At 70.4% G+C, this 46108-nt stretch carries 41 protein-coding genes and 1 pseudogene (1 of these 42 only partly in view); 34 read left to right on the top strand and 8 right to left on the bottom strand.

Translation table 11 applies throughout. From position 1 onward, the window contains the following. Positions 1 to 95 precede the first annotated feature (95 nt). The 7 genes from map (at position 96) to asnB (ending at position 8489) form a co-directional block, all read left to right on the top strand. Positions 96 to 878 (top strand): type I methionyl aminopeptidase, encoded by a 783-nt coding sequence (gene map / locus CJ022_RS10990; RefSeq protein ID WP_101926674.1) that lies wholly within the window; start codon positions 96 to 98, stop codon positions 876 to 878. Then, complete coding sequence (gene glnD, locus CJ022_RS10985) at positions 878 to 3493, top strand: [protein-PII] uridylyltransferase (protein ID WP_233198716.1); 2616 nt, start codon at positions 878 to 880, stop codon at positions 3491 to 3493. Before map ends, glnD begins: the two co-directional genes overlap by 1 nt. Positions 3494 to 3522: 29 nt before the next feature. Beyond that, positions 3523 to 4356, top strand: a complete 834-nt coding sequence (dapD, locus tag CJ022_RS10980; protein ID WP_101926672.1) for a 2,3,4,5-tetrahydropyridine-2,6-dicarboxylate N-succinyltransferase — start codon at positions 3523 to 3525, stop codon at positions 4354 to 4356. Between the two features lie 5 nt (positions 4357 to 4361). Next, on the top strand, positions 4362 to 4721 hold the full coding sequence (locus tag CJ022_RS10975; protein ID WP_101926671.1) for a Spx/MgsR family RNA polymerase-binding regulatory protein: 360 nt from the start codon (positions 4362 to 4364) through the stop codon (positions 4719 to 4721). 78 nt (positions 4722 to 4799) lie between these two features. After that, positions 4800 to 5939 (top strand): succinyl-diaminopimelate desuccinylase, encoded by a 1140-nt coding sequence (gene dapE, locus CJ022_RS10970; RefSeq protein ID WP_101926670.1) that lies wholly within the window; start codon positions 4800 to 4802, stop codon positions 5937 to 5939. 55 nt (positions 5940 to 5994) lie between these two features. After that, the gene (gene trxC / locus CJ022_RS10965) at positions 5995 to 6438 is read left to right on the top strand and encodes a thioredoxin TrxC (protein ID WP_101926669.1); all 444 of its coding nucleotides are present in this window, start codon (positions 5995 to 5997) and stop codon (positions 6436 to 6438) included. Positions 6439 to 6812: 374 nt separating this feature from the next. Next, the gene (gene asnB, locus CJ022_RS10960; RefSeq protein ID WP_101926668.1) at positions 6813 to 8489 is read left to right on the top strand and encodes an asparagine synthase B; all 1677 of its coding nucleotides are present in this window, start codon (positions 6813 to 6815) and stop codon (positions 8487 to 8489) included. Between the two features lie 28 nt (positions 8490 to 8517). Here the strand turns inward: asnB and CJ022_RS10955 are convergent, their stop codons facing one another. Continuing rightward, the gene (locus tag CJ022_RS10955; RefSeq protein ID WP_101926667.1) at positions 8518 to 9066 is read right to left on the bottom strand and encodes a cytochrome b; all 549 of its coding nucleotides are present in this window, start codon (positions 9064 to 9066) and stop codon (positions 8518 to 8520) included. Positions 9067 to 9246: 180 nt separating this feature from the next. Between CJ022_RS10955 and fabV the strand changes: the two genes are divergently transcribed. Then, entirely contained in the window at positions 9247 to 10458 is a 1212-nt protein-coding gene (gene fabV / locus CJ022_RS10950) for an enoyl-ACP reductase FabV (protein WP_101926666.1), read from the top strand. Positions 10459 to 10525: 67 nt separating this feature from the next. On the opposite strand, the gene CJ022_RS10945 is transcribed toward fabV, so the two are convergent. Continuing rightward, positions 10526 to 11317 (bottom strand): arylamine N-acetyltransferase family protein, encoded by a 792-nt coding sequence (locus tag CJ022_RS10945; protein ID WP_101926665.1) that lies wholly within the window; start codon positions 11315 to 11317, stop codon positions 10526 to 10528. Between the two features lie 253 nt (positions 11318 to 11570). On the opposite strand from CJ022_RS10945, the gene CJ022_RS10940 reads away from it, so the two are divergent. Continuing rightward, positions 11571 to 12245, top strand: a complete 675-nt coding sequence (locus tag CJ022_RS10940) for a class I SAM-dependent methyltransferase (RefSeq protein ID WP_101926664.1) — start codon at positions 11571 to 11573, stop codon at positions 12243 to 12245. Between the two features lie 62 nt (positions 12246 to 12307). Further along, a complete protein-coding gene (locus CJ022_RS10935) occupies positions 12308 to 12928 on the top strand; it encodes an alpha-ketoglutarate-dependent dioxygenase AlkB (protein ID WP_101926702.1) in 621 nt (206 codons plus the stop codon). A gap of 48 nt (positions 12929 to 12976) precedes the next feature. Here the strand turns inward: CJ022_RS10935 and CJ022_RS10930 are convergent, their stop codons facing one another. Beyond that, positions 12977 to 15529, bottom strand: a complete 2553-nt coding sequence (locus tag CJ022_RS10930; RefSeq protein WP_101926663.1) for a penicillin acylase family protein — start codon at positions 15527 to 15529, stop codon at positions 12977 to 12979. A gap of 126 nt (positions 15530 to 15655) precedes the next feature. Beyond that, positions 15656 to 17014, bottom strand: a complete 1359-nt coding sequence (locus tag CJ022_RS10925; RefSeq protein WP_101926662.1) for an Hsp70 family protein — start codon at positions 17012 to 17014, stop codon at positions 15656 to 15658. Between the two features lie 218 nt (positions 17015 to 17232). Here CJ022_RS10925 and bfr point away from each other — a divergent pair, with 218 nt between their 5' ends. The 3 genes from bfr (at position 17233) to CJ022_RS10910 (ending at position 21156) form a co-directional block, all read left to right on the top strand. Beyond that, complete coding sequence (bfr, locus tag CJ022_RS10920; RefSeq protein WP_101926661.1) at positions 17233 to 17730, top strand: bacterioferritin; 498 nt, start codon at positions 17233 to 17235, stop codon at positions 17728 to 17730. A gap of 128 nt (positions 17731 to 17858) precedes the next feature. Beyond that, complete coding sequence (locus tag CJ022_RS10915; protein WP_101926660.1) at positions 17859 to 19766, top strand: ATP-binding cassette domain-containing protein; 1908 nt, start codon at positions 17859 to 17861, stop codon at positions 19764 to 19766. 37 nt (positions 19767 to 19803) lie between these two features. Further along, positions 19804 to 21156 carry an aminodeoxychorismate synthase component I gene (locus CJ022_RS10910; protein ID WP_101926659.1) on the top strand — a complete coding sequence of 451 codons (1353 nt, stop codon included), beginning with the start codon at positions 19804 to 19806 and terminating at the stop codon, positions 21154 to 21156. A 214-nt stretch (positions 21157 to 21370) separates the two neighbouring features. On the opposite strand, the gene CJ022_RS10905 is transcribed toward CJ022_RS10910, so the two are convergent. Further along, positions 21371 to 21694 carry a hypothetical protein gene (locus CJ022_RS10905; protein ID WP_101926658.1) on the bottom strand — a complete coding sequence of 108 codons (324 nt, stop codon included), beginning with the start codon at positions 21692 to 21694 and terminating at the stop codon, positions 21371 to 21373. Positions 21695 to 21872: 178 nt separating this feature from the next. Between CJ022_RS10905 and mltG the strand changes: the two genes are divergently transcribed. The 4 genes and pseudogenes from mltG (at position 21873) to CJ022_RS10885 (ending at position 24959) form a co-directional block, all read left to right on the top strand. Continuing rightward, on the top strand, positions 21873 to 23045 hold the full coding sequence (gene mltG, locus CJ022_RS10900) for an endolytic transglycosylase MltG (RefSeq protein ID WP_101926657.1): 1173 nt from the start codon (positions 21873 to 21875) through the stop codon (positions 23043 to 23045). Then, entirely contained in the window at positions 23042 to 23680 is a 639-nt protein-coding gene (tmk, locus tag CJ022_RS10895) for a dTMP kinase (protein WP_101926656.1), read from the top strand. Before mltG ends, tmk begins: the two co-directional genes overlap by 4 nt. Continuing rightward, positions 23677 to 24577 (top strand): annotated as a pseudogene (locus CJ022_RS10890) (DNA polymerase III subunit delta'). The gene tmk and the pseudogene CJ022_RS10890 overlap by 4 nt, the downstream one beginning before the upstream one ends. A gap of 22 nt (positions 24578 to 24599) precedes the next feature. Further along, the gene (locus CJ022_RS10885; RefSeq protein WP_101926655.1) at positions 24600 to 24959 is read left to right on the top strand and encodes a PilZ domain-containing protein; all 360 of its coding nucleotides are present in this window, start codon (positions 24600 to 24602) and stop codon (positions 24957 to 24959) included. 508 nt (positions 24960 to 25467) lie between these two features. Here CJ022_RS10885 and CJ022_RS10880 read toward each other — a convergent pair. After that, complete coding sequence (locus CJ022_RS10880) at positions 25468 to 25731, bottom strand: hypothetical protein (RefSeq protein ID WP_143703938.1); 264 nt, start codon at positions 25729 to 25731, stop codon at positions 25468 to 25470. 90 nt (positions 25732 to 25821) lie between these two features. Between CJ022_RS10880 and CJ022_RS10875 the strand changes: the two genes are divergently transcribed. Then, positions 25822 to 26412 carry a TetR/AcrR family transcriptional regulator gene (locus CJ022_RS10875; RefSeq protein ID WP_101926653.1) on the top strand — a complete coding sequence of 197 codons (591 nt, stop codon included), beginning with the start codon at positions 25822 to 25824 and terminating at the stop codon, positions 26410 to 26412. A 374-nt stretch (positions 26413 to 26786) separates the two neighbouring features. On the opposite strand, the gene CJ022_RS10870 is transcribed toward CJ022_RS10875, so the two are convergent. Next, entirely contained in the window at positions 26787 to 28826 is a 2040-nt protein-coding gene (locus tag CJ022_RS10870; RefSeq protein ID WP_101926652.1) for a 3-hydroxyacyl-CoA dehydrogenase NAD-binding domain-containing protein, read from the bottom strand. 286 nt (positions 28827 to 29112) lie between these two features. On the opposite strand from CJ022_RS10870, the gene rpoE reads away from it, so the two are divergent. From rpoE to recO, 9 genes are all read left to right on the top strand, one after another. After that, entirely contained in the window at positions 29113 to 29742 is a 630-nt protein-coding gene (rpoE, locus tag CJ022_RS10865; RefSeq protein WP_101926651.1) for an RNA polymerase sigma factor RpoE, read from the top strand. Beyond that, positions 29739 to 30728 carry a sigma-E factor negative regulatory protein gene (locus CJ022_RS10860; protein ID WP_101926650.1) on the top strand — a complete coding sequence of 330 codons (990 nt, stop codon included), beginning with the start codon at positions 29739 to 29741 and terminating at the stop codon, positions 30726 to 30728. Before rpoE ends, CJ022_RS10860 begins: the two co-directional genes overlap by 4 nt. Before the next feature lie 92 nt (positions 30729 to 30820). Further along, the gene (locus CJ022_RS10855) at positions 30821 to 32362 is read left to right on the top strand and encodes a DegQ family serine endoprotease (RefSeq protein WP_199171511.1); all 1542 of its coding nucleotides are present in this window, start codon (positions 30821 to 30823) and stop codon (positions 32360 to 32362) included. A gap of 151 nt (positions 32363 to 32513) precedes the next feature. Beyond that, entirely contained in the window at positions 32514 to 34307 is a 1794-nt protein-coding gene (gene lepA, locus CJ022_RS10850; protein WP_199171509.1) for a translation elongation factor 4, read from the top strand. 51 nt (positions 34308 to 34358) lie between these two features. Beyond that, positions 34359 to 35153, top strand: a complete 795-nt coding sequence (lepB, locus tag CJ022_RS10845) for a signal peptidase I (RefSeq protein ID WP_101926647.1) — start codon at positions 34359 to 34361, stop codon at positions 35151 to 35153. Between the two features lie 30 nt (positions 35154 to 35183). After that, on the top strand, positions 35184 to 35564 hold the full coding sequence (locus CJ022_RS10840; protein ID WP_101926646.1) for a DUF4845 domain-containing protein: 381 nt from the start codon (positions 35184 to 35186) through the stop codon (positions 35562 to 35564). Continuing rightward, a complete protein-coding gene (gene rnc / locus CJ022_RS10835; protein WP_101926645.1) occupies positions 35548 to 36231 on the top strand; it encodes a ribonuclease III in 684 nt (227 codons plus the stop codon). The genes CJ022_RS10840 and rnc overlap by 17 nt, the downstream gene beginning before the upstream one ends. Positions 36232 to 36296: 65 nt before the next feature. Next, on the top strand, positions 36297 to 37205 hold the full coding sequence (gene era / locus CJ022_RS10830; protein ID WP_101926644.1) for a GTPase Era: 909 nt from the start codon (positions 36297 to 36299) through the stop codon (positions 37203 to 37205). Positions 37206 to 37320: 115 nt separating this feature from the next. Beyond that, entirely contained in the window at positions 37321 to 38040 is a 720-nt protein-coding gene (gene recO, locus CJ022_RS10825; RefSeq protein ID WP_101926643.1) for a DNA repair protein RecO, read from the top strand. Between the two features lie 19 nt (positions 38041 to 38059). Here recO and CJ022_RS10820 read toward each other — a convergent pair whose 3' ends face one another. Further along, positions 38060 to 38782 (bottom strand): response regulator, encoded by a 723-nt coding sequence (locus tag CJ022_RS10820; protein ID WP_101926642.1) that lies wholly within the window; start codon positions 38780 to 38782, stop codon positions 38060 to 38062. 36 nt (positions 38783 to 38818) lie between these two features. On the opposite strand from CJ022_RS10820, the gene CJ022_RS10815 reads away from it, so the two are divergent. The 7 genes from CJ022_RS10815 to CJ022_RS10785 all read left to right on the top strand — a co-directional run. Beyond that, positions 38819 to 40861 carry a hypothetical protein gene (locus tag CJ022_RS10815; RefSeq protein ID WP_143703937.1) on the top strand — a complete coding sequence of 681 codons (2043 nt, stop codon included), beginning with the start codon at positions 38819 to 38821 and terminating at the stop codon, positions 40859 to 40861. A gap of 27 nt (positions 40862 to 40888) precedes the next feature. After that, the gene (locus tag CJ022_RS10810; RefSeq protein WP_101926640.1) at positions 40889 to 41479 is read left to right on the top strand and encodes a YdbL family probable chaperone protein; all 591 of its coding nucleotides are present in this window, start codon (positions 40889 to 40891) and stop codon (positions 41477 to 41479) included. 169 nt (positions 41480 to 41648) lie between these two features. Continuing rightward, on the top strand, positions 41649 to 42989 hold the full coding sequence (rlmD, locus tag CJ022_RS10805; protein ID WP_101926639.1) for a 23S rRNA (uracil(1939)-C(5))-methyltransferase RlmD: 1341 nt from the start codon (positions 41649 to 41651) through the stop codon (positions 42987 to 42989). A gap of 10 nt (positions 42990 to 42999) precedes the next feature. Next, a complete protein-coding gene (locus CJ022_RS10800) occupies positions 43000 to 43503 on the top strand; it encodes a CYTH domain-containing protein (RefSeq protein ID WP_101926638.1) in 504 nt (167 codons plus the stop codon). 217 nt (positions 43504 to 43720) lie between these two features. Continuing rightward, positions 43721 to 44710, top strand: a complete 990-nt coding sequence (gene nagZ / locus CJ022_RS10795; protein WP_101926637.1) for a beta-N-acetylhexosaminidase — start codon at positions 43721 to 43723, stop codon at positions 44708 to 44710. Then, a complete protein-coding gene (locus tag CJ022_RS10790; RefSeq protein WP_101926636.1) occupies positions 44707 to 45267 on the top strand; it encodes a hypoxanthine-guanine phosphoribosyltransferase in 561 nt (186 codons plus the stop codon). Before nagZ ends, CJ022_RS10790 begins: the two co-directional genes overlap by 4 nt. Before the next feature lie 146 nt (positions 45268 to 45413). Beyond that, on the top strand, positions 45414 to 46108 hold the 5' portion of the coding sequence (locus tag CJ022_RS10785; RefSeq protein ID WP_101926635.1) for an S-methyl-5'-thioinosine phosphorylase. The gene runs 61 nt beyond the window's last position; only the first 695 of its 756 coding nucleotides appear in the window; its start codon is at positions 45414 to 45416; the stop codon falls past the right edge of the window.

Genomic DNA, 46108 nt, shown 5'->3' with positions numbered 1-46108 from the left:
CCGGGCGGGCGGCGGACCGCCGGGCCGCCCGCCGCGGGGCGGCGTGGCGCAGGCCGCGCGGGTCGGCACCACGGGTTTTGCGCGATAATGCGCGCATGAGCATCCACACCAAGACCCCCGACGAGATCGAGAAGATGCGCGTGGCCGGCCGCCTGGCCGCCGAGGTGCTGCAGATCGTGGCGCCGCACGTGAAGCCCGGCGTGACGACCGACGAACTCGACCGCATCTGCCACGACCACATCATCCAGGTCCAGCAGGCGATCCCGGCCAACGTCGGCTACAAGGGCTATCCGAAGACGACCTGCATCTCGGCCAACAACGTCATCTGCCACGGCATTCCCAACGATGGCAAGGTCCTCAAGGACGGCGACATCATCAATATCGACGTCACCGTCATCAAGGACGGCTGGCACGGCGACACCAGCCGCATGTACTTTGTCGGCACGCCGTCGGTGATGGCGCGGCGGCTGGTCGAGGTGACGCGCGAGGCGATGTGGCGCGGCATCCGCGCGGTGAAGCCGGGCGCGACGCTGGGTGACGTGGGGCACGCGATCCAGAAGTACGCCGAAGCCGAGCGCTTCAGCGTGGTGCGCGAGTACTGCGGCCACGGCATCGGCAAGGTCTACCACGACGAGCCGCAGGTGCTGCACTACGGCACGCCCGGCACCGGCGTGGTGCTGAAGGAAGGCATGACCTTCACCATCGAGCCGATGATCAACGAGGGCACGCGCTTCACCAAGGTGCTGCCCGACGGCTGGACCGTCGTGACCAAGGACCGCAAGCTCTCGGCGCAATGGGAGCACACGGTCGCGGTGACCGCCGACGGCGTCGACGTGTTGACCCGGATCCCCGGCGACGACAACGACGCGTTCCTCTGATGGGCGAGCGCGCGGCCACGCCAGCGACCGGCGCCGATTGCGGCGACGCGGCCTGGGTGGCCGAGGCGCGCGAGGCCCTCAACGCGCACGACGCGCGGCTGGTCCGTGACTTCGATGCCGGGCAGGAGATCGACCGCCTGCTCGCCGCGCGCGCCAATGCCGTCGACGGCTGGGTGCGCAAGGCCTGGGCGCGCTGCATCCCGGGCGACGCGCCGCTGGCGCTGTTCGCGGTCGGCGGCTACGGCCGCGGTGAGCTGTTCCCGCATTCGGACGTCGACCTGCTGGTGGTCGGCGAGCCCGACGTCCAGAAGACCTACGCCGACGCCCTGAGCCGGATGCTGGCGCTGCTGTGGGATCTCGGCCTGCCGGTCGGGCCGGCGGTGCGCAGTTTCGCCGAGTGCACCGAGGCGGCCGCCGACGTCACCGTCGTCACCGCGCTGCTCGAGGCGCGTCCATTGCTGGCCAGCATCGCCGAAGTGCGCGCGCTGATGGAGGCGATCGCCGACAGCCGCGTGTGGCCGGCCGACGATTTCTTCCATGCCAAGCGCGCCGAACTGGAAGCGCGGCACGCCCGGTTCGGCGACACGGCCGACAACCTCGAACCCAACATCAAGGACGGCCCGGGCGGCCTGCGCGACGTGCACAACCTGCGCTGGATGGCGCGGCGGGTGCTCGGCGTCTACGGCACCGAAGAACTGATCGCGCTGGGCCAGCTCGGCGTCGACGAGCACGCGACGCTGGAACGCGAGCGGCGCACGCTGTCGCGGCTGCGGTTCGGCCTGCACCTGATCGCGGGCAAGGCCGACGAGCGCCTGCGCTTCGACTACCAGAAGACGCTCGCGGCGCGGCTGCACCACGTCGACGCGGCGGACAATCCGCTGGTCGAAAAGATGATGCAGGAGTTCTACCGCAGCGCGTCGGTCGTGCAGCGCATCAGCGAGCGCATGCTGCAGCGCTTCGAGGAGCAGATCGAAGGCGAGGGCGAGCTGCTGCCGCTGGATGCGGATTTCGGCACCCAGCGCGGCTATCTGGTCGCGCGCGACGACGTCTGGCCGGGCGGCGACATCGCCCGCGTGTTCGACCTCTTCGCGATGTGGGCCGACCACCAGGAACTGCGCGGACTGCATTCGCAGACCGCGCGCGCACTGGCCGAGTCGCTGCATGCGCTGCCGTCGTGGCGCAACGCCGGCGCCGAATTGCGCGAGCAGTTCCTGGGCCTGCTGCGCGGGCCGATTCCGGTGCGCACGCTGGAGCGGATGGCGCGGCTCGGCGTGCTCGGCGTGTGGATCCCCGAGTTCGCGAACGTCACCGGACGGATGCAGTTCGACCTGTTCCACGTCTACACGGTCGACCAGCACACGCTCGCGGTCCTGCGCAACATCGCCAGCTTCGCGTCCGAGGCGCCGGACGAGCGCTTCTCGACCGCGCACGAGGTCTGGCCGCAGCTGCGCAAGCCCGAACTGCTGCTGCTGGCGGGCCTGTTCCACGACATCGCCAAGGGCCGCGGTGGCGATCATTCCGAACTGGGTGCGGTCGATGCGCGCGAATTCTGCGAAGGCCACGCGCTCGGCGAAACCGATACCGCGCTCGTCGAGTGGCTGGTGCGCAAGCATCTGCTGATGTCGACCAGCGCGCAGAAGCTCGACATCTCCGATCCGGCGGTGATCCACAAGTTCGCCACCGAAGTCGCCGACCGCGAGCGGCTCGACTATCTCTACCTGCTGACCTGCGCCGACATCGCCGGCACGTCGCCGAAGTTGTGGAACGCCTGGAAGGACCGGCTGCTGACCGATCTGCGCAGCGCCACGCGGCTGGCGCTGCGGCGCGGGCTGGAGCATCCGGTGGCGGCGGTGGAGCGCATCGCCGAGGCGCGCGACCGCGCGCGCGGGCTGCTGTCGGCGCATGGCGTCGATGACGACGAGGCCGATGCGCTGTTCCGGCGCATGCCGCAGGAGAGTTTCCTGCGCGGCCGCGCCGACCAGGTCGTCTGGCAGGCGCTGGGCCTGCGTGATACCGCGGACGGCGACGTCGTGGTGCGCGTGCGCCGGCTCGCGGCCGGCGCGCAGGCGCTGGAGGTCTTCGTGCATTCGCCCGATCGCGACGGCCTGTTCTCGGCGATCGTCGTCAGTCTCGATCGCCTGGGCCTGGTGATCCAGCAGGCGCGCGCGCTCGACGGGCCGGACGGCACCATCTTCGACATGTTCCAGGTGCTGCCGGCGGATCCGCGGCAGACCCTGGAGCTCGCGGCGATCGAGCGCAAGCTCGCGACCACGCTGTCGGGCACGCTCGACCTGCATCCCGCGCGTCGCGCGCAACCGCGCCACCTGCGTCATTTCCGGGTGCCGCCGCGCGTGGACTTCAGCGCCAGCGTCGATCGCCGGCACACCGTCTTCAGTCTGGTCTGCACCGACCGTCCGGGCCTGCTGGCCAACGTCGCCCACGTGCTGCGCCAGCACGGCGTGCGCGTGCACGACGCGCGGGTGGCGACCTTCGGCGAGCGCGTCGAGGACGTGTTCCGGCTCAGCGACAGCGACAACCGCGCGCTCGACGACGACATGCAGGCGCGGTTGCGCGCCGCGCTGCTCGCCTCGATCGATGGCGACATGGCACGATAGCGCCCCACGTTTTCCAGAGTCCTCCCGTCATGACCGATGCCCTCCGCGCCACCCTCGAGGACGCGTTCGCGCGCCGCGCCGACCTGACCGCCGCCGAGATCGGCGATGTCGTCAAACCGGCCGTCGAGCAGGCGATGCTGGGGCTCGAATCGGGTGAGCTGCGCGTCGCCCAGCCCGACGGCAACGGCGGCTGGCAGGTCAACGAATGGCTGAAGAAGGCCGTGCTGCTGTATTTCCGCACCAACGACATGGCCGTCGTCGACGCGCAGCCGGCGCCGTTCTGGGACAAGGTCGAGCCGCGGTTCGCCGGCTATGACGAAGCGAAGTTCAAGGCCGCCGGCGTGCGCGTGGTGCCGGGTGCGGCCGTGCGCCGCGGGACCTATTTCGGCCGCGATGTCGTGCTGATGCCGAGCTTCGTCAACATCGGTGCCTACGTCGGGGAAGGCACGATGGTCGACACCTGGGCCACGGTCGGCAGCTGCGCGCAGATCGGCAAGCACGTGCACCTGTCCGGCGGCGCCGGCATCGGCGGCGTCCTGGAACCGCTGCAGGCCAGCCCGACGATCATCGAGGACCACTGCTTCATCGGCGCGCGCTCGGAGGTCGTCGAAGGCGTCGTCGTCGGCCACCACAGCGTCATCGGCATGGGCGTGTTCCTCGGCCAGTCGACCCGCATCTACAACCGTGCGACCCGCGAGGTCAGCTACGGCTACGTGCCGCCGGGCAGCGTCGTGGTCTCCGGCCAGCTGCCGGCCCAGGACGGCTCGCACTCGCTGTACTGCGCGGTGATCGTCAAGCAGGTCGACGAGAAGACGCGAAGCAAGACCAGCGTCAACGACCTGCTGCGTGGTCTGGCGGACTGAGCGTCATGACCACCACGGTCTACGGCCTGAAGAACTGCGACACCTGCAAGAAGGCGACGAAGTGGCTCGACCGTTTCGGCGTCGCGCACGCGTTCGTCGATTACCGGGACGCCAAGCCGACGCCGGAGACGCTGGTCGAATGGGCCGGCAAGCTTGGCGGCTTCGAGGCGATGGTCAACAAGTCCTCGACCACCTGGCGGCAACTGCCGGACAACCGCAAGGCCGCGGCCAGCGATGCGGAATGGAGGCTGCTGTTGCGCGAGTATCCGCAGCTGATCCGGCGTCCGCTGGTCGTCACCGGCGACGACGGGATCAGCCAGGGTTTCAGCGACAACGCGTTCAAGAAGCGCTTCGGTCTCGATTGAGACGTGCGCAGTGCGCATCCTCCTGCCTACATAGGTCCGATCCCGATCCGTCCTTGCTGCACCGGAGTACACCGCACCATGTCCGACGTCCTCGACCTCACCCGTGACCTGATCGCACGCAAATCGGTCACGCCCGACGATGCCGGCTGCCAGGCGCTGATCGCCGCGCGGTTGCAGGCAGCGGGCTTCGCGACTGAAACGATGCGCCATGGCGATGTCGACAATCTCTGGGCCACGCACGGACAGGGCGGGCCGGTGCTGGTATTGCTCGGCCACACCGACGTGGTGCCGAGCGGACCGGCAGACGCGTGGACGTCCGACCCGTTCGTGCCCGAGATCCGCGACGGCGTGCTGTACGGGCGCGGCGCGGCCGACATGAAGAGCGGCGTCGCGGCGTTCGTCGTCGCGGCCGAGCGCTTCGTCGCGTCGCATCCCGATCACGCCGGCACGCTGGCGCTGCTGCTGACCTCGGACGAGGAGGGCGCCGCGATCGACGGCGTGCGCCGCGTCGCGCGCACGTTTGCCGAGCGCGCGACGCGCATCGACTGGTGCATCACCGGCGAACCATCGTCGACCGCGACGCTGGGCGACCTGCTGCGCGTCGGCCGGCGCGGCAGCCTGTCGGCGACGCTGACCGTGCGCGGCGTGCAGGGCCATGTCGCCTATCCCGACAAGGCGCGCAACCCGATCCACGACGCGGCGCCGGCACTGGCCGAACTCGTCGCGCGGCGCTGGGATGCGGGTTTCGAATCCTTCCCGCCGACCAGCCTGCAGATCAGCAACTTCGCGGCCGGCACCGGCGCCAACAACGTCATTCCCGGCACCGCCACCGTGCAGTTCAACCTGCGCTACACGCCGCACTGGGACGCACCGGCGCTCGAGGCGGAGATCGCGGCGCTGCTCGATCGCCACGGCCTCGACTACACGCTCGACTGGCATCGCAGCGGCGAGCCGTTCTACACGCCCGAGGGTCCGCTGCGGGCCGCAGCCCGCGACGTGCTGACGACGTTCGCCGGCGCGCCGCCCGAAGAAAGCACCGGTGGCGGCACCTCGGACGCGCGCTTCATCGCGCCGCTGGGCGCACAGTGCATCGAGATCGGCCCGGTCAATGCGAGCATCCACCAGGTCGACGAACACATCCGCGTCGCCGATCTGGAGGTGCTGCCGGATCTGTACGCGGCACTGATCACCCGCCTGCTGGTCGACGCGCCGCGCTGACGCGCGCGTTCGGGCCACGCGGCCAAACCACGTCGCTTCATCCGGGAGCCAGCTCGTGAACGCAGACCCGCTCGTCATCGCCTGTCCCGTCTGTCATACCCGCAACCGCGTGCCGCACGCGCGGCTCCAAGACGCGCCGACCTGCGGGCGCTGCCACGGGGCACTGCTGCCGGCCGCTTCGTTCGCGCTGGCGGATGCGCACTTCGATGCGCATGCCCTGCAGCCCGGATTGCCGTTGCTGGTGGATTTCTGGGCGCCGTGGTGCGGACCCTGCGTGCACATGGCGCCCGCGTTCGAGCAGGCCGCGGCCGTGTTGTCGCCGACCTGCCGCCTGGCCAAGGTCGACACCGAAGCGCAGCCTGCGCTGGGCAGCCGGTTCGGCATCCGCAGCATTCCCACGCTGGTGCTGTTCGACGACGGCCGCGAGCGTGCCAGGCAGTCCGGCGCGATGCCGGCCCAGGCCATCGTGCAGTGGGTGCAAGGGCAGTTGCGCCGCTGAGCGGCGTCGAACGTCGAGCGTGCGTGTCAGCCGTCGACGTCAGCGGGCGGTCGATCGCGACGCGAAGGTGCGGCTGTCGCGGTGCGAGCCGTCCGGTGGCCGGGCGAACCCGGCCGCCTGTCCGGTCGTCGGGCGGTGTCGCGTTTCCCTGGGCAGACTACCCGTTGCACACGCAACGGTTGCCCACCCCGCATCGACCCGGTAGCGTGCCCTGCATGTCCTGTGTCGCCACCCGTGCCAACAACCGCAATCGCAATCCGCGCGCGAACAAGGCGTAACACCAGCGACACGCGCCAGGAATCCCGGAACCCGCATCGGCCGATGCGGGTTTTTTTGTGTCTGCAACCGGCCCCATTCCCACCAGGAGTTTTCCCATGTGTTCGATCTTCGGCATCTTCGGCCTGCAGCCGGGCGACGACCTCAAGGCGCTGCGACGCCAGTCGCTGGAACTTTCGCAGCGGCAGCGTCATCGCGGGCCCGACTGGAGCGGCGTGCATGTCGACGACGGCGCCATCCTCGTCCACGAGCGCCTGGCGATCGTCGATCCCGCGGGCGGCGCCCAACCCCTGCTGTCGGAAGAGATCTACAACCACCGCGAACTGAAGGCCGCGCTGGCGCAGCCCTACGCGTTCCAGACCGCCTCGGACTGCGAGGTCATCAACGCGCTGTATCGCGAGGGCGACGAAGCCGGGCGCGCGCCGGGTGCGTTTCTCGACCGGCTCAACGGCATCTTTGCGTTCGCGCTGTGGGACCAGTCGCGAGGCCGCGCGATCATCGCCCGCGATCCGATGGGCGTCTGCCCGCTGTACTGGGGCCACGACCGCGAAGGCCGTCTGCGGGTCGCGTCGGAAATGAAATCGCTGGTCGATACCTGCGCCGATGTCGCCCAGTTCCCGCCGGGCCACTGGTACGACACCGCCAGCGACACGCTGCACCGGTACCACCACCGCCCCTGGCGCGATTACGACGCCGTGGCCGGCGTCGACGTCAGCCCGCAGGAGCTGCGCGAGGCCTTCGAGCGCGCCGTGCACCGCCAGCTGATGACCGACGTGCCCTACGGCGTGCTGCTGTCGGGCGGCCTGGATTCGTCGCTGGTCGCAGCGGTCGCCGCGCGCTATGCGCGCCATCGCATCGAAGAGAACGACGCCACCGAAGCCTGGTGGCCGCGCCTGCATTCGTTCGCGATCGGCCTGACGGGATCGCCCGACCTCGCCGCGGCGGAGATCGCCGGCGCGGCGCTCGGCACCGTGCATCACGGTTTCGAATACACCTTCGAGGAAGGCCTCGACGCGTTGCCCGAGGTGATCCGCCACATCGAGACCTACGACGTCACGACGATCCGCGCGTCGACGCCGATGTTCCTGCTCGCGCGCCGGATCAAGGCGATGGGCGTCAAGATGGTGCTGTCGGGCGAGGGCAGCGACGAGATCTTCGGCGGCTACCTCTACTTCCACAAGGCGCCGAACGCGCGCGAGTTCCACGAGGAGCTGATCCGCAAGCTCGACGCGCTGCACAACTACGATTGCCTGCGCGCCAACAAGTCGATGATGGCCTGGGGCGTCGAGCCGCGCGTGCCGTTCCTCGATGTGGAATTCCTCGACGTGGCGATGCGCATGGACGCGCAGCACAAGATGATCGACAAGGCCGACGATCGCCGGCGCATGGAGAAGGCCGTGCTGCGCGAGGCCTTCACGGGCTATCTGCCCGACGAGATCCTGTGGCGGCAGAAGGAGCAGTTCAGCGACGGCGTCGGCTATGGCTGGATCGACGGACTCAAGGCCCACGCCGAGGCCCAGGTCAGCGATCGCGAACTCGCGGCGGCGGCGCGGCGGTTTCCGCACAACCCGCCGCAGACCAAGGAGGCCTATTTCTACCGCAGCCTGTTCGAGCAGGCGTTCCCGACCCCGGCCGCGGCGGAGACCGTGCCGGGCGGCAAGTCGATTGCGTGTTCCTCGCCTGCGGCGATCGCCTGGGACGCCGCCTTCGCGAGCGCCGCCGATCCGTCCGGCCGCGCGATCGCCGGCGTGCACCACGCGGCGGTCGCGGCCTGAGGCGCCGCGCCGCGAGGCCGGGCGCAGGTCAGAGGCGCCCGGCCATGCGCGCGAGTGTCGTGTCGCGCCAGAACCAGTGGTGCAGCGCGACCATCAGCACGTGGCCGACGATCACCGCGAGCAGCGTCCACGCCAGCAGGCCGTGGGTGAGATCGGCCGGCGCCAGCATCCATGCGATTTCCTCGCCGGTCGCCGGGAACAGGCGCAGGCCCCAGGGCGCGAAGCCGCGGCCGCTGCCGTATTCGCGCAACAGGGCGACCGCCGGCAGATAGAGCATCAACGCATAGAGCAGCGCATGGCCGAGCGCCGCGGCGCGGCCGATCGCATTGCGCGGATGCGGCGGCCGCCGGCGCCACTGCGACAGACCCCAGGCGCCGCGCAACAGGATGAGCGCCATCAGCACGGTGCCGACCGGCTTGTGCGTGCCGACGAGGAAGGCGGTCAACGCATGGCGTCCGAGCGTGAGCTTCACGCCCATGCCGGTGAACTGCCACAGCAGCAGCGCCGCCATGCTCCAGTGCAGCACGCGCGTGATCAGGCCGTAACGCGCCGGGGAATCGAGCCAGCGAGGCGTCATGTGTGGCTTCCGGAAGAATAAGGACACGGACGGTGATGCGTCCGGCGCGCACAGTTCATCCAGTGCACCGCGCGATGTCAATCCGGCGCCGGCCTGCGGCTGCACCATCGACCCCCGTACGGGTCGCGGCGGACGCCGGCGTTAAACTGGCGCCCTTCGACTCCAACGACAGGCGACATCGTGATAATCCATCCCAAGGTCCGCGGCTTCATCTGCACCACCACCCATCCGACGGGCTGCGACTTCAACGTGCGCGACCAGATCGCCACGACGAAGGCGCAGGGGCAGCGCAGCGACGGACCGAAGAAGGTGCTGGTGATCGGTGCGTCCAGCGGTTACGGACTCGCGGCGCGCATCAGCGCGGCGTTCGGCTTCGGCGCCGACACGCTCGGGGTGTTCTTCGAGAAGCCCGCCAGCGACAAGAAGCCCGGTACCGCGGGCTGGTACAACGCCGCCGCGTTCGACCGCTACGCCAAGGCCGAGGGGCGCTACAGCAAGTCGATCAACGGCGATGCGTTCTCCGACGCCGCGCGCGCGCAGGCGATCGAGCTGATCAGGAACGAGATGGGCGGACAGGTCGACCTCGTCGTCTATTCGCTGGCATCGCCGGTGCGCAAGCTGCCGGGCAGCGGCGAGGTCAAGCGGTCCGCGCTCAAGCCGATCGGTGAGGCCTACACCTCGACCGCGATCGACACCAACAAGGACCAGATCATCGAGGCCACGATCGAGCCGGCGACCGAGCAGGAAATCGCCGACACCGTGACCGTCATGGGCGGCGAGGACTGGGCGCTGTGGATCGAGGCGCTGCGCGATGCCGGCGTGCTTGCCGATGGCGCGAAGACGGTCGCCTTCAGCTACATCGGCACGGAGATCACCTGGCCGATCTACTGGCACGGTGCGCTGGGCCGGGCCAAGGCCGATCTCGATGCGACCGCGCGCCGGCTCGACGCGACCCTGTCGCAGACCGGCGGCAGCGCCAATGTCGCGGTGCTGAAATCCGTCGTCACCCAGGCCAGCGCGGCGATCCCGGTGCTGCCGCTGTACATCGCGATCGCCTTCAAGGTCATGAAGGAGAAGGGCGTGCACGAAGGCACGATCGAACAGCTCGACCGCCTGTTCCGCACGCGCATGTACCGCGAGGACGGCCAGCCGCCCGAGGTCGATGACGAGGGGCGTCTGCGGCTCGACGACTGGGAGCTGCGCGAGGACGTGCAGGCCCGGTGCAAGGCGCTGTGGCCGCAGATCACGACCGAGAACCTGTTCGAACTGACCGACTACGCCGCCTACAAGCACGAGTTCCTGAAGCTGTTCGGCTTCGAACGCGACGACGTGGACTACGACGCCGACGTCGACCCGCTGGTCGAGTTCGACGTGGTCGAACTTCGCGACTGATGCGCGGCGCAGTGGGGCAGGTCGTGCTGGCTCTGCGCTTGCCGGGTCTCGCGGGGCGGAGACGCCGTCAGCCGTGCGGCCTCGTGCCCTGCGACGCGCGTCGGACGATCCCGAGCTCGCGGGCGAGCACGGCCGGGTAATCGGGTTCCGCGACCTCGCTCTCGGTTCTGTGCCCCGCCAGCGTGGAGCGGATCAGGCGCCGGCCGCTGAGCGTGGTCCGGCCGTCCGCGGTCGCGATGGTCGCGAGCGGGGCCTTGCGGAAATGCGAGGCCGGCGCGTCCCGGTGGAACTCGAACATGGCCTGGAAGGCGTCCAGGCGCCTCGGCTCGTGACCGAAACGGAACGTCGGTGCCCAGTCGCCGGCAGCCTGCGATTCGAGGCGCCAGTCGTCGCCGTCGCGGCAGAGGCGGTAGGCCCCGCCGGGGTCGCGCTGCACGAGATCCGGCACCAGCTGCAGCGGCGCGCGGAACGAGTGGCCGAAGCCCACGTCGACCAGCCACGTCGTCGCAAGCTCCACCCGAAGGACCAGATGGTCGAACTCGGGCGAGTAATCACCATCGCCGCGCGCGACCCGGGCCGACAGCAGGGTGGTGGGAAAGCCCAGTGTCTGCAGCAGCTCGGCGAGTAGGCCATTGCACTCGTAGCAGAAACCGCCGCGGCGTTGCACGACGAGCTTGTCGAACAGATGGTCGCGCGCGAGCGACATCGGTTCGCCCCAGTGGATCGACAGGTTCTCGAACGGCACCTGCTGCAGGTGCGCCTGCTGCAACCGCAGGAGGGCGTCCGGATCCGCGCGACGTGGTCGCGCGCACTGCAGCCGCGCGAGATACCGGTCCGCGTCGGCGTCGTCCATCGTCATGTCGGTCTGTGCGCGAGAGGGGCGTACCGACTATATCGCCGGGTGCATGCCCCACGGCGCGGCGCGGGGCACGCTTGTCGCATCGGCCCGGGCGAGGCGCCAGCGCCGTCGCGCGTCCCGGATGCATTCCGATTTCATGTAATGATCGATGTTGCGTTAGAGTGGCGCCCCACGCGTCGCCGTGGCCCGGTGCGAAGCGGGCCGGGTGACACCCCGTCGATTCCGCTGTCGGCGTCGCGCCGGAGGTCGAGCCATGTCGTTTTCAGATCCCCAGCACGTGGCGCGTTATGTCGAGGGCCCGGTGCGGCAGGTGCCCGGCTTGCATGCGATGCAGACGATGGCGGCGCTGCTGCTGGCGGAGCACGTGCCTGCCGATGGCCGGGTCCTGATCCTCGGCGCTGGCGGTGGACTGGAACTGAAAGTCTTCGCGGAACGGAACCCCGGCTGGCGCTTCCTCGGCGTCGATCCTTCCGAGGCGATGCTGGCACTGGCGCGGACCACGCTCGGTCCGCTGGCGTCGCGGGTCGAGTGGCAGGCCGGGTTGATCCACGACGCGCCGGACGCACCGTGCGATGGTGCCACCTGCCTGCTGACCCTGCACTTTCTTCCTGCCGAGGAGCGCCTGCGCACGCTGCGCGCGCTGTGGCAGCGGCTGAAGCCGGGCGCACCGCTGATCGTGGCCCATCACAGCTTTCCCCAGCACGCACCCGACAAGGCGCGCTGGCTCACGCGCTACGCCGCGTTCTCGGAAGCCTCCGGGCTGCCGGCGGCGGAGGCGCGCAACGCGATCGCGGCCGTCGGCAGCCGCCTGCCGACTCTCGCGCCGGAGGCGGACGAACGCCTGCTGCAGGTGGCCGGCTTCGCGCAGGTCGAGCTGTTCTATGCGGCGTTCACGTTCCGGGGCTGGGTCGCCCGCAAGCCTGCGTAGCCGGAGGACGCATCGCGTGGAACGCGGCTGGTGATCGTCGGCCGCACCCCAATCTGATGGGCATGGACCTGTTCTCCGGCGACGACCCGCTGCCTCTGATCGACGACGCCGAAGGCGGCGTCCGCTACTGGCCGGCGGCGGTCGATGCGGCGACCGCGTCGGACTGGTTCGACACGCTGCGCGACCGGGTGGGCTGGACCACGTTGCGGCGGCCGATGTACGACCGCATGGTCGACGTGCCGCGCCTGCTGGCGGACTGGCCACTGGCGGCATTGCCGGCGGACCTGCCGCTGGCGGCGATGTGGGCATTGGCGCGGAACCTGGCGCCGGCGCCCTACAACCACGTCGGCCTGAATTTCTATCGCGACGGGCGCGACAGCGTCGCCATGCATCACGACACCCTGCGCACCCTGGCGCCGGGGCATCCCATCGCGCTGTTGTCGCTGGGTGCGCCGCGGCGCATGCGCATCCGCGCGACGGCGGGCGCCGCGCCGCCGGTCGCGGTGGACCTGGCGCCCGGCAGCGTGCTGGTGATGAGCCACGCGTCGCAGCGCACCCATCTGCACGGCATCGCCAAGACCGCGCGTCCGGTCGGGCCCCGCATCAGCGTCGTGTTCCGGGTGCGGCCTGCCCGTTACGACGCGGGCGATGACGCGGCGTCAGGCGGGGCGCCCGCGCCCTGATCGCACGCGGACGCGTCCGGTCCGCGCCGGAGACGGGGGGCCGTCGCGTCAGCGGGGCACCGGTTGCAACTCGAGGCGGTAGCGGGTCGGCTGCGGCAGGAAGGGCGACGCGCGACCCGCGGCCCAGTCGGCATGGCCGGCGCCCCAGAACGGCGACAGCGGATGACCGCTTTGTCCGCCCGGCATGTGGGCGATGCCGTCGGCCTCGTGACCCGGGGCGACGACCATGCGCTGCGACGCGCCGAAGTCCGCGCCCTGCACGCGCGGGACCAGGCCGTCGCCGGGCAGCGGTTCGGCCGGCATGCACAGGGCGCGCGGGCCGAGTACGGGAATCGCACCGGCCAGCGGATGGCAGATCGCGGCGGTGTTGCGTTCGCCCCAGGTCCTCTCCGACAGCGGGCCGTGCGCACCGAGTTCGTCGCGGATCTCGACCGCGGCATCCTCGAACAGCGCGAGCCAGCCGTCACCGGTGTCGACGCAGGCGCCGGGCGCGGATGCCGGCGTGCAGGCGAAGCGGCGCGGCAGCAGATGCGCGGGGCGCTGCGCGACCAGCGGCCAGGCGACGCCTTCGAAGTTCGGCAGGTCCGGGAGTTCGGCCGCGTCGCCCGGCGACGTCTGCGCGGGCGCGGTCAGACCGGCGACCAAGCGCGCGTGCACGGCGAGCCGCCAGGCCCGCACCAGCCGGTAGCCGACGGACGCGGTGTCGGCATGGCCGCTCCAGTCCGCCGAGGCGTCGGCGAGTTCCCGCAGGGCCGGGGCGCTGGCGTCGTCCGCCTGCGCGGCGGTCTCGCGCAGCAGCGTCCACCAGCGGGTCAGCAGCACCGCGCGATCGTCGAGCTGGATCGCCAGCAGGTCCTGCTCGTCGAAGCGCTCGCGCGCGAACAGTCCGTCGCGGATCTGCCGGGCGCGCATGCCGAGCGCCGCGCCACCATCACCGATGCGGGCGAATTCGGCGCCGTCGACGACGCGGCTGTTCGCTGTCCACAGCCGGTCCGCGGTCGGCGAGCGCAGCAGCGGGCTGCGATCGGAGGCGATACGCCACGGGGCGCAGACGGTGGCGTCGTCGGCCTCGGTGACGGATGCCGCGTCGGTGGGCGGGCGCGAGATCGTGTGCCCGTCGCAGCCCGGGTCGCGGACCGGGATCGGCCCGAGCAGGCGCCACGCGATCTGGCCGGCGCGGTCGCCGATCACCAAGTTCTGGGTCGGCGTCGCGGTGCGGTCGGCGATGTCGAGCGCATCGTCGAGATCGCGGGCGTGGGCCAGCTCGGCGAGACCGAAATCCAGCGCGCCGGGCAGGTGCGCGACCCAGCGCAGCGCGAGCGCGCTGCCGTCGGGCTCGCGATGCAGGAGCGGGCCCCACGCGGTCTCGTCGACCTGCAACGTCTCCGGCTCGCCGCCGGCGACGGCGATGCGCTCGGTGTGGCGGACGATCGGCGCGCAGCCCTCGGTCGACGGCGCGTCGGGGGACTCGCACGGCGTCACGCGCTGCCAGTCAAGGTAGTCGCCGTAGCTGTTAGTGAAACCCCAGGCGACGTTCGTGTTGCTGCCGACGATGACCGCCGGCAGGCCGGGCAGGGTGAAGCCGGTGATGTCGACGCGGCCGCCCGGCGCGCGTGCATCGGGATACCGCAGCCGCGCGCGGAACCAGATGTTGGGCGCACGCAGGCCGAGGTGCATGTCGTCGGCGACGATCGCACGGCCCCCGGCGAGCCGGCCCGACACCGCGAAGTTGTTGCTGCCCGCCCTGAGATCGGTCGCAGCAGGCGAGCCGCCGTGATCTCTCTCCTGCATCGCGGGAAAGACGGGAAACGCCTGCGGCGCAGGGGATGGAGCGAGGACAGCAACCGATTCCTGCGCCTGTTCGTGCGCCCGTGGTCCCGGCGCCGCCAGCCGCCGCAGATCCACCACATCCGCTGCCGGCAGCACGGCATCGCCACGCGCGTCGCCGAACAGCGGCGCATCCCAGTCGCTGCCGTCATGCGTCAGCAGGGCGAACAGTGCAGGCGGCAGGCGCGGCTGCAGGCGATGCAGGGCGAGTTCGCGCGTGTTGCCGGCGTCCTGCAGGTCGAAATACATCGCATAGCCGGTCAGCGCGGAATCGGCGACGGTCCACGGCTGCGGCGGCTGGCGCAGCAGCAGGTACGGCCACGGCCGCGTGCGCAGCGCTTCGCGGCCGGCATTGACGCCGTCGGTATAGGCGCGCAACTGCGCCATGCGCCCGCCCGCGATCGTCGCCAGCGAATCCTCGACCCGGCTGCGCATGCGGTGCATGCGATTGCGGCGGTCGACGTCGAGCGCGCGTGCGCCGAACAGCGCCGACAGTTCGCCGGCCGGCACGCGCCGCATCAGGTCCATCTCGAAATAGCGTTCCTGCGCGTGCACGTAACCGAGTGCGCGCATCGCGTCGGTCTCGTTGTCGGCGTCGATGGTGACGATGCCCAGCGCGTCGCGCGCGATCGTCACCGGCGCCGACAGGCCGGGCAGCGCGACCGCGCCCTCGAGCTGCGGCAGGCTGCCGCGCAGCAGCCACCACGCGGCGGCGATTCCCAGCAGTCCACACACGACGATGACGGCCAGCAGCCGCCAGATCCACTTGCGCATTCCAGGCCCCCTGCCGCGGCGTCTGCCCGGCTGGCGGCGATTATTCCACGGGCGCTCGCGCGCAGATGCCGCGCGACGTGGGGACTACCCCGGGCTGTGACGCGTGGCGCATCGCAGCCCGCGTGTTCAGTTGCGCGCGTGTTCGGCGAGACCCGAGACCACGCCGAGCGACGGATCGCCGAGCACCACCCGGGCATCGGGGAACCGCGCGCGCGCGGCCGCCTGCACATAGGGCGCGCCGGACATGCCGCCGGTGAGGAACAGGCTGTCGGGCGGGGCCGGGAGGTCCCCGCGGACCTCGTCGAGCAGGGCGCCGATGTGGTCGAGAAAGCGCGCGCTCGCGGTTTCGAGGTCCGCGCGGGTCGCATCGACGCGCAGGTCGGGCGCGATGTAGTCGAGCACGTGCCCGGCGGTGTCGTGGCCGCTGAGCCGGACCTTCATGCCTTCGACGCCGCGATACAGGCGCGTCGTGCCGCCGTCGTCCTGCAGCGCCTGCAGGCGCGCACCGAACGGCGCCTCGACCTCGCGGAAGTCGCGTTTCTGGAAATCGCGCTGGCGCGGCATGTCCTGCACCGTCGCCGCCTCGACGTAATGGTGGACCGGCGTGCGCGTGATGCCCTTGCCGAACAGCGGCATGAAGCGGGCCAGGCTCAGCGCGAGGTCGACATCGGTCCCGCCGTTGGGCACGCCCCAGGCGCGATGCACGCGCGGCGCGGCGTCGCCGCCGATCTCGGCCAGCGCGATGTCGGTGGTGCCGCCGCCGATGTCGACGACCAGGGTCGTGTGACGCTGCGGGCTGATGGCGTGGTGGTGCAGCGCGGCCGCGGCCGGTTCCTCGAGGAAGGTGATCGCATCGAAGCCGGCGATGTCCGCCGCTTCGCGCAGGATCGACAGCGCCTGGTCGCCGCCCGCGTCGCCCATCGAACTGCGGAAGCGCACCGGTCGGCCCAGCGTGGCCTCGCGCACCGGCGTTCCGAGCTGCTGGCTGGCGGTCAGGCGGATGTGCTCGAGGATGTGCGCGGCGATGCCGGTGATCGTCTGGCGCGCGCGCGGGTGCAGGTTGAAGCCGAGCATGGATTTCGGCGACTGCACCAGGTTGCCGGTGCCTTCCTCGAGATAGCGCTCGATCGCCTCTTCGCCGAACACCGCGTCCTGCAGGTCCGCGACCGAGGTCTCGGCGGTGCGCGTCTGCTGCTCCAGCCACTGGCGGCGGACGATGCGCACGGCATCGGCGCGCAGCAGCGACTCGGCGCGCGGCGCGACGCCGGCGCGGGTCTGCTCGCTCTTCATCGTCCGCACCAGGTCGGCGACCTCGCCTTCCATCGCCGTCGTCAGCTGGAAGTCCGAGGGATCGGGCAGCGTGGTCGGGAAGAACACCGCGGTGCGGAACTGCGACTGTCCACCGAAGCGGATGTGTTCCAGCCGGTCGCCGATCCGGGCGGCCGCGGCCGAATAGCTGGTGCCGAAGTCGATGCCGATTTTCATGGGGCCGGGGCGTGACGTGGGGCCGGCGAGTCTACGCGTCCCGGGCGGCCGCCGCAGGCGCATCCGGCTGCGGTGGACGGTCGGCATCACCGGCATCGCGGGGGATGCGAGGCGACAGGTGCGCGGCTTGCGAATGCGAAATGCATCTATTCGCATCCGATCACGTCCCGGCGCGACTCGGCATACTGCGCGCACTCCACGTTGTCGCGAGCGCATCCATGAAAGGCCATCCCGAAGTCATCGACTACCTCAAGGACCTGCTGCGGGGCGAGCTCGCCGCGCGCGACCAGTATTTCGTGCACTCGCGCCGCTACGAGGACCTGGGCCTGCATGTGCTCTACGCGCGCATCAACCACGAGATGGAAGAAGAGACCCAGCACGCCGATGCGCTGCTGCGGCGGATCCTGTTCCTCGAAGGCGATCCGGACATGCGTCCGCACGCGTTCGAACCCGGCCACACGGTCGAGGAGATGCTGCGCAAGGACCTCGATCTCGAATACCTGGTCCGCGAGAACCTGGCCAAGGGCATCGCCCTGTGCGAGCGCCACGAGGACTTCGTCAGCCGCCAGGTGCTGCTGACCCAGCTGGCCGACACCGAGGAAGACCATACCTACTGGCTGGAGAAGCAGCTGCGCCTGATCCGGATGATCGGCCTGCAGAACTACCAGCAGAGCCGCATGGGCGAGGCCGAAGGCACCCACGCCGGCGTTGGTTGAACGGCCTGCCGCCCCGACGCCGCGGAACGCGGTCTGTCGGGCAAGCGGAGGCATGCAAGGACGGCCGCCGATGCGGCCGTTTCCGTGTCCGGCCCGCGCGCGACCGCGCCAGCGGCTAAACTGCGCGCATGCCTCTGATGACTTTGAATGGCGTCGATTACGGCGTCGGTGGACCCCTGCTGCTGCAACAGGTGGAATTTTCGATCGAACGCGGCGAGCGCGTGGCGCTGATCGGGCGCAACGGCGCCGGCAAGTCGACGCTGATGCGCCTGCTGGCCGGCGAGGTCAAGGCCGACGACGGCGACATCCGGCGCGAGCAGGGCGTGCGCATCGCGCGGCTCGAGCAGGAAGTGCCGGCCGGCGCCCAGGGCAGCGTGTTCGACGTCGTGGCCGATGGCCTGGGCGAAGCCGGCGCCGCGCTGGCCGAGTACCACCGCCTGCTGCACGCCGAGGAAATCGACGGCGACGCGCTCGGCGAGGTGCAGACGCGGATCGAGGCGATGGACGCCTGGCGCATCGACCAGCGCGTGACCGAGGTGCTCGAGCGACTGCAGCTCGACGGCGACGCCGCGTTCTCCGCATTGTCGGGCGGCATGAAGCGCCGCGTGCTGCTGGCGCGCGCGGTCGTGTCGGCGCCGGACATCCTGCTGCTGGACGAGCCGACCAACCATCTCGACATCGCCGCGATCGACTGGCTCGAAGGCTTCCTCAAGCAGTGGTCGGGCGCGCTGATCTTCGTCACCCATGACCGCCGCTTCCTGCGCGCGCTGGCGACCCGGATCGTCGAGATCGACCGTGGCCAGCTGACCAGCTGGCCGGGCGACTGGGCCAACTACGTGCGTCGCCGCGAGGAACGGCTGCATGCCGAGGCGCAGGAACAGCAGCGCTTCGACAAGATGCTGGCGCAGGAAGAGGTCTGGATCCGCCAGGGCATCAAGGCGCGGCGCACCCGCGACGAAGGCCGCGTGCGGCGGCTCAAGGCGATGCGCCTGGAGCGTGGCCAGCGCCGCGACCTGACCGGCAACGTGCGCATGGCCGCGGCCCAGGCGGGCGCCTCCGGCAAGAAGGTCGTCGAGATGCAGGACGTGTCGTTCCGCTTCGGCGAGCGGAAGCTGATCGAGGCGTTCTCGACGACCATCTTCCGTGGCGACCGGGTCGGCCTGATCGGCGCCAACGGTACCGGCAAGACCACGCTGCTGAAGCTGCTGCTCGGCGAACTGCAGCCGCAGGTCGGCGAGGTCAAGACCGGCACCCAGTTGCAGATCGCCTACTTCGACCAGTACCGCGCGACGCTGCGCGAGGACTGGAACGCGCTGGAGAACGTCGCCGAGGGCCAGGATTTCGTCGAGATCAACGGCAAGCGCAAGCACGTCATCGGCTACCTGCAGGATTTCCTGTTCACGCCGGAACGCGCGCGCGCGCCGATCACGCGGCTGTCGGGCGGCGAGCGCAACCGCCTGCTGCTGGCCAAGCTGTTCGCCCAGCCCTCGAACCTGCTGGTCATGGACGAACCGACCAACGACCTCGATGTCGAGACGCTGGAGCTGCTGGAGAAACTGCTCGACGAATATCCCGGCACGCTGCTGTTGGTCAGCCACGATCGCGACTTCCTCGACAACGTCGTGACCTCGACGCTGGTCATGGAAGGCGACGGCCACGTCGGCGAGTACATCGGCGGCTACGAGGACTGGCTGCGCCAGCGCGCCCAGTCCGGCAGCGCCTTGCCGACCGGCACGACCACCCTGCAGCGCACGGCGCCTGCCGAGGCCGCGCCAGCGCAGGTCGCCGCCGTACCCGCGCCGACGCCGGCCGCGCCGAAGCGCAAGCTCAGCTACAAGGACCAGCGCGAGCTGGACCAGCTGCCGGCGCTGATCGACACGCTGGAAACCCGCATCGCGGCGATGACGGCCGAAATGCACGCAGCGACGTTCTACCAGCGCGACCCCGCCGCGATCGCCGAGCACGGCGCGACGCTGCAGCAGACCCAGGACGCGCTGGATGTCGCGTTCCTGCGCTGGACCGAACTCGACGGCTGATTCCCGACCACAGCACCTTCCCGCCAGGCCGATTCCCGTGCTGATCACCCACGCGCTGCCCGCCGACACCGACCTGCTGGCCCTGCATCGCCTCGCGCCGGCGCGTTACCCGATGCTGCTGCAGTCGGTCGCGCACGGCACCGCGCATGCGCGCTGGGACCTGCTGCTGGCGACCGATGGCGGGCGGCTGCAGCTCGGCGAAGACGGGGTGACGCGGGATGCGTCCGGTGCCCCTGTCGACGGCGACTTCCTGGCCGCGCTCGACAGCATCTGGCAGGCGGCGCGCTGCGAGCGCGAAGCGCCGCGCTGGCCGTTCCGTGGGGGCTGGGCGCTGTTTCTCGGTTACGAGCTCGCGCGTCAGGTCGAGCCGGTGCTGCGGCTGCCGGATGCGCCCGGCGCGTTGCCGGTCGCGGTCGCCTACCGCTGTCCCGCGGCAATCCTGCGCGACCACGCGACCGGCGAGTGCGTTGCGATCGCCGAATCTGCGCAGACCTCGATGCTCGCGGTGCTCGAGGCCGACGCGCAGCGCGCAGCGGGTGCGTCGGTGCCTGCGTGGCAGCCGCCCGCGGCGATCGACGAGGACCCGGATGCCGCGTTCCTTGACGGGGTGCGGCGGGTGCTCGACTACCTCGCGGCCGGCGATGTCTTCCAGGCGAACCTGTCGCGCGGCTGGCGCGCGCGCTTCGACGCGCCGCTCGATGCGACGGCGCTGTACGCACGCCTGCGCGAGCACAATCCGGCGCCGTTCGCCGGCCTGTTTTCAGGCGAGGGCTGGGCGGTGGCGAGCGCGTCGCCCGAGCGGCTGGTGTCGATCCGGGGCGATGTCGTCGAAACACGCCCCATCGCCGGCACGCGTGCGCGTTTCCACGGCGACGACGATGCCGCGCGCATCGGCGAACTCGTCGGCCATCCCAAGGAACGCGCCGAGCACGTGATGCTGGTCGACCTGGAACGCAACGACCTCGGCCGCGTCTGCGTGCCGGGCAGCGTCGAGGTCGACGAGCTGATGTGCGTGGAGAGTTATGCGCACGTGCACCACATCGTCAGCAACGTGCGCGGCCGGCTGCGCGCCGGCGCGACGCCGGGCGAGGTGATCGCGGCGGTGTTCCCGGGCGGCACGATCACCGGCTGCCCCAAGGTGCGCTGCATGCAGATCATCGCCGAGCTCGAAGGCGCGGGGCGGGGTGCCTACACCGGTGCGATGGGCTGGCTGAACCGCGACGGCGATCTCGACCTCAACATCCTGATCCGCAGCGCCGAGGTCGAAGGCCACGAGGCGCGTTTTCGCACCGGCGCCGGCATCGTCGCCGACTCCGATCCGCAGCGCGAACTCGACGAGACCCGGGCCAAGGCGCGCGGCACCCTGCGGGCGCTGGGGCGCGCGGACTGACTGTCCGCGGTGGCGCCGGCACGACGTCGCGTCGGCGGTCAGCAGCTGCGGACATCCGGGCGCAGGATGCGCACCCGCGTCGGAATGGCGCGTCCCCGGTCTCGGGATCGGATCATTCCGCTCGGGCTCGGCACCTGGCTTCCGCCACCGTGCGTTGCGCGTCGCCGCCGGGCTGGGGTGCTCGTCCTGCCTGCCGCAGGCACCGGAGGCGATGTCACGGCGGATCCAACGGCGCGACGGGGCCGGCAACGCCTGCGGGCTCGGTTTTGAGGCCGTTCTCGTAGCTGCCGCCGCTGCCCGAGTACAGCAGCCAGACCGGGCGTTCGCGACGCAACAGGTCGAGCGCATGGGGAAAGTCGTCGAGGTGGTAATGCAGCGACGGCGTCGTGCCCTGGAGCGCATCCTCGGGCAGGACGGCGCCGTTCGGGTGGAACACCAGTTGCCCGATGCCGCCGGTATCGCCCTGCAGCCAGATACGCGGGGGAAACCGGTTGGCCGAGTACATCACCTGGTAACCGGTGATCCGGGTCTGCTGCATGGGGCGCTCCTCGAGGCGATGTCCGTGGCTGGAATCAACGCCGGACCGCGCGGGCAGCGGCCAGCGCGACGCGTTCCGACGCCGTTCGCAGCGCGCCGTGGCGCCGGGATCGCACCGCCTTCGGGTCGCCACGGTATCCTGACGCCCCGCTCGCAGACCCGACCCGGCATCGCCGCCCATGACCGACCCCGCACCACGCCGCCACGGCCTCGGCCGGATCCTCGGCCTGATCTTCGTCGTCGCGTTGCTGCTGGCCGGCGCGGCCGCGTACGTGGTCTACGACCGCTACACGCGCTTTGCCGATGCACCGCTGGCGAACGTCGCCGCCGACCAGACCTTCGTCGTCGCGCGCGGGGATTCGTTCCAGCGCGTGCTCGTCCGGCTGCGTGACGCCGGCGTGGTCGAAGGCCACGCGCTGGAATGGCGCGCGCTGGCGCGACAGCTGGGCGCGGATGCCCGCATCCAGGTCGGCGAATACCCGCTGGATCCTGCGACGACGCCACGCGAGCTGCTGGTGCGCATGCGCGACGGCAAGGTGATCCACCACCGCTTCACGATCGTCGAGGGCTGGAACATCCGCGAGCTGCGCGCCGCGCTCGGCCGCGCGACACCGCTGGTGCAGACCCTGGGCGACATCGACGATGCCGCGCTGATGGCCGAGCTGGGCCACGCCGGCGTGCATCCCGAAGGGCGCTTCCTGCCCGAAACCTATCTGTACACGACCGGCGACAGCGACGTGGACCTGTTGCGGCGCGCGAACGGCGCGCTGGAAGCCGCGCTCGACGCGGCCTGGGAGGCGCGCGATCCCGACCTGCCGCTCGACGACCGCGAGGAGGCGCTGGTGCTGGCGTCGATCATCGAGAAGGAAACCGGCATCGCCAGCGAGCGGCCGGAGATCGCCGGCGTGTTCTCGCGGCGGCTCAAGCTCGGCATGCGGCTGCAGACCGACCCGACCGTGATCTACGGCATGGGCGCGGACTACGCCGGCAACATCCGCCGCAGCGACCTGCAGACCGACACGCCGTACAACACCTATACCCGCGACGGGTTGCCGCCGACGCCGATCGCGATGGCCGGCTCCGCCGCGATCCAGGCCGCGACCCATCCGGAGCCCGGCGACACCCTGTATTTCGTCGCGGTCGGTGACGGCAGCGGCCGCCATGTGTTCTCGCGCAGCTACGCCGAACACAACGTCGCCGTGCGCGACTACGTGCAGCGCTACCGCGCGCAGTTCGGCAGCGGCAATGCCGCGCGCGGCGACGCCGCCAGGGCCGCGGCCGGCGACGACGCGCCGCCGCCCAACGAGATCGAAGTGGAAGCGGCGACCAGCGAGGGAGAGGACGCGCCGTGACGACGTTGCGGACCCATCCCCGGTTCGTCTCGCTGGAAGGCGGCGAGGGCGCCGGCAAGACCACCGTGCTGCGCGCGCTGCGCGAGGCGCTTCAGGCCGATGGCAGCGAAGTGGTCAGCACGCGCGAACCGGGCGGCACGCCGCTTGCGGAGATGATCCGCGCGCTGCTGCTCGATCCCGCGCACGAACCCGCGGCGCCGGAAACCGAGCTGCTGCTGATGTTCGCCGCGCGTGCCCAGCATGTGCGCGAGACCATCCAGCCGGCGCTCGACCGCGGTGCCTGGGTCGTCAGCGACCGCTTCACCGATTCCAGCTACGCCTACCAGGGAGGTGGCCGCGGGCTCGACACCGGGTTGATCGACGTGCTGGAGCAGCGCTTCGTCGGCATCGCCCCGTCGCTGACCCTGCTGCTCGACCTCGGCGTGCAGCAGGGACGCGCGCGCACCCGCGGCCGCGACCCGATCCCCGATCGCATCGAGGCCGAGCGCGACGATTTCTTCGAGCGCGTGCGTGCCGCCTATCTGGCGCGCGCGCAGCAGGCGCCGACGCGCTTCCGCGTCCTCGACGCGACGCGCCCGGCCGAGGTCGTCGCGGCCGACGCGGTCCGCGTGCTGCGCGAGGCACGGGTCGCGTGAGCGCCGCCGGTTTCGCGCCGTGGCAGCAGCGCGTGTTCGAGCACACGCGCGGCGCGCTCGACGGCGAACGCATCGGCCATGCGCTGCTGTTCTGCGGGCCGGCGCGTCTGGGCAAGCTGGCCGTCGCGGCCGCGCTCGCGGCGCACGTGCTCGGGGCGGACCGCGATGCGCGCGTCGCCCAGCTGATCGCGGCCGGCACCCATCCCGATTACCACGTGATCTCCTTCGACCGAGATCGTCATCGACCAGATCCGCGCACTGTCGGACAAGCTGTCGCTGACGCCGCAGTACGGTCATGCGCAGGTCGCGATCCTCGATCCCGCCGATGCCGTCAACCATGCCGCCTGCAACGCCCTGCTCAAGACGCTCGAGGAGCCGCAGCCGGGCCGGCATCTGTGGCTGGTCGCGGCCAACCCGGCGCGCCTGCCCGCGACGATCCGCAGCCGCTGCCAGCGCGTCGAATTCCGCATGCCGCCGCGCGACGAGGCGCTGGCGTGGCTGATCGCGCAGGGCCATGCCGTCGCCGATGCCGACGAGGCGCTCGACGCCGCGAAGGGCCATCCGGGTCTCGCCGCCGACTGGCTCGCCGATGGCGGCATGCAGTTGCGCCGCGACGTGCAGAAGGATCTCGCCGGACTGGCGAAGGGCGCGCTGCCGGTCGTCGCGACAGCCCAGCGCTGGGCGGGCGACGAGAACGCCGCGCTGCGGTTGCGGCATGCCGCGGACCTGGCGCTGGCGCGGGCCAGCGGCTTGACCGATCCGGCCGGAATCGGGAAGCTGGCCGCGTGGTTCGATGCAGCCAACCGCACCCGGGACCTGCTGCGCACCACGGTGCGCGCGGACCTCGCGATCGCCGAACTGCTGCTGGACTGGCGTGCCTTGTGGGCGCGCACCTAATTCGAATGCAGGAAACCGATCGATGAGTGCAACCGGAGCTGGCGCGCGACAGGGCATCCTGTCACTGGCCGTCAAGGACAAGACGGCGCTGTACAACGCCTACATGTCGTACCTCAAGCAGGGCGGCATCTTCGTGCCGACACCGAAGCGGTATTTCCTCGGCGACGAGGTCTTCCTGCTGCTGACCCTGCCCGAATCCAGCGACCGCCTGCCGACCGCCGGCAAGGTGGTCTGGGTCACGCCCGCGGGCGCCCAGGGCAACCGCACAGCCGGCGTCGGCGTGCAGTTCGCCGACACGCCGGAAGGCGAAGCCGTGAAGGGGCGCATCGAGACCCTGCTGGCGGGCTCGCTGACGTCGGAGAAAGCGACGCACACGATGTGAGCGCGTGCCGGATGCGTCCGGCATCGCGTGTCATGCGTAGGCGCAGCGGCGGCACATTGAACGGCCGGAATTCCTGCGATCAGGGTCCAGCGACGAAGCGCCGGGCAATGTTCGCTGGCCGTTCTCCAGGCTCGGGCGATTCGTTGCGGCTCCACCCTGACGCTGGCTGCGCGTCGAGGCCGGTGCCTCACCGCTGACCCCGGTCGTGGACCGGACGATCAGGCGTGCTGCGGTCCCGGTGTCCAGAAATCGCGAGACTCCGCGCGCGGCCCACGCCATTGCATTCCGGTACCGAGAGACCGCACGGCGCATCGTTCTGCAGCGCCGGAAGACGTAAGCGGAGCGGGGCGTGATGTCGGACCGCCCGCGCGCGCCTGGGTGGACCGGCGCCGTAGCCATTCGCCGCGCGAAGGCGTCACGCGTCTCTGGGGACCGCAGTGTGCTGCTCGGTGTCCCCCGGCGACGGCTGATCGCCTCGAAGCGGGAGATCGACGACGTCCCGCGCGCGTCAGCGCGCCGCGTCCTCGACCATCGCGCGGAGTGCGGGATGCGCGATGCGCACGATGTCGAACAGGCCTGCCGCGCGCAGGAAACGCGCGCGTTGCAGCACCTCGTCCTCGTAACGGCGACGCAGGACTTCATCGTCCTCTTCCTCGATCGCGCAGCGCGCCAGTTCGACGAACTCCTCGATCCACGCCATCGCGGCATATCCATCCGGCGCGGACGCAGGCAGGCGGCGCTCGGGCGTGCGTGGGGGAGCGAGTAGCGTCATGGTCGTCACGGAAGCGTCCTGGAAGCGGTTACTGTACCGACTGGACGGTATAGTCTAGACTCTCGCGTCCGTCGTCAACCGGTTTCCGCGATGCCTCCCAGACCCCGCACCGATACGCGCGAGCGCATCCTCGATGCGGCGACCGCGGTGATGCGCCAGGTCGGCGCTGCGAATCTCACGCTCGATGCCGTCGCCGCCGAGGCCGGCATCAGCAAGGGCGGGCTGCTCTACCACTTCGCCAGCAAGGACGCGCTGCTGCGCGGCATGGTCGAGCACGGCATGGCCCAGCACGTCCGCGACCTCGAGGCCGCGCGCCTGCGCTTCGACGACACCACGGGCGGCTACCTGCAGGCTTTCGTCGAAGCGCAGATCGAAGGGCAGGCGCACAAGCGCCAGGAACCGCACACGACGCGCTCGTTCATCGCCGCCGCGGCGAATACGCCCGAATTGCTCGAGCGCCCGCGGCAGCACGCGAAGGCGCATCTGGACATCCTCCGCGGCACCGGCGCCCATTTCATCGACGCGCTGCTGCTGTCGCTGGCGATGGACGGGCTGTTCTTCAGCGAGACGTTCGAGATGCTCGAACTCGACGAGACCGAACGCCGCGCGTTGATCGATGCGTTGAAGCAGCGCGCTGCCGCGATCGCGGCGCAGCTCGACGGCGGTGCGCCGACCAGCTGAGCGGGAAGACGCGAGAACGCGCCGATCGCCGCGGGATCACGGGGATCATTCGAGTGTCGGGTGAAGCCGGCAGAACCCATCGCTGCCTGGATGAGCGGAATGCGCGTGCGGATTCTGATCGTTGCCGCGATACGCCTCTCGCATCCGTGCTGCACGTTCTGTTCGTGCCCCATAACGGGATCGTCCGGATCGAAGCAATCACCGAACGAGATGCGGTGGCGGTGGCGCGCCAGCTAGCTCCTGCACGGCGCGATGACGCCGTCCCGGAGCTGGGCACAGGGCTCGCCGACCCGGGTCGTAGCAGCAGGGCAATGCCGATTCGGTCGCGAAACCCGCTGGACGGCGTCACTGGCCGTCCGGCGTAGACGCAGGCCTCAGGCGCGCAGGACGGGCGAATCCCAGCCCGGGCGCGGTGCGAACCGGTCGCCATGGCGGGTCTGCAGCTGGCGCAGGCGCTCGAGGATCGCATCGGCGCCGGTGTCGCGGATGTACTGGATCGGGCCACCGCGGAACGGGGCGAAGCCGGTGCCGAAGATCGCGACCACGCCGTCGTGCAGCGCGGCGACGGCCTCGTTGAGCAGCGGCAGGATCAGGCGGTCCTGCAGATCCTCCGGCGCCTTGTAATCCTTCGGCAGTTCCGGCTTCTTGGCCTTGCCGTTCTCCCACGCGTACAGGCCCTGGCCGTCCTTTTTGCCGCGCTTGCCGGCCTCGGGCGGCGAGGCGAGATTCGCCGGGATGCGTAGGCCGAGGAACGGCGCAAGCTCCTGGCCGACGCCGGAGGCGACATCGAGCCCGACTGTATCGATCAGCTCGATCGGGCCCATCGGCATGCCGAAATCCGTCGCGGCCTTGTCGATCGCCTTGCCCAGAATGCCTTCCGAATACGCGCTGGCCGCTTCCAGCATGTAGGGAAACAGCAGGCGGTTGACGAGGAAGCCGGGCGTGCCGGCGACCGGCACGGGCAGCTTGTCGAGCTTGCGGCAGAACGCGGCGAGCCGCTGCGCGGTGACGTCGTCCATGCGGTCGTGATGGACGATCTCCACCAGCGGCATCGACGCGACCGGATTGAAGTAATGCAGGCCGGCGAACTGTGCCGGGCGCTGGACATGCGTGCGCAACTCGTCGAGCGGGATCGACGAGGTATTGGTGGTCAGCAGCGCGTCGGGTTTCAGCCTGGGCTCGACGCTTTCGTAGAGTCCGCGCTTGGCCTCGGCGTTCTCGACGATCGCCTCGACGACGAGATCCGCGTCGGCGATGCCGTCGCCGATCAGGTCCGAGCGCAGGCGCGCGGCGACCTCCGGACGCTTCGCCGGATCCTTGACCTTCTTCTCGAACAGCGTGGCCGCCCGTTCCTGGGCTTTGTCGATGTAGGGCTGCTCGCGATCCTGCAGCGTCACATCGAAGCCCTTGTAGGCCGACCATGCGGCGATATCGCCGCCCATGACGCCGGCACCGACGACGTGCACGCGCCGGATCGGCGCCAGCGGCGTCGCGGGCTTGCCGCCGAGCCCCTTGAGCCGCTCCATCAGGAAGTACACGCGCGTCAGATTGCGTGCGGTCGGCGTGCCGGCCAGCTTGACCACCGACTTGCGCTCGGCGGCGAGCAGGGCGCGCGGATCGCCCGATGCCCGGCGCCAGGTCTCCACTAGGGCGTAAGGCGCGGGGTAGTGCTGCTTCTTGGCTTTTCGCGCGACCTGCTTGACCAGCACCGGGGCGAGCAGTTGCCGCACCGGCCACAGGTTCGTCGCCCAGCCCATGAAGCGCTGCTGGAACGGACGCGTGGTGCCCTTGAGCGCCAGGGCGATCGCCGCATCGACGACCAGCGCCGGCTCGACCACCTTGTCGACGAGACCGATGCTGCGCGCCGCGGACGCCGACAGCGCGCGCCCGGTGAGCATCATGTCGAACGCCGCAGGCGCGCCGACGAGACGCGGCAGGCGCACGCTGCCACCCCAGCCGGGATAGATGCCGAGGTTCACTTCGGGCAGGCCGATGCGGGTCGAGGGATCGTTGCTGGCCACGCGGTAGCGGCAGGCCAGCGCAATCTCGGTACCGCCGCCCATGCAGAACCCGTGGATCGCGGCGACGGTCGGGCAGGGCAGCTCGGACAGGCGCTGGAACACGTCCTGGCCGCGCCGGATCGAATCGCCGATCGTGCCCCGCTCGTCGAAGAGCTGGAACTCGCGGATGTCGGCGCCGGCGATAAAGCCCTTGTCCTTCGCCGAGCGGATGACCACGGCCTGGGGCGGGTCGAGGGCGATGCGTTCGATCAGCGCATCGAGTTCGATCAGCACGTCCTGCGAGAACGTATTGACCGATTCGTCGGCGCGATCGAACGACAACACCAGAACGCCATCGGCACGCAGCTCGGCTTGCCAGTGGCTGAAGCGGAGCCCGTCGAGGCCTGCAAACATACGGCACCATCCGTTACGGTACGGGGAATCCGCCTATGATCCCGAGGTTGATTTGCCCGCGTCAAATCGATGCTTGAAACGACGATTTGAACGCGGACCTGGAGCCGGCGACATCGCACTGCGTGCGCGTGCCGGCACCGTGGCTTGCGGCGCAGGCGCGGCGCCCCAAGGATGGATCACGGATGCGGGGCAACATGCCATATCGCCCGTGATGGAACTTTCAGCGCAGACACCTGTCCCACCACCCGTCAGCCGATTCGGCCGGGCGACAAGGAGTACCGGCTCGATGGCCGAGGAACGCGACACCAACAGCGATACCCAGCAGCTCGACGCAGAACTGGTCAAGCGCGTGCAGGCCGGCGACACCGCGGCATTCGACCTGCTGGTGCGCAAGTACCAGCACCGCATCGCCGCCCTGATCGGGCGCTACGTGCGCGACTGGAGCGAATGCCAGGACGTGGCGCAGGAGACCTTCATCCGGGCCTACCGGGCGATCGGCAATTTCCGCGGCGACGCGCAGTTCTACACCTGGCTGCACCGGATCGCGGTCAACACCGCCAAGAACCACCTGGTGGCCCACAACCGGCGCCCGCCGACCGACGACATCGACATCGAGGACGCCGAACATTTCGACACCGGCATCCGCCTGCGCGACAGCGATACCCCGGAACGCGAACTGATGCGGCAACAGCTGGAACAAACGGTGATGCGCGCGGTCCAAGCCCTGCCCGAGGAATTGCGGGTGGCGATCAACCTGCGCGAGGTCGACGGCCTCAGCTACGACGAGATCGCCGAACGCATGGGATGCCCGATCGGCACCGTGCGCTCGCGGATCTTCCGGGCCCGCGAAGCGATCGACCGTGAACTCAGACCCTTGATGGACAACCAGACTAGTGTGGAGCGTGTGACGCGATGAGCCCTGCCGACGATATCGATGCCCTGCAGCTCGGGCCCGACCCCGACAAACTCGAACGCTACAACCGCCAGCAGCTGTCGGCGATGCTCGATGGCGAGCTGTCGCAGGACCAGGCGCGTTTCATGCGCCGGCGGCTGCAGCACGACGCGGAACTCGGCGGCTGCTTCGAGCGCTGGCAGGTCTGCGGCGACGTGTTGCGCGGACGCCAGGTCTCGCTGCTGCCGACCGATTTCGCCGATCGCGTGGCGCGCGGCATCGCCGCAGGCGACAGTGTCGCGACGGTCACCGCCGATGTCGCGCGGCGTCCGCGCCTGTTGCGCTGGGGTGGCGGCGCGGCGCTGGCCGCATCGGTCGCGCTGGTCGCGCTGTTCGTCGGACGGCCGTCCACGCCCGACGCACGCGATGGCGATGCGCCGCAACCGCTGGTCGCCGATGTCGGCGCGGTCGCGCCTGCGGTGGCGCCGGTCGGCAGCGACGTGCTGGCCGACGCCGGTGCGATCACCCAGTCCGCGCCCCTGGCGGATGCCGCGGCCCGCCTCGCGGCAGGTGCCGCGGTCGCGGTCGCCGACGTGCCGAGGCGCAACAACGGTGATCGACGCAACGTGCGCGGCCAGTCGCAGCGGGCCGCGCTGCGCGTGCAGCAGGCCCAGCAGGGCGTCGGCGCGCGGGCTGTCGCCGCGGCCGCGCCGCCGCGGCCGCAGTCCGCGTCGGCGTCTGCCGACACCACGCGCCTGGCATCGGCGGCCTCGTTCGCAGCGGCGGACTCGGCGCTGGTGTTGCCCGCGAGCGATGCCGTCGCGCGGCCGTGGCCGAAAGCGATGATGTCCGGGTTGTCGGGCGATGCGGGCTTCTCGGTCCGCTACGACACCGCGTTCCCCGCGCCGTCGTGGGCGGGCGCGGAACCGGTCGGCAGCAACCCGTTGCCCCGCTTTCCGGTGCAGGCCGACGACGCGGCGCCGCAGCGCCCCGACCGCGCGATGCCCTGAGCGGCCGCGCCATCGCGCTGGACGCGTCGCACCGCACGCGTCCGCGCGCTTTCTCCTTTCTTCCGCTTTCGAGAGTCGAACGCATGTCTTCGATGAAAAAATCCCTGCTCGCCGTTTCCCTGGTCGCGGTGCTGTCCGCGGGCACGACGGCGCTACTGTTGCCGGCCGCGACCGCGCAGTCGAACGCCCAGTCGCCGGCCGATACCGCCACGACGGTCTCCTCGACGCCGCAGGCGCCCCTGGTCACCGGCCTGCCGGACTTCACGCGACTGGTCGAGCGGGTCGGCCCCGCGGTCGTCAGCATCGAATCGACGATCGGCGCGCGGCCGTCGGCGCGCGGCCAGCAGATGCCCGATGACGAACAGATCCCGGAAATCTTCCGCCGCTTCTTCGGCCCGGGTTTCCAGTTCCCCGGCCAGCCCGGCGCGCCCGATGGCGGCGGTGGTCCGCGCGGCACGTCGATGGGCACGGGCTTCCTGATTTCCTCCGACGGCTATCTGTTGACCAACCACCACGTGGTCGAGGGTGCGGACGAGGTCACGGTACGGCTGTCGGACCGGCGCGAATTCGCCGCGACGGTCGTCGGCAGCGATCCCGAGTCGGATGTCGCGGTGCTGAAGATCGATGCGACCGGCCTGCCAATGCTGCGCATGGGCGATGCCTCGGGCGTCCAGCCCGGGCAGTGGGCGGTCGCGATCGGCTCGCCGTTCGGTCTCGACCAGTCGGTGACCGCGGGCATCGTCAGCGCGGTGCAGCGCTCCAATCCGTATGCCAACCAGCGCTACGTGCCCTTCATCCAGACCGACGTCGCGATCAATCGCGGCAATTCGGGCGGCCCGCTGCTGAACGTGGCCGGCGAGGTCATCGGCATCAATTCGCAGATCTTCAGCAATTCGGGCGGCTACATGGGCGTGAGCTTCGCGATTCCGATCGACGTCGCCTCGAACGTCGCCGAGCAGATCAAGCAGACCGGATCGGTGCAGCGCGGCCAGGTCGGCGTGATCGTCGAGCAGGTGACGCGCGAGACCGCCGACGGCTTCGGCCTGCCGGACACCCGCGGCGCGCTGGTCAACAGCGTGCAGCCGGGCAGCCCCGCCGAGAAGGCCGGCATCGAGCCCGGCGACGTGATCCGCGCCGTCGACGGCACGGCGATCAACACCTCCAGCGACCTGCCGCCGCTGGTCGGCAACAAGGCGCCGGGCACGCGCGTGACCCTGTCGGTATTCCGCGAGGGGCGCGCGCGCGACATTCCGGTGACCCTGAGCCAGCTGGAAGATCCGATGGCCAGCGCCGCGTCGCCACGGCCGTCCGACCGGACCGCGCCCACCGCGCCGCAGGCGGCCAACGTGCTGGGCATCACCGGCCGCGACCTGCAGCCGGCGCAGCGCCGCCAGTACGGCCTGTCGGACGACGAAGGCGTGCTGATCGCCAGCGTGGGTCGCGGCGCGGCCGCCAATGCCGGCATCGCGAGCGGCGACGTGATCCTGCGGGTCGGGCGCACGCCCGTGGACAGCGCCGCGGCACTGGACCGGGCCCTGCGCGATGTCGCCCCCGGCGACACCGTCATGCTGCTGGTCCGCGGCCGTGGCGGCGCGACCCAGTACCGGGCGGTGGCGGTGCCCTCGGACGACTGACCGCTCCGCCGACCCGCCCTTGCGAAGGCCCGCCCGGCGACGTGGCGGGCCTTCGCACATCCGGGTCCGGCATTCCGGCCGACCCGCTATGCGATAATCGCCCGTTACCCAGTGCCGACGGCCCGGCCGCCGATCCATGACCTCTGATTCAATGCGGCTCATCCGCAACTTCTCGATCATCGCCCACGTCGACCACGGCAAGTCGACGCTGGCCGACCGCATCATCCAGCTCTGCGGCGGCCTCCAGGCCCGCGAGATGGAGGCGCAGGTGCTCGACTCGAATCCCATCGAGCGCGAGCGCGGCATCACCATCAAGGCGCAGTCGGTCTCGCTGCCGTACACGGCGAAGGACGGGCAGACCTACCAGCTCAACTTCATCGACACGCCCGGCCACGTCGACTTCAGCTACGAGGTCAGCCGCTCGCTGGCCGCGTGCGAAGGTGCGCTGCTGGTCGTCGATGCGGCCCAGGGCGTCGAGGCGCAGTCGGTCGCCAACTGCTACACCGCGGTCGAGCAGGGGCTCGAAGTGGTGCCGGTGCTCAACAAGATCGATCTGCCCACCGCCGACATCGAGCGGGCCAAGGCCGAGATCGAGGCCGTCATCGGCATCGACGCCGAGGACGCGGTCGCGATCAGCGCCAAGACCGGGCTCAACGTCGGCGACGTGCTGGAAGCCATCGTCAAGCGCATCCCGCCGCCGGTGCCGCGCGATACCGACAAGCTACAGGCGCTGATCATCGACTCCTGGTTCGACAATTACCTCGGCGTCGTGTCGCTGGTGCGGGTGATGCAGGGCGAGATCGTGCCCGGCACCAAGCTGCTGGTGATGTCGACCGGCCGCGCGCATCTGGTCGACAAGGTCGGTGTGTTCACGCCCAAGCGCAAGGATCTCGCCAAGCTCGGCGCGGGCGAGGTCGGCTGGATCCACGCCAGCATCAAGGACGTCCACGGCGCGCCGGTCGGCGACACGCTGACGCTCGCCTCTGATCCCGCGTCCACGCCGCTGCCGGGCTTCCAGGAAATGCAGCCGCGCGTGTTCGCCGGTCTGTTCCCGGTGGACGCCGAGGACTACCCGGACCTTCGCGAAGCGCTCGACAAGCTGCGGCTCAACGATGCCGCGCTGCGGTTCGAGCCGGAGAGTTCCGAGGCGATGGGCTTCGGGTTCCGCTGCGGTTTCCTCGGCATGCTGCACATGGAGATCGTGCAGGAGCGGCTGGAGCGCGAGTACGACCTCAACCTCATCAGCACCGCGCCGACGGTGATCTACGAGGTGCTCAAGACCGACGGCGAGATCCTCACGCTCGACAACCCGGCCAAGCTGCCGGCGTCGAACCACGTCGAGGAGATCCGCGAGCCGATCATCCGCGCCAACATCCTCACGCCTCCCGATTACGTCGGCAACGTGATCACGCTGTGCGAGGAGAAGCGCGGCAGCCAGGTCGGCATCAGCTACCTCGGCTCGCAGGTGCAGATCAGCTACGAGCTGCCGATGGCCGAAGTGGTGCTCGACTTCTTCGACCGGCTGAAATCGGTGTCGCGCGGCTACGCGTCGCTCGACTACCACTTCCTGCGTTTCGATGCGGGTCCGTTCGTGCGTATCGACACGCTGATCAACGGCGACAAGGTCGATGCCCTGTCGCTGATCGTGCATCGCCAGCACGCGGATCGCCGCGGCCGCGAGCTCACCGAGAAGATGAAGGATCTGATCCCGCGGCAGCAGTTCGACGTCGCGATCCAGGCCGCGATCGGCTCGCAGGTCATCGCCCGCACGACGGTCAAGGCGATGCGCAAGAACGTGCTGGCCAAGTGCTATGGTGGCGACATCTCGCGCAAGAAGAAGCTGCTCGAGAAGCAGAAAGAAGGCAAGAAGCGCATGAAGCAGGTCGGCCGCGTGGAGATTCCGCAGGAAGCCTTCCTCGCCGTGCTGCAGGTCGACAACAAGTGATCGTCGGCGCTGTGGTCCGCGCCGGCCGGTTCCCGCTGGAAAGGAACATCCATGAAATGGTTTGAAACCGCGCTGGTCGTCCTGACGCTGCTGACCGGTGTCATCTGGCTGCTCGACAAGCTGGTGCTGGCCAAACGCCGCGCCCGCCGCGCCGGGCTGCTCGACGAGAAGGAGCCGGTCCTCGTCGACTACTCCAAGGCGTTTTTCCCGGTGCTGTTCGTGGTGCTGATCCTGCGCAGCTTCGTCGCCGAGCCGTTCCGTATCCCGTCGAGCTCGATGATGCCGACGCTGCTGATCGGCGACTTCATCCTCGTCAACAAGTTCGCCTACGGCATCCGCCTGCCGATCAACAACCGCAAGGTCATCGAGATCGGCGAGCCCGCGCGAGGCGACGTCGTCGTGTTCCGCCCGCCGCACCATCCCGACCAGGACTGGATCAAGCGCGTCGTCGGCCTGCCGGGCGACACCGTCGAGTTCCGCGACAACCAGGTCTTCGTCAACGGCGTGCCGTTCGAGTACGAACGCGTGGGCACCTACGAAGGCGTCGGCCGTGGTGGCGAGATGACCGGCGCGTCGCTCTACACCGAGCAGATGCCCGACCGCACTCACCAGATCCTGCAGATCGACCAGGCCGCGCCTTTCCACCTGGGCGAGGGCACCGTGCACGTGCCGCAGGGCCATTATTTCGTGATGGGCGACAACCGTGACCGCAGCGACGACGGCCGGTTCTGGGGTACGCTTCCCGAGACGCAGCTGCGCGGCAAGGCCTTCATGATCTGGATGAATGTCGACACCACCGCGCCGGGCTGGGTCGACTGGGGAAGAATGGGTCAGAGCATCCGCTGACTTTCGGCATCGGGCTTCGAGGGGACGTCCATGAAACGCACGCAACGCGGCATCACCCTGCTGGGATTCATCATCGTCCTGGCAGTCGTCGGCTTCGCCGCCTACATCGGCATGAAGCTGTTTCCGATGTATTCGGAGTACTACAGCGTCAAGTCCGCGCTCAAGGGCCTGTCGAACGAGGCCGGCATGGCCGGCGCCGACCCCGCGCGCATCCAGGACCTGTTCTTCCGCCGGCTGTACATCAGCTACTCGGAGAACGTGAAGCCGAACAACGTCAAGATCCGCCGTGTCGACAACGGCTGGCAGATGGACGTGCAGTACGAGGTGCGCAAGCCGCTGGTCGGCAACCTCGACGTCGTGGGCAAGTTCCACGCGACCCAGACGCTGTCCCGCGGTGGCGACGGCACTTGATCGCCAGCAGGGCCGGTTCGCGGAGTACGTCTTCCGTGCACCCAGCCTGCTGCAGCAGGCGCTGACGCACCGCAGCGCCGGCGCCCCCCACAACGAACGCCTGGAATTCCTCGGCGACGCCATCCTCGGCGCGCTGATCGCCGAAGTCCTGTTCGCGCGCTGGCCGGGCGCCGACGAGGGCACGCTGACGCGGGCCCGCGCGGAACTCGTCCGCGAGTCGTCGCTGGCGGCGATCGCGCGCGAGCTCGAACTTGGCGCGCGTCTGGTACTCGGTCCCGGGGAGATGAAGTCGGGCGGGCATCGCCGCGACTCGATCCTGTCGGACGCCTTCGAGGCGGTGATCGCCGCGATCTACCTCGATTCGGATCTCGACGGTTGCCGGGCGGCGATCCTGCCGCTGTTCGAGACGGCCATCGCGGCACTCGCGCCGGGGCGCATCGCCAAGGACGCGAAGACCCGTCTGCAGGAATGGCTCCAGGGTCGCCAGCGTGCGCTGCCGGTCTATGAACTGCTGTCTGAAGGCGGCGAAGAGCACGCCAAGATCTTCCTGGTGCGCTGTGCGCTGGCGGACGCCGCGATCGCCGCCGAAGGCGAGGGCACGTCGCGCCGCGCGGCCGAGCAGCAGGCCGCCGAGACCGTGCTCGGGATGATCGAAGGCACCCGCTGAATCGATCCGACGCGGCGCCGGCACGCCGCGGCCTGCGCAGGCGCGGCTTTCCGTAGAATGCGCGGATGACCGATCTCCCCAATGCGCCCCACCATGCCGGCCAGGTGGCCGTCATCGGCCGACCCAATGTCGGCAAGTCCACGCTCGTCAACGCCCTCGTCGGCGCGAAAGTCAGCATCGTCTCCAACCGGCCGCAGACCACGCGCCACCGGCTGCTGGGCATCGCGACGTTCCCCGAAGGCCAGTTGCTGCTGGTCGACACGCCCGGCATCCACCGCGAGCAGAAGCGGGCGATGAACCGGATCATGAACCGCGCCGCGCGCGGCGCGCTGGAAGGCGTCGACGCCGCCCTGCTGGTCGTCATCGCCGGACGCTGGGACGAGGAGGACGCGCTGGCCTACGAGGCGCTGCGCGAAGCCGGCGTGCCGGTGCTGCTGGTTGTCAACCAGATCGACCGTCTGAAGGACAAGACCGCGCTGCTGCCTTACCTGCAGCAGGTCAGCGACGGACGCGAGTTCGCCGGCGTGATCCCGCTGTCGGCGCTCAAGCGCAAGGGGCTCGAACAGCTGGTGTCGACGCTGCTGCCGCTGCTGCCCGAGCAGCCCGCGCTGTACGGCGAGGACGAGATCACCGACAAGAGCCAGCGTTTCCTCGCCGGCGAACTGGTGCGCGAGCAGCTAATGCGCCAGCTCGGCAACGAACTGCCGTATGCGACGACGGTCGAGATCGAATCCTTCACCCTCGACGGCACGATGCTGCGCATCGGCGCGGTGATCTGGGTCGAGCGCGACGGCCAGAAGGCCATCGTCATCGGCAAGGCCGGCAGCCGGCTCAAGGACATCAGCACCAAGGCGCGCATGGGCATGGAGCGGCTGTTCGACGCCAAGGTGTTCCTGGAAACCTGGGTGCGCGTGCGCGAGGGCTGGTCCGACGACGAGGCCGCGCTGAAGGCACTGGGTTACGGCGACGCCTGATCGCGCCGCGGCGTTCCGCTGCGCCGCAGACGGCTCGCGGCGCCACGCCCCGCCGGCCTGACGCCGCGCCGCTGCCGTACGTTTTCCCCACGACGAGGGTGGCGACCCGCTCCAGATGCGAATCGACGACGAACCCGCCCACGTCCTGCACGCGCGTCCCTGGCGCGAGACCAGCCTGCTGGTCGAAGTGCTGACCCGGGACCACGGTCGACTCGGGCTCGTCGCGCGTGGCGTGCAGGGCCCCAAGCGCCACGTGCTGCGGGCGGCCTTGCAGCCGCTGCAGCACATTTGCCTGTCGGCCGTGCAGCGCGGCGAACTGGCCCAGTTGCGCAGCGCAGAAGCGCTCGATGCGGCGCCGCGGCTGAGCGGCGATGCGATGCTGGCCGGCTTCTACATCAGCGAACTGGTGCTGCGCCTGGCGCCGCGCCAGGATCCGCAGCCCGAGCTCTACGCGATCTACGGCGACGCGCGCGCGCGGCTGCGCGCGGTCGATCCGCTGGCCTGGACCCTGCGCCGGTTCGAGCGCGACCTGCTCGATGCGCTCGGCTTCGGCCTCGCGCTCGACAGCGATGGCGATGGCGAGGCGATCGACCCGGCCGCGCGTTACCGGCTGGATCCCGAGCACGGCGCACGGCGCATCCGCCACGACACCGGTGCCTCCGACCGCAACGCGGCGGCCACCGGACGCGGGCTGCTGTCGCTCGCCCTGGACACGATGCCGGCGCCCGAGGATCTGGCGAGCCTGCGGCGTCCGCTGCGCGCGGTGCTGTCCTACCATCTCGGGCCGCGTGGCCTGAAATCCTGGGAGCTGGCGGCCGACCTCGCGCGTCGCTGAGCCGCAGGCCGGCGCTGCGCTAGCGGCGGCTCAGCGTCGCATCGAGGGTGCCGAGGAACTGCTGGAGCACGTCCGGCGAGTCCGGCGCCGCGTGCAGCGCAGCGGCGCTGCGACCCAGGCGATCGGCGCCGACGAAGCCGCAGCCGGCGCGCAGCCGGTGCAGCGCCGCGCGCAACGCCTCGTCGTCGCGGGCGCGGGCGGCGGTGTCGATCGCATGACGCGTGCCGGGCAGCTCGCCGAGGAACAGATCGCGCAAGGCGGCCGCGTTGGCCTCATGGCCGCCGACGGCGGCGAGACCGCCCGCCCGGTCCCACAGCGGCGCAGCGGCGATGTCCGCCTGGCTCTGCGGCTGGAACCGCGGCGCGGCGTCCTCGACCCGCGCGCGACGCACCAGCACCTGGCGGATCGCGGCACGCCAGTCCTGCGCCGACAGCGGTTTGCACAGTGCGACCGCGAAGCCCGCTGCGCGTAGGCCGGCGAGCGCCTCGGATTCGCGCGCGGCGGTGTGTGCGATCGCCGGTGTCCGCAATCCCGCGCTGCGGAGACCGGCGAGCAGCTCGATGCCGCTGCCGTCGGGCAGGTTCGCATCGATCAGCCAGACATCGTGCGGCGTGCGCAGCGCCAGCGCGTGCGCGGAGGCCAGGGTGTCGGCGATGTCGACCTCGGCCGGCAACGCGAGACTGGCGTCGTGCAGGAAACCGCGGCTTGTAGGGTCGTCCTCGACCAGCAGCAATCGGATCATCGGGTCCTCGATGCGAACGGGCGTATCCTGCGGCGCATGGCGCCCCGTCTGCTGTCGATCCTACCTCTGTTTTCGATGTGTCTGCTGCTGGCCGCCGCGCCCGATGCACAGGCGCAGACGACACGCGCCCGGATCGCCCAGGTCACGACCCCGGTCGCCGTTCTCCAGGATGTCCGGATCGAGCTGGAATGGCCTGCCGGCGCCGACCATGGGGCCCTGCGCCTGCGCGCCGCGCGCGCGGATTCGGGCGACCTGGGCTATCGCTTGCGCGATCTCGTCTGGGACTGCCCGCTGCGGCGGATGCCGGATGCGGGCGGCGGCACCCGCTGGCAATGCGACGGCGTCGTGCGGAGCGGGCAGGGCGCGCCGCTGCGGCTGGCGGTCGATCTCGGCGCTGCGACGACCGCGGCCACGCTGGCCGGCGACGGCGCGACGCTGTCGCTGCAGCGCACCGCCGCGGCGCCGGATGCGACACGTCTGGATCTGCGGCGGGTACCGGCGTTGTGGGCGCAGGCGCTGGTGCAGCAGGGCTGGGATGCCGCGCAGCTGCAACGCGGCACGCTCGATGGCCGCGTCACCGTCGACGCGCCGACCGACCGGCCGCTGCGGGTCGCGGCGGACCTCGCGCTGCGCGACGTCTCCCTCGAGACCCGCGACGCCAGCGTCGCCGCCGACGGTATCGATGCGGACATCACGCTCGACCTGCGCCTGCCGGAGCAGGCGCTGGATGTGGTGCTCGACGGCACGCTGACCGGCGGCGAGGTGCTGGTCGGCAACGGCTATGTCGATCTGACCGGGGCGCAGGTGGCGCTCGGCCTCGACGCGCAGCGCGCCGACGGGGCGCCGTGGCAGCTTTCGCGCCTGCACTGGGACGATGGCGACACCCTCGCCGTGGACGGCAGCGCGCGCCTGTCGCCGGCGCTGGACGTGCAGGCGCTGGACCTGCGCGTCCGCAGCGCGGACACCCGCGGACTGCCGGCGCGCTATCTGTCGGGCTGGCTGGGGCTCGCGGGGCTGGCGGGGCTCGAACTCGACGGTGGTTTCGACGCGACCCTGGCGTTGGCCGACGGCACCCTGCGCGCGGCGGAGCTGCGGATGCGCGGCCTGGACCTGCGCGATCCCGGCGGTCGCTTCGGCCTCGACGCCCTCAACGGCAGCGTGCGGTATTCGGCCGGCGCGCCGGTGCGCAGCGCGTTCGCGTGGCGGGGCGGCACGCTCTACGGATTGCCGTTCGACGCCGCCGCGTGGAGCCTGCGCAGCGGCGACGGGCGCCTGGTGTTGCGGGAGCCGGTCGCGCTGTCGCTACTCGACGGGGAGATCGGCTTCGAGCAACTGGTCCTCGAACCGCCCGACGGTGACACCGGGCTGCGCATGCAGACCGCGCTGCGCCTCGACGGCCTGGATATCGGCGTGCTGGCCGAGGCGCTCGACTGGCCCGCGTTCAGCGGCACGCTCAGCGGGCAGATTCCCGTCGTGCGCTACGCCGACAACCGCATCGAATTCGACGGCGGCCTGTCGATGCAGCTCTTCGACGGTCGCATCGACGTGTCGTCGCTGGCGATCGAGCGGCCGTTCGGCGTCGCACCGACGGTGACTAGCGATCTCGGTCTCGTCGGTCTCGACCTGCATGCGATGACCAGCGTCTTCGGCTTCGGCAGCATCAGCGGGCGCCTGCACGGCCGCATCGGCGGGTTGCGCCTGGTCGACTGGAACGCGACCGCGTTCGATGCCGAACTCCACACCGAGCGGACACGCGGCGTGCGCCAGCGGATCAGCCAGCGCGCGGTGCAGAACATCTCGAGCGTCGGCGATGCATCCTTCGTCACCAGCCTCCAGGGCCAGTTGATCGGCCTGTTCGACGACTTCGGCTATCGGCAGATCGGCATCGCCTGCCGGCTGCGCAACCAGGTCTGCCGAATGGGCGGTCTGCGTTCAGCGGACAACACCTTTACTATCGTCCAGGGCGCGGGCATTCCGCGGCTCGATGTCGTCGGCTTCAACCGCGACGTCGACTGGCCGACGCTGGTGGACCGGCTGGCCGCCGTCGCCGGAGGCGAGGTCGAGCCGGTGTTCGACTAGCCGCAGTTTTCTGACAGGAGAGATTCGATGGCACGTTGGATTGGGTTGCCGATCGCGGCTGCGCTGGCGCTGACCGCCTGCGTGACGATCAATGTCTATTTTCCCGCGGCCGAAGCCAAGGAAGCGGCGCGCGAGTTCGTCGAGAACGTCATCGGCGACGAGATGCCCGCCGCCGAGCCGCCGACGTCGCCGGGCGGCATGGCGATGCGCGCCCCGCGCTTCGATCCGTGGATGCTGGTCGGCATCGGCAGCGCGCAGGCGCAGACGCCCGACATCACGATCCGCACGCCGGCCGTCGAGGCGATCCGCGCGCGCATGGAGCAGCGCTTCACCGGCACGCTGCGTCCGCATTTCGACTCGGGCGCGCTGGGCTTCGGCAGCAACGGCCAGATCGTCGTGCGCGACGCGTCGCAGCTGGCGATCAAGGACCGGGTCGCGGTCAACGCGGCCGTCGCCGACGACAATCGGGACCGGCAGGCGGTGTATCGCGAGATCGCCGTCGCCAACGGACATCCCGAGTGGGAGTCGCAGATCCGCGATGTGTTCGCCCAGCAGTGGATCGCCAGCGCGCGCAGCGGATGGTGGTACCAGCAGGGCGGCAGCTGGCGCCAGAAGTAAGCGCCGGACCTGTCGACGCAACGCCGCCTCCCGGCGGCGTTTTCACGTGCGGGATGGCCGCGTGCCACGGCCGTGCAGATGTGGCAAAAGATCGCCTGCGCGCTCGCCGCCTGTCCGCGCGGAACGCATCTGCGACAATGCGCGGCCCTCTACACGCAGCAGTCGCCACGTGGCCCGATCCCGTCGTCTCGACCAGACCCCGTTTCCCGCCGACATCGCCGACATGACCCACGACGGGCGCGGCGTCGCCCGCCTGCCCGACGGAAAAGCGGTCTTCGTTGCCGGTGCGCTGCCGGGAGAGCGGGTGATGGCGACGCGCACCGCGCGGTCGCGCCATTTCGACGAGGCCACCACGATCGAGGTGCTGACCGCGTCGCCGCACCGCGTCGAGCCGCGCTGCCCGCACTTCGGCGTCTGCGGTGGTTGCGTGCTGCAGCATCTGGACGCCGACCAGCAGATCGTCGTCAAGCAGCGCGTGCTGCGCGAGAACTTCGAGCGCATCGGGCACGTCACGCCGGAGCGCTGGCTGGAACCGCTGGTCGACCGCGCCTGGGGCTACCGGCGCAAGGGCCGGTTCTCGGTGCGCCGGGTCGAGAAGAAGGACAAGACCCTGGTCGGCTTCCGTGAGCGCGACCCGCGTTTCGTCGCCGATCTTCAGGAATGCCACACGGTGATTCCCGAGATCGCCGCGGCGATCCCGCGACTGGCGCTGCTGGTCGACGGCCTGGAGGCCCGCGCCGCGATCCCCCAGATCGAATTCATCGCCGGCGATCCGACGCCTGCGTTCGACGGCGTGGCGCTGGTGTTCCGGCATCTGCAGCCGCTGGGCGAGGGTGACCTCGCTGCGTTGACAGCGTTCGGCGAGGCGCAGCGCTTCGCGATCTTCCTGCAGCCCGGCGGCATCGACAGCGTGCACGCGCTGTGGCCGGCGGCGCCTGCGCTGTCGTTCCGGCTGGCGCCGTGGGATGTCGAGCTGACATTCCGGCCGCTGGATTTCATCCAGGTCAACGCCGGCCTCAACGAGACGATGATCCAGCGCACGATGGACCTGCTGGACGTGCGCGCGGATGACCGTGTGCTCGACCTGTTCTGCGGTCTGGGTAATTTCACGTTGCCGCTGGCGCGCCGCGTGCGCGAAGTGGTCGGTGTGGAAGGTGAGGCGGGCCTGGTCGCGCGGGCACGCGAGAACGCCGCGCACAACGGATTGGCGAATGCGAAGTTCTTCACCGCCGATCTCACCCAGGACCAGTCGCGCGAATCCTGGATGCGCGCCGGCTTCGACACGCTGCTGCTGGATCCGCCGCGCTCGGGCGCCGACGCGGTGCTCAGGCAGCTGCCGCTCAAAGGGCTGCGGCGTATCGTCTACGTCAGCTGCCATCCTGCATCGCTGGCACGCGACGCCGGCTACCTCGTCAACGAGCGCGGCTGGAAGCTGCGCGCCGCGGGCGTCATGGACATGTTCCCGCAGACCGCGCACGTCGAATCGATCGCGCTGTTCGAGCCGGGCTGAGGGCGTCGCGATGGGCATCGAGATCGAACGCAAGTTCCGGGTCACCAGCGACGCCTGGCGCGCTGCGGCCCACGACGTCGTGCCGATGGCGCAAGGCTATCTCAACGATCTCGCGGCGGTCGAGGGCGGCGCGCAGAAGGCGTCGGTGCGCGTGCGCATCGAAGGCGCACGCGCGTTTCTCAACATCAAGTCGCGTGAGGCGGGCCCGACGCGCCAGGAATTCGAGCTCCCCTTGCCGGTCGACGACGCGCAGGCGCTGCTGGCGCTGTGCGTCGGTGGCCTCGTCGAGAAGCGTCGTCACTACGTGCGCCACGGCGCGCACCTGTGGGAGGTCGATGAGTTCCTCGGCGACAATGCCGGGCTGGTGGTCGCGGAGATCGAGCTCGATGCCGCCGACGAAGCGTTCGAGCGACCGGCGTGGGCGGGCGAGGACGTGACCGAGCTGACGCGCTACTACAACCTGGCGCTGGCCTCGCATCCCTACGCGCGCTGGGACGCGGCGGAGCGCGACTGACGCTGCGTCCGGATCGGGTGGCGACGCGGTCGGAGTCGCGTCCCGCCGCCCGGCCTGCGTCGCGAGCGGCGCCCGGGACCCTTGCGGACTCGTCTTCGCGGTCGACGCCCCGTGCACCGCGCCCGTGGAACGGGCGGCCGCCGGCTGAACGGTCGCATCGCACGCCATCTGCGACAATGCGCGCCGGCGCCATGGGGCGTGCGATGGAGACTCCACGATGCTCGTGATCGGCGTAGCCGGCACCGAATTGACCGCGCAGGAGCGCGACTGGCTGCGGCACGACGCCTGCGCCGGCGTGATCCTGTTCAAACGCAATTTCGCTTCGCGCGCCCAGGTCGCCGAGCTCTCGGCCGCGATCCGCGACGCCGCTCCACGGCCGCAGCTCGTCTGCGTAGACCAGGAAGGCGGGCGGGTCCAGCGCTTCCAGGCGGGCTATTCGGCGTTGCCGGCGCTGTCGGGCTTCGGCGCCCAGTACCTGGCCGATCCCGACGCCGCGCTCGAGGCGGCGCGCGCGCACGCGCGGCGCATGGCCGACGAAGTGCGTGACAGTGGCGTCGACCTGAGTTTCGCGCCCGTGGTCGACGTCGGCCACGGCAATCTGGCGATCGGCGATCGCGCGTTCTCGGACGATCCGCACGTGGTCGCCGCGCTGACGCGCGCCTACGTCGAGGGCATGCACGCGTCCGGCATGGCAGCGACGCTGAAGCACTTTCCGGGCCACGGCTCGGTGCGGGAGGACACGCATTTCGATGAGGCCATCGACCGGCGCGGTCTCGACGAGATCCGCGCGCACGACCTCGTGCCCTTCGTCGCCGGGATCGATGCCGGCGCCGACGCGGTGATGCTGGCGCACGTGATCTATCCGCAGGTCGCACCGGAGCCCGCGGGTTATTCGCCGCGCTGGATCAACGAGATCCTGCGCGGCGAGATGGGCTTCCGTGGTGTGGTGTTCTCCGACGACATCGGCATGGCCGCGGCGTTTTCGGCCGGTGGCGTCAAGGCACGCGTCGACGCGCACCTCGATGCGGGTTGTGACGTCGTGCTGGTCTGCCATCCCGAGCTCGTCGCCGAATCGCTGGCGGCCGTCGACGGCCGCACGCTCAATACCATGGCGCTGACCGGCCTGATCGGGCGCGGCGCGCTCGGCTGGGACGGCGCGCTCGCCGACACCGGGTCCGCACAGCGCCGCACTGGAGACACCGCATGAACATTCCCCGCCTCGACGACGTCCTCGACAGCGCCGACCTGCTCTTCGACCGCGATGCCCTCGAGGACGCGATCGAAGTGATGGCCGACGAGATCGCAGACGACTACGGCGACGACGACCTGCCGCCGGTCTACCTCACCGTGATGCACGGCGGCATGCCGTTCGCCACGCAGCTGGCGTTCGCGCTCGGCGAGAACGAGATCGACCTCGAATTCGACTACCTGCACGCGACCCGCTATCGCGGCAATACGACGGGCTCGGGCCTGGCGTGGCTGCACCGGCCGGCGACGCCGCTGCAGGGTCGTCGCGTGCTGCTGGTCGACGACATCCTCGACGAGGGCCACACGCTCAAGGCGGTCAAGCACTGGTGCGAGGACCAGGGCGCCGCCGACGTGCGCATCGCGGTGCTCGCGACCAAGGACCACGACCGCTGCGTCGAGGGCATCGAAGCGGACTACGTCGGCATCAGCGTGCCGGACCGTTACGTTTTCGGCTACGGCATGGACTTCCACGAGCAGGGCCGCAACCTGCCGGCGATCTACGCACTGGCGGAGTGAGGCCACGGGCGAGGGGGCACGCTGCCGACCCGTCGCCCGTGTCTCCGACGCCAAGGCGCCGGTCCTGCGCGTTGCTGTCCTGGCGCCCGCGATGCCGACGTTTTCCCGTGCACCGCGTTCCGACTTCGCCCAATCACGAGACTTCCATGAACCTCGACATCGACCTCGCCGTCATCGGCGGTACCGGCCTCTACCAGCTGGCCGATCTGCAGGACGTCGAGCCGCACCAGCCGGTCACGCGTTTCGGCGCGTTGTCGGGGCCGGTGCGCGTCGGCACGCTGGACGGCAAGCGCGTCGCATTTCTCGCGCGGCATGGCGAAGGCCATTCGGTACCGCCGCACCGGATCAACTACCGCGCGAACCTGGCGGCCTTGCATGCGCTGGGTGCGACGCGTGTGCTGGCGCTCAATACCGTGGGCGGGATCACCGAGCGCTTCGGGCCGCGCGTGCTGGCCTGTCCGGACCAGATGATCGATTACACCTGGGGTCGCGTCGCCACCTTCAGTGAGGAAGAAGGCAGCGAGGTGCTGCATGTCGATTTCGGCGATCCCTACACGCCGGCGCTGCGTCGCGCCTTGCTCGACGCGGCACGTGTCGCCGCGGTGGATCTGGTCGACGGCGGCTGCTACGGCGCGACCCAGGGCCCGCGCCTCGAGACGCGCGCGGAAATCGCACGCATGCGTCGCGACGGCTGCGATCTGGTCGGCATGACGGGCATGCCGGAAGCGGGGCTCGCGCGGGAGCTCGGCCTGGACTACGCGTGCCTCGCGATCGTCGCGAACTGGGCCGCCGGCGCGGGCCCGGACGCGGAGGAAGTCATCACCTTCGAGGACGTGCTGAG

Origin of the sequence: Luteimonas rhizosphaerae, from assembly GCF_002849595.1 — a bacterium.
Classification (GTDB): Bacteria; Pseudomonadota; Gammaproteobacteria; order Xanthomonadales; family Xanthomonadaceae; genus Luteimonas; species Luteimonas cellulosilyticus.
The sequence above is the reverse complement of the archived record's forward strand: the minus strand, read 5'-3'. Positions and strand labels throughout refer to the sequence as shown.

What these genes read in the sequence shown, in the direction of transcription:
- map (WP_101926674.1), top strand. Translation starts at nt 96, where the DNA reads ATGAGCATCCACACCAAGACCCCCGACGAGATCGAGAAGATGCGCGTG.
- glnD (WP_233198716.1), top strand. Translation starts at nt 878, where the DNA reads ATGGGCGAGCGCGCGGCCACGCCAGCGACCGGCGCCGATTGCGGCGAC.
- dapD (WP_101926672.1), top strand. Translation starts at nt 3,523, where the DNA reads ATGACCGATGCCCTCCGCGCCACCCTCGAGGACGCGTTCGCGCGCCGC.
- CJ022_RS10975 (WP_101926671.1), top strand. Translation starts at nt 4,362, where the DNA reads ATGACCACCACGGTCTACGGCCTGAAGAACTGCGACACCTGCAAGAAG.
- dapE (WP_101926670.1), top strand. Translation starts at nt 4,800, where the DNA reads ATGTCCGACGTCCTCGACCTCACCCGTGACCTGATCGCACGCAAATCG.
- asnB (WP_101926668.1), top strand. Translation starts at nt 6,813, where the DNA reads ATGTGTTCGATCTTCGGCATCTTCGGCCTGCAGCCGGGCGACGACCTC.
- CJ022_RS10955 (WP_101926667.1), bottom strand. Translation starts at nt 9,066, where the DNA reads ATGACGCCTCGCTGGCTCGATTCCCCGGCGCGTTACGGCCTGATCACG.
- CJ022_RS10945 (WP_101926665.1), bottom strand. Translation starts at nt 11,317, where the DNA reads ATGACGATGGACGACGCCGACGCGGACCGGTATCTCGCGCGGCTGCAG.
- CJ022_RS10940 (WP_101926664.1), top strand. Translation starts at nt 11,571, where the DNA reads ATGTCGTTTTCAGATCCCCAGCACGTGGCGCGTTATGTCGAGGGCCCG.
- CJ022_RS10935 (WP_101926702.1), top strand. Translation starts at nt 12,308, where the DNA reads ATGGACCTGTTCTCCGGCGACGACCCGCTGCCTCTGATCGACGACGCC.
- CJ022_RS10930 (WP_101926663.1), bottom strand. Translation starts at nt 15,529, where the DNA reads ATGCGCAAGTGGATCTGGCGGCTGCTGGCCGTCATCGTCGTGTGTGGA.
- CJ022_RS10925 (WP_101926662.1), bottom strand. Translation starts at nt 17,014, where the DNA reads ATGAAAATCGGCATCGACTTCGGCACCAGCTATTCGGCCGCGGCCGCC.
- bfr (WP_101926661.1), top strand. Translation starts at nt 17,233, where the DNA reads ATGAAAGGCCATCCCGAAGTCATCGACTACCTCAAGGACCTGCTGCGG.
- CJ022_RS10915 (WP_101926660.1), top strand. Translation starts at nt 17,859, where the DNA reads ATGCCTCTGATGACTTTGAATGGCGTCGATTACGGCGTCGGTGGACCC.
- CJ022_RS10905 (WP_101926658.1), bottom strand. Translation starts at nt 21,694, where the DNA reads ATGCAGCAGACCCGGATCACCGGTTACCAGGTGATGTACTCGGCCAAC.
- mltG (WP_101926657.1), top strand. Translation starts at nt 21,873, where the DNA reads ATGACCGACCCCGCACCACGCCGCCACGGCCTCGGCCGGATCCTCGGC.
- CJ022_RS10885 (WP_101926655.1), top strand. Translation starts at nt 24,600, where the DNA reads ATGAGTGCAACCGGAGCTGGCGCGCGACAGGGCATCCTGTCACTGGCC.
- CJ022_RS10880 (WP_143703938.1), bottom strand. Translation starts at nt 25,731, where the DNA reads ATGACGCTACTCGCTCCCCCACGCACGCCCGAGCGCCGCCTGCCTGCG.
- CJ022_RS10875 (WP_101926653.1), top strand. Translation starts at nt 25,822, where the DNA reads ATGCCTCCCAGACCCCGCACCGATACGCGCGAGCGCATCCTCGATGCG.
- CJ022_RS10870 (WP_101926652.1), bottom strand. Translation starts at nt 28,826, where the DNA reads ATGTTTGCAGGCCTCGACGGGCTCCGCTTCAGCCACTGGCAAGCCGAG.
- rpoE (WP_101926651.1), top strand. Translation starts at nt 29,113, where the DNA reads ATGGCCGAGGAACGCGACACCAACAGCGATACCCAGCAGCTCGACGCA.
- CJ022_RS10860 (WP_101926650.1), top strand. Translation starts at nt 29,739, where the DNA reads ATGAGCCCTGCCGACGATATCGATGCCCTGCAGCTCGGGCCCGACCCC.
- CJ022_RS10855 (WP_199171511.1), top strand. Translation starts at nt 30,821, where the DNA reads ATGAAAAAATCCCTGCTCGCCGTTTCCCTGGTCGCGGTGCTGTCCGCG.
- lepA (WP_199171509.1), top strand. Translation starts at nt 32,514, where the DNA reads ATGCGGCTCATCCGCAACTTCTCGATCATCGCCCACGTCGACCACGGC.
- lepB (WP_101926647.1), top strand. Translation starts at nt 34,359, where the DNA reads ATGAAATGGTTTGAAACCGCGCTGGTCGTCCTGACGCTGCTGACCGGT.
- CJ022_RS10840 (WP_101926646.1), top strand. Translation starts at nt 35,184, where the DNA reads ATGAAACGCACGCAACGCGGCATCACCCTGCTGGGATTCATCATCGTC.
- era (WP_101926644.1), top strand. Translation starts at nt 36,297, where the DNA reads ATGACCGATCTCCCCAATGCGCCCCACCATGCCGGCCAGGTGGCCGTC.
- recO (WP_101926643.1), top strand. Translation starts at nt 37,321, where the DNA reads ATGCGAATCGACGACGAACCCGCCCACGTCCTGCACGCGCGTCCCTGG.
- CJ022_RS10820 (WP_101926642.1), bottom strand. Translation starts at nt 38,782, where the DNA reads ATGATCCGATTGCTGCTGGTCGAGGACGACCCTACAAGCCGCGGTTTC.
- CJ022_RS10815 (WP_143703937.1), top strand. Translation starts at nt 38,819, where the DNA reads ATGGCGCCCCGTCTGCTGTCGATCCTACCTCTGTTTTCGATGTGTCTG.
- CJ022_RS10810 (WP_101926640.1), top strand. Translation starts at nt 40,889, where the DNA reads ATGGCACGTTGGATTGGGTTGCCGATCGCGGCTGCGCTGGCGCTGACC.
- CJ022_RS10800 (WP_101926638.1), top strand. Translation starts at nt 43,000, where the DNA reads ATGGGCATCGAGATCGAACGCAAGTTCCGGGTCACCAGCGACGCCTGG.
- nagZ (WP_101926637.1), top strand. Translation starts at nt 43,721, where the DNA reads ATGCTCGTGATCGGCGTAGCCGGCACCGAATTGACCGCGCAGGAGCGC.
- CJ022_RS10790 (WP_101926636.1), top strand. Translation starts at nt 44,707, where the DNA reads ATGAACATTCCCCGCCTCGACGACGTCCTCGACAGCGCCGACCTGCTC.